Source organism: Austwickia chelonae (assembly GCF_003391095.1).
Classification (GTDB): Bacteria; Actinomycetota; Actinomycetes; order Actinomycetales; family Dermatophilaceae; genus Austwickia; species Austwickia chelonae_A.
Window position 1 is genome coordinate 3,571,295 of record NZ_CP031447.1, and the last position, 56,825, is coordinate 3,628,119.

General features: G+C 62.4%; 49 protein-coding genes (1 of these 49 cut by a window edge). 19 read left to right on the forward strand and 30 right to left on the reverse strand.

The features are described from left to right. Window positions 1–621, reverse strand: the 5' portion of a protein-coding gene (dnaB, locus tag DX923_RS15715; protein WP_116116389.1) for a replicative DNA helicase. Its footprint begins 1,851 nt before the window's first position; the window shows 621 of its 2,472 coding nt (coding positions 1–621); its start codon is at window positions 619–621; the stop codon falls past the left edge of the window. A gap of 857 nt (window positions 622–1,478) precedes the next feature. Between dnaB and DX923_RS15720 the strand changes: the two genes are divergently transcribed. Both DX923_RS15720 and DX923_RS15725 read left to right on the forward strand, forming a co-directional pair. Continuing rightward, entirely contained in the window at window positions 1,479–2,828 is a 1,350-nt protein-coding gene (locus tag DX923_RS15720) for an MATE family efflux transporter (RefSeq protein ID WP_116116016.1), read from the forward strand. 83 nt (window positions 2,829–2,911) lie between these two features. Continuing rightward, the gene (locus tag DX923_RS15725) at window positions 2,912–3,682 is read left to right on the forward strand and encodes a GntR family transcriptional regulator (protein ID WP_116116017.1); all 771 of its coding nucleotides are present in this window, start codon (window positions 2,912–2,914) and stop codon (window positions 3,680–3,682) included. A 28-nt stretch (window positions 3,683–3,710) separates the two neighbouring features. On the opposite strand, the gene galE is transcribed toward DX923_RS15725, so the two are convergent. Continuing rightward, complete coding sequence (galE, locus tag DX923_RS15730; RefSeq protein ID WP_116116018.1) at window positions 3,711–4,727, reverse strand: UDP-glucose 4-epimerase GalE; 1,017 nt, start codon at window positions 4,725–4,727, stop codon at window positions 3,711–3,713. Between the two features lie 213 nt (window positions 4,728–4,940). On the opposite strand from galE, the gene DX923_RS15735 reads away from it, so the two are divergent. Then, window positions 4,941–6,329 (forward strand): CoA transferase, encoded by a 1,389-nt coding sequence (locus DX923_RS15735; protein WP_116116019.1) that lies wholly within the window; start codon window positions 4,941–4,943, stop codon window positions 6,327–6,329. Here DX923_RS15735 and DX923_RS15740 read toward each other — a convergent pair. The 9 genes from DX923_RS15740 to DX923_RS15780 all read right to left on the reverse strand — a co-directional run bounded on the left by DX923_RS15740 (window position 6,308) and on the right by DX923_RS15780 (window position 17,778). After that, window positions 6,308–7,360, reverse strand: coding sequence for a glycosyltransferase family 2 protein (locus DX923_RS15740; RefSeq protein ID WP_116116020.1), 1,053 nt, complete (start codon window positions 7,358–7,360; stop codon window positions 6,308–6,310). The genes DX923_RS15735 and DX923_RS15740 overlap by 22 nt on opposite strands. Then, window positions 7,357–8,247, reverse strand: a complete 891-nt coding sequence (gene rfbA, locus DX923_RS15745; protein WP_116116021.1) for a glucose-1-phosphate thymidylyltransferase RfbA — start codon at window positions 8,245–8,247, stop codon at window positions 7,357–7,359. Before rfbA ends, DX923_RS15740 begins: the two co-directional genes overlap by 4 nt. Before the next feature lie 61 nt (window positions 8,248–8,308). Further along, complete coding sequence (locus DX923_RS15750; RefSeq protein WP_240322671.1) at window positions 8,309–9,733, reverse strand: lipopolysaccharide biosynthesis protein; 1,425 nt, start codon at window positions 9,731–9,733, stop codon at window positions 8,309–8,311. 59 nt (window positions 9,734–9,792) lie between these two features. Continuing rightward, entirely contained in the window at window positions 9,793–11,355 is a 1,563-nt protein-coding gene (locus DX923_RS15755; protein ID WP_116116023.1) for a glycerophosphodiester phosphodiesterase, read from the reverse strand. Further along, a complete protein-coding gene (locus DX923_RS15760; RefSeq protein WP_116116024.1) occupies window positions 11,345–12,580 on the reverse strand; it encodes a Wzz/FepE/Etk N-terminal domain-containing protein in 1,236 nt (411 codons plus the stop codon). Before DX923_RS15760 ends, DX923_RS15755 begins: the two co-directional genes overlap by 11 nt. Before the next feature lie 7 nt (window positions 12,581–12,587). Beyond that, the gene (locus DX923_RS15765) at window positions 12,588–14,624 is read right to left on the reverse strand and encodes a glycosyltransferase (RefSeq protein WP_116116025.1); all 2,037 of its coding nucleotides are present in this window, start codon (window positions 14,622–14,624) and stop codon (window positions 12,588–12,590) included. Then, window positions 14,621–15,835 (reverse strand): glycosyltransferase family 4 protein, encoded by a 1,215-nt coding sequence (locus tag DX923_RS15770; RefSeq protein WP_162873075.1) that lies wholly within the window; start codon window positions 15,833–15,835, stop codon window positions 14,621–14,623. Before DX923_RS15770 ends, DX923_RS15765 begins: the two co-directional genes overlap by 4 nt. Beyond that, the gene (locus tag DX923_RS15775; protein ID WP_116116027.1) at window positions 15,832–16,590 is read right to left on the reverse strand and encodes a CDP-alcohol phosphatidyltransferase family protein; all 759 of its coding nucleotides are present in this window, start codon (window positions 16,588–16,590) and stop codon (window positions 15,832–15,834) included. The genes DX923_RS15770 and DX923_RS15775 overlap by 4 nt, the downstream gene beginning before the upstream one ends. A 3-nt stretch (window positions 16,591–16,593) precedes the next feature. After that, window positions 16,594–17,778: a DUF1972 domain-containing protein gene (locus DX923_RS15780; RefSeq protein ID WP_116116028.1), complete on the reverse strand. Its 1,185-nt coding sequence runs from the start codon at window positions 17,776–17,778 to the stop codon at window positions 16,594–16,596. Window positions 17,779–18,371: 593 nt separating this feature from the next. Between DX923_RS15780 and DX923_RS15785 the strand changes: the two genes are divergently transcribed. The 3 genes from DX923_RS15785 to DX923_RS15795 are packed head-to-tail and all read left to right on the forward strand — an operon-like array spanning window position 18,372 to window position 21,282. Then, window positions 18,372–18,869 carry an adenylyltransferase/cytidyltransferase family protein gene (locus DX923_RS15785; protein WP_275895837.1) on the forward strand — a complete coding sequence of 166 codons (498 nt, stop codon included), beginning with the start codon at window positions 18,372–18,374 and terminating at the stop codon, window positions 18,867–18,869. Continuing rightward, window positions 18,866–19,894: a dTDP-glucose 4,6-dehydratase gene (gene rfbB / locus DX923_RS15790; protein WP_116116030.1), complete on the forward strand. Its 1,029-nt coding sequence runs from the start codon at window positions 18,866–18,868 to the stop codon at window positions 19,892–19,894. Before DX923_RS15785 ends, rfbB begins: the two co-directional genes overlap by 4 nt. Then, window positions 19,891–21,282 (forward strand): sugar nucleotide-binding protein, encoded by a 1,392-nt coding sequence (locus DX923_RS15795; RefSeq protein ID WP_116116031.1) that lies wholly within the window; start codon window positions 19,891–19,893, stop codon window positions 21,280–21,282. Before rfbB ends, DX923_RS15795 begins: the two co-directional genes overlap by 4 nt. Here DX923_RS15795 and DX923_RS15800 read toward each other — a convergent pair whose 3' ends face one another. Genes DX923_RS15800 through DX923_RS16510 form a run of 3 tightly spaced genes read right to left on the reverse strand, consistent with a single transcriptional unit; the run spans window position 21,283 to window position 26,393 of the window. Beyond that, the gene (locus tag DX923_RS15800; protein WP_116116032.1) at window positions 21,283–22,632 is read right to left on the reverse strand and encodes a hypothetical protein; all 1,350 of its coding nucleotides are present in this window, start codon (window positions 22,630–22,632) and stop codon (window positions 21,283–21,285) included. 30 nt (window positions 22,633–22,662) lie between these two features. Beyond that, window positions 22,663–25,974 carry a PKD domain-containing protein gene (locus tag DX923_RS15805; RefSeq protein WP_162873076.1) on the reverse strand — a complete coding sequence of 1,104 codons (3,312 nt, stop codon included), beginning with the start codon at window positions 25,972–25,974 and terminating at the stop codon, window positions 22,663–22,665. Between the two features lie 47 nt (window positions 25,975–26,021). Next, window positions 26,022–26,393: a hypothetical protein gene (locus tag DX923_RS16510; protein ID WP_116116034.1), complete on the reverse strand. Its 372-nt coding sequence runs from the start codon at window positions 26,391–26,393 to the stop codon at window positions 26,022–26,024. 831 nt (window positions 26,394–27,224) lie between these two features. On the opposite strand from DX923_RS16510, the gene DX923_RS15815 reads away from it, so the two are divergent. Continuing rightward, window positions 27,225–28,049 (forward strand): transposase family protein, encoded by an 825-nt coding sequence (locus DX923_RS15815; RefSeq protein ID WP_116115733.1) that lies wholly within the window; start codon window positions 27,225–27,227, stop codon window positions 28,047–28,049. A gap of 106 nt (window positions 28,050–28,155) precedes the next feature. On the opposite strand, the gene rplI is transcribed toward DX923_RS15815, so the two are convergent. The 6 genes from rplI to DX923_RS15845 form a co-directional block, all read right to left on the reverse strand. Beyond that, window positions 28,156–28,599, reverse strand: coding sequence for a 50S ribosomal protein L9 (gene rplI / locus DX923_RS15820; RefSeq protein WP_116116035.1), 444 nt, complete (start codon window positions 28,597–28,599; stop codon window positions 28,156–28,158). Between the two features lie 25 nt (window positions 28,600–28,624). Beyond that, window positions 28,625–28,861, reverse strand: coding sequence for a 30S ribosomal protein S18 (rpsR, locus tag DX923_RS15825; protein ID WP_116116036.1), 237 nt, complete (start codon window positions 28,859–28,861; stop codon window positions 28,625–28,627). A 185-nt stretch (window positions 28,862–29,046) separates the two neighbouring features. After that, window positions 29,047–29,622, reverse strand: coding sequence for a single-stranded DNA-binding protein (locus DX923_RS15830; protein ID WP_116116037.1), 576 nt, complete (start codon window positions 29,620–29,622; stop codon window positions 29,047–29,049). Between the two features lie 88 nt (window positions 29,623–29,710). Further along, entirely contained in the window at window positions 29,711–29,998 is a 288-nt protein-coding gene (rpsF, locus tag DX923_RS15835; RefSeq protein WP_116116390.1) for a 30S ribosomal protein S6, read from the reverse strand. Window positions 29,999–30,191: 193 nt separating this feature from the next. Beyond that, window positions 30,192–31,613, reverse strand: coding sequence for a glycosyltransferase family 87 protein (locus tag DX923_RS15840; RefSeq protein WP_162873078.1), 1,422 nt, complete (start codon window positions 31,611–31,613; stop codon window positions 30,192–30,194). A 76-nt stretch (window positions 31,614–31,689) separates the two neighbouring features. After that, the gene (locus DX923_RS15845) at window positions 31,690–33,834 is read right to left on the reverse strand and encodes a transglycosylase domain-containing protein (protein WP_116116039.1); all 2,145 of its coding nucleotides are present in this window, start codon (window positions 33,832–33,834) and stop codon (window positions 31,690–31,692) included. Between the two features lie 549 nt (window positions 33,835–34,383). Between DX923_RS15845 and DX923_RS15850 the strand changes: the two genes are divergently transcribed. The 4 genes from DX923_RS15850 (at window position 34,384) to DX923_RS15865 (ending at window position 38,276) form a co-directional block, all read left to right on the forward strand. After that, window positions 34,384–35,475 (forward strand): inositol-3-phosphate synthase, encoded by a 1,092-nt coding sequence (locus DX923_RS15850; RefSeq protein WP_116116040.1) that lies wholly within the window; start codon window positions 34,384–34,386, stop codon window positions 35,473–35,475. Window positions 35,476–35,869: 394 nt separating this feature from the next. Beyond that, entirely contained in the window at window positions 35,870–36,535 is a 666-nt protein-coding gene (locus DX923_RS15855) for a TetR/AcrR family transcriptional regulator (RefSeq protein WP_116116041.1), read from the forward strand. Window positions 36,536–36,540: 5 nt separating this feature from the next. Next, window positions 36,541–37,476, forward strand: a complete 936-nt coding sequence (locus tag DX923_RS15860; RefSeq protein WP_116116391.1) for an ABC transporter ATP-binding protein — start codon at window positions 36,541–36,543, stop codon at window positions 37,474–37,476. 2 nt (window positions 37,477–37,478) lie between these two features. After that, entirely contained in the window at window positions 37,479–38,276 is a 798-nt protein-coding gene (locus tag DX923_RS15865) for an ABC transporter permease subunit (protein WP_116116042.1), read from the forward strand. Here the strand turns inward: DX923_RS15865 and DX923_RS15870 are convergent. Next, window positions 38,265–39,788, reverse strand: a complete 1,524-nt coding sequence (locus DX923_RS15870; RefSeq protein ID WP_240322673.1) for a CCA tRNA nucleotidyltransferase — start codon at window positions 39,786–39,788, stop codon at window positions 38,265–38,267. The two genes, DX923_RS15865 and DX923_RS15870, sit on opposite strands and share 12 nt — an antisense overlap. 155 nt (window positions 39,789–39,943) lie before the next feature. On the opposite strand from DX923_RS15870, the gene DX923_RS15875 reads away from it, so the two are divergent. The 8 genes from DX923_RS15875 to trxA all read left to right on the forward strand — a co-directional run bounded on the left by DX923_RS15875 (window position 39,944) and on the right by trxA (window position 49,723). Continuing rightward, window positions 39,944–40,426, forward strand: coding sequence for an NUDIX hydrolase (locus DX923_RS15875; RefSeq protein ID WP_116116043.1), 483 nt, complete (start codon window positions 39,944–39,946; stop codon window positions 40,424–40,426). Further along, on the forward strand, window positions 40,423–42,744 hold the full coding sequence (locus DX923_RS15880) for a DUF6049 family protein (protein WP_162873079.1): 2,322 nt from the start codon (window positions 40,423–40,425) through the stop codon (window positions 42,742–42,744). The genes DX923_RS15875 and DX923_RS15880 overlap by 4 nt, the downstream gene beginning before the upstream one ends. Then, window positions 42,741–44,426: a murein biosynthesis integral membrane protein MurJ gene (murJ, locus tag DX923_RS15885; RefSeq protein WP_116116045.1), complete on the forward strand. Its 1,686-nt coding sequence runs from the start codon at window positions 42,741–42,743 to the stop codon at window positions 44,424–44,426. Before DX923_RS15880 ends, murJ begins: the two co-directional genes overlap by 4 nt. A 77-nt stretch (window positions 44,427–44,503) precedes the next feature. Then, window positions 44,504–46,654 (forward strand): protein kinase family protein, encoded by a 2,151-nt coding sequence (locus DX923_RS15890; RefSeq protein ID WP_116116046.1) that lies wholly within the window; start codon window positions 44,504–44,506, stop codon window positions 46,652–46,654. After that, the gene (gene sigM, locus DX923_RS15895; protein ID WP_116116047.1) at window positions 46,651–47,223 is read left to right on the forward strand and encodes an RNA polymerase sigma factor SigM; all 573 of its coding nucleotides are present in this window, start codon (window positions 46,651–46,653) and stop codon (window positions 47,221–47,223) included. The genes DX923_RS15890 and sigM overlap by 4 nt, the downstream gene beginning before the upstream one ends. Before the next feature lie 246 nt (window positions 47,224–47,469). Further along, the gene (locus DX923_RS16440) at window positions 47,470–48,150 is read left to right on the forward strand and encodes a hypothetical protein (protein WP_162873081.1); all 681 of its coding nucleotides are present in this window, start codon (window positions 47,470–47,472) and stop codon (window positions 48,148–48,150) included. A gap of 195 nt (window positions 48,151–48,345) precedes the next feature. Next, window positions 48,346–49,287 carry a thioredoxin-disulfide reductase gene (trxB, locus tag DX923_RS15905; RefSeq protein ID WP_116116049.1) on the forward strand — a complete coding sequence of 314 codons (942 nt, stop codon included), beginning with the start codon at window positions 48,346–48,348 and terminating at the stop codon, window positions 49,285–49,287. A 112-nt stretch (window positions 49,288–49,399) separates the two neighbouring features. Then, window positions 49,400–49,723: a thioredoxin gene (gene trxA, locus DX923_RS15910; RefSeq protein ID WP_006503815.1), complete on the forward strand. Its 324-nt coding sequence runs from the start codon at window positions 49,400–49,402 to the stop codon at window positions 49,721–49,723. A gap of 174 nt (window positions 49,724–49,897) precedes the next feature. Here trxA and DX923_RS15915 read toward each other — a convergent pair whose 3' ends face one another. From DX923_RS15915 to rpmH, 9 genes are all read right to left on the reverse strand, one after another. Next, window positions 49,898–50,443 carry an NUDIX domain-containing protein gene (locus tag DX923_RS15915; RefSeq protein WP_346218088.1) on the reverse strand — a complete coding sequence of 182 codons (546 nt, stop codon included), beginning with the start codon at window positions 50,441–50,443 and terminating at the stop codon, window positions 49,898–49,900. Between the two features lie 49 nt (window positions 50,444–50,492). After that, window positions 50,493–51,587, reverse strand: a complete 1,095-nt coding sequence (locus DX923_RS15920) for a ParB/RepB/Spo0J family partition protein (RefSeq protein WP_116116050.1) — start codon at window positions 51,585–51,587, stop codon at window positions 50,493–50,495. After that, window positions 51,577–52,359, reverse strand: a complete 783-nt coding sequence (locus DX923_RS15925; protein ID WP_346218089.1) for a ParA family protein — start codon at window positions 52,357–52,359, stop codon at window positions 51,577–51,579. The genes DX923_RS15920 and DX923_RS15925 overlap by 11 nt, the downstream gene beginning before the upstream one ends. 484 nt (window positions 52,360–52,843) lie before the next feature. Next, on the reverse strand, window positions 52,844–53,626 hold the full coding sequence (gene rsmG / locus DX923_RS15930) for a 16S rRNA (guanine(527)-N(7))-methyltransferase RsmG (protein ID WP_116116052.1): 783 nt from the start codon (window positions 53,624–53,626) through the stop codon (window positions 52,844–52,846). A 19-nt stretch (window positions 53,627–53,645) separates the two neighbouring features. Next, window positions 53,646–54,242 (reverse strand): protein jag, encoded by a 597-nt coding sequence (locus DX923_RS15935; RefSeq protein WP_116116053.1) that lies wholly within the window; start codon window positions 54,240–54,242, stop codon window positions 53,646–53,648. A gap of 130 nt (window positions 54,243–54,372) precedes the next feature. Beyond that, a complete protein-coding gene (yidC, locus tag DX923_RS15940; RefSeq protein ID WP_116116054.1) occupies window positions 54,373–55,359 on the reverse strand; it encodes a membrane protein insertase YidC in 987 nt (328 codons plus the stop codon). Continuing rightward, complete coding sequence (gene yidD, locus DX923_RS17040) at window positions 55,359–55,838, reverse strand: membrane protein insertion efficiency factor YidD (RefSeq protein WP_116116055.1); 480 nt, start codon at window positions 55,836–55,838, stop codon at window positions 55,359–55,361. Before yidD ends, yidC begins: the two co-directional genes overlap by 1 nt. Beyond that, window positions 55,835–56,176 (reverse strand): ribonuclease P protein component, encoded by a 342-nt coding sequence (rnpA, locus tag DX923_RS15950; protein WP_116116056.1) that lies wholly within the window; start codon window positions 56,174–56,176, stop codon window positions 55,835–55,837. Before rnpA ends, yidD begins: the two co-directional genes overlap by 4 nt. Window positions 56,177–56,187: 11 nt before the next feature. Next, the gene (gene rpmH / locus DX923_RS15955; RefSeq protein ID WP_006503825.1) at window positions 56,188–56,325 is read right to left on the reverse strand and encodes a 50S ribosomal protein L34; all 138 of its coding nucleotides are present in this window, start codon (window positions 56,323–56,325) and stop codon (window positions 56,188–56,190) included. Window positions 56,326–56,825: the final 500 nt, after the last annotated feature.

Sequence of the window (56,825 nt, forward strand, 5' to 3'; positions counted from 1 at the left end):
GTCGAGTTCAGCGAATCCCGTAGGTACTCCGGCCATGTCACCGGAAGCACCCCCGGCGGCCTCGATCTCGTCGTAGGTGGGCTCCAGGAGGTCGCGCAGCAGGTGGTAGTCCTCCGAGCCACGCTTGTCGGCGACGGCGTAGACCTCGGCCTGAGCAGCATTGACGATCTCTTCGACGTCCCCTCCACCCTGCCCGTAGCCCATCTGCACGATGCGGGTGCCGGCGTCGACCAGGCGACGCAAGGTGGCCCGCTCAGCGACGATCTGGGCGTAATACCCGGCGTTGGCCGCCGTGGGCACCGAGGAGATGAGCTGGTGCAAATAGGACTGCCCACCGATCCGGGTGAGCTCGCCCCGTTTGGTCAGCTCATCGGCGACGGTGATCGCGTCGGCCGGTTCGCCACGACCGTACAGGTCGAGAACCGCGTCATAGATGAGCTCATGGGCCGGACGGTAGAAGTCGGTTCCGCGGAGGGTCTCCACACAGTCCGCGATGGCGTCCTTGGAGAGGAGCATCCCGCCGAGGACGGATTGCTCGGCGTGGACATCCTGGGGTGGCATCCGGTCGTCCGGGCCGCCGCTGGACGAGGCGAACTGTTCCTCGAGTTCAGAAAGCGACATACCGCTGAACCACGCTCCTTTCCCCTTGGTCGTCCACTGATGGGCACACATTCGAGACTTCTTGTGTCTCAGTCTCTTTCGGCCGACCGACAACGCTGTGACCTGCGTTTTCACGCGGGAGCCACGGGCGATGGCACTGATCGACACGAAAGCGTCACGCCTGTTTGAAGGTGCGGACAAGACACGCTAGGGCGATAACACACCTGCACTCAAGAACACCTGTGGGTAACGCTGTGGACAACTTGGGGATAAGTAGGTTCAGATCGGTGGAGAACGCCCGCAAGGTGTGGATGAAGCTGGGGACAAGTGCGGCAATCCGCCACTGCTCGAGCCACTGACCGGCATGTATACGAGAAGTAGGCTGTTGAACAAAAAAGGTCGACCTCAAGCCAGCTATCTGAGATGAATAATCTTGCCATTCGAGAGAGAGCCGCACCGGGACGACTCAGGGACGAAACTGAACGGCCGCCTGTTTAGCTCCATGACAGATATCCCCATCACGCTGTGGATACAGCTGTGGACAACCGGCTTACCCTCCTGCGCGGACCAGCCGAAAGAGTCACCGCAGGCCACTTCCCACACTCACACGCTGGGCCTTTGCCCTCTTGGGTCAAGAACACGTCAAATGTCCAGCTCACAGCCTTCTTGGGGATAACTCGCCGGTAGTAGCACCGACAGAACATGGATCACCACAGCAGGAAGACTGCTCCACGGGAAATCGAGCATCCACTTGTCGACAGCAATGCGTACAACGCTCCCGATATGCGCAAACATCATTCACCAATGAAATTTTCCTGGTGGCAGAACACGCTGGCTCCTCACCCCGCCTTGCCGGATCACCCACATAGACTTCACCGGTGAATGCCGACGCGCCCACCGAGAAGACCCCTCACAGAGCGGTCATCGCCCTCGCGCTGCCGGCCTTCTTCACCCTGATCGCCGAACCACTCTTCCGGCTGGCCGACTCAGCCATCGTCGGACACCTCGGCACCACACCCCTCGCCGGGCTCGGTATCGCAGGAGCCGTGCTCTCTACCGCAGCAGGCGTCTTCGTCTTCCTGGCCTATGGAACCACCGCGCTGGTCTCCCGCATGCTCGGCGCGAAAGACACCCGCGCGGCCCTCGGTGCAGGCCTCGACGGCATCTGGCTCGCCCTCGTCCTGGGGCTCCTCACCAGCGCCACCGTCGCCCTCGCCGCCGAGCCGCTGTGCCAGCTGTTCAACCCCTCACCGGCGGTCCTCCACGAAGCCGCCACCTATTTGCGCATCAGCGCCCTCGGGCTGCCCGGCATGCTCCTCGTCCTCGCTGCGGCAGGCATTCTGCGCGGGCTCCAGGACACCCGCACCCCCTTGATCGCCACCACCCTCGGATTCATCACCAACGCTCTGCTCAACCTGTGGTTCGTCTACGGCCTCGGCCTGGGGATCGCCGGCTCAGCCTGGGGAACGGCCATCGCCGAGAACGGCATGGCCATCGGCATGCTCGCTGTCGTCGCACACCACGCCCGACACCACCACGCACCCCTGAGACCCCACCCCCGAGGAGTCCTGCGCGCCGCCGCCAACGGAATGCCGCTCCTCGTCCGCACCCTCTCCCTACGCGGGGTCCTCCTGCTGACCACCTGGGCCGCCGTCGCACTCGGCGATATCCCCCTGGCCGCCTATCAAGTGACCACCAGCATCTGGGCCTTCCTCATGTTCGCCCTGGACTCCCTCGCCATCGCCGGCCAAGCCCTCACTGGACGCTCCCTCGGCGCAGGCGACCGGACAGCAACCCGAACCACCACCACCCTCATCTCCCGCTGGGGTGTCCTGGTCGGCATCGCCCTCGGCGCAGTCCTCCTCGCCCTTCACCGGCTCTTACCCGCGCTGTTCACCAGCGACCCCGCCGTCCACACCGCCATCAGCACCGCCCTGATCGTCATCGCACTGGGGCAGCCCCTCGCCGGGCTGGCCTTCGTCCTCGACGGCATCCTGATCGGTGCCGGTGACAGCATCTGGTTGGCTCGGACTCAGACGCTTCTCCTGGTCGGTTACGCACCACTCGCCGTCGCCATCCACCACTGGTCCACCACGCTGACCGGTCTCGGCCTGGACATCGCCACTGCCACACTCTGGGTCGCTTTCCTCGTCTTCATGGCCGTGCGCGCACTCGCCCTCCATCACCGAGCCGCCCGCGAGGAATGGATGGTCGTCGGCATCCACTGACCGCCGCGACACGCCGAAGTACCCGACCGAGGACACGCCCGCCCCTGAACGCCCACCCTGTCCACCGGCACTACTGTGGCCGCGTGACCGTGCCGCTCCCCATCCACATCGATCGCACCAGCACGCAGCCCCTCTATCTCCAACTCGCCAGACAGCTGCTCACCGGCATCGACAACGGCGAACTCGCTCCCGGCTCGCTGTTGGAGACCGAAATCGACCTCGCTCGGCGTCTGCATCTCTCCCGCCCCACTGTCCGTCGCGCCATCGCTGTCCTCGTCGACAAGGAACTCCTCGTCCGTCGTCGCGGGGTCGGCACCGTCGTCGCCACCGGGAAAGTACGTCAGCAAGCCGAACTCAACAGCCTCTACGACGACCTCAGCGCAGAACACCGCTCGCCCCGCACGAAGCTGCTCACCCTCGAAGAAGGGGCTGTGCACCATCAAGCAGCAGTCGCTCTGGGTCTGCCCTTGCGTGCCCCACTCATCCACATCACCCGGTTACGTTCTGTCGGAGACATCCCCCTGGCCATCCTGGAGAACTGGCTCCCCCCGGACAGCCCGGTGCTGCCTGCGCTCACCCCTGAACGTCTTGAACAGGACGGCCTCTACTCGATCCTGCGCGCCGAGAAACTGGCTCCCCACACGGCCGAACAGACCTTCGGCGCCCGGAATGCGACCGGCGCAGAACGCAAACTGCTCGACCTCACCAGGGCCGACCCGCTGCTGACGATGTGGCGCAGCGCCTACGACGCCGACCACCAGATCATCGAATGCGGCGACCACCGCTACCGCGGAGACCAATACAGCATCAGCGTCACCGTCGCCCTCGACGACGGCGAGGGGCCCCGTCGATGAGCGAGCGGATCACGACATTCACCAATGCTCACTCCTGATAGCCCTGTGGGTTAGCAGACTGCCAACGCCAGGAGGACTCGCAGATGTCGTCGATGGTGCGGGTCGCCTGCCAGCCCAGATCACGCTGCGCACGGCTGGGGTCGGCGTAGGTCTCCGCGAGGTCACCGACACGTCGATCCACCAGCTCGTAGGGGATCTCACGCCCACAAGCCCGTTCGAAGGCCTGCAGGAGCTCCAACACGCTGGTACCTCGTCCAGTGCCGAGATTCCACGTGTTGACCCGCGCCTCCGTCCGCTCAAGGGCGTCCAAGGCTGCCACATGCCCCACGGCCAGATCATCGACATGGATGTAGTCACGGACACCGGTACCGTCCGGAGTGGGATAGTCCCCGCCGAAGACACGTAACTTCTCCCTGCGTCCGACCGCCACCTGGGAGATGAAGGGGAGCAGGTTGTTCGGCGTACCCGAGGGGTCTTCACCGATCCGCCCCGACGGGTGCGCGCCGACCGGGTTGAAATACCGCAGCAGAGCGATCCGCCACCGTTCGTCAGTGGCCGCGACATCCCGGAGGATCTGCTCGATCATCACCTTCGTCCACCCGTACGGATTGGTCGCCCCGGTGGGCATGTCCTCGGCCATCGGAGGGGCCGCACCCTCTCCGTAGACCGTGGCCGAGGAGGAGAAGACCAGCCGATGTACGTCGTGGGCATCCATCGCCGCCACCAACGACAAGGTGCTACCAATATTGTTCCGATAGTAAGCAATCGGCTGTTCAGACGATTCACCGACCGCTTTGAAGCCGGCGAAGTGGACGACAGCATCCACCTGCTCGTCCGCGAAAAGATCCATCGTGCGCTCCCGGTCCTCCACGCTGAACCGGTGCACGGTGATCGGGCAGTGCGCAAGCTCCTCGAGTCGAGGCACCACCAAGGGCGATGAATTCGAAAAATCGTCGACGACGATGACCCGATGCCCCGCCTCGACAAGGTGCAGCACCGTGTGCGATCCGATGTACCCGCAGCCACCCGTGACCACTACGCGCATCACCCGATTCTAGGCGTTTCTCCTACTTGCTCAAGGTATTTCACCTAAACCACGGATGTACTTCCCGCAGATGGAGCGCATGCTCGACACCCCACCCCGACACCTTGAGACGGGCGGTCGCCCACCGACCGGTCACAGCGCCGTCCACCCGCCGGACGGACGGACGTCCGTGCAGATCTACCCCAGCCCCTCAATACCTGACAACCTGAGCCCATGAAGGCTGCCCTTGCACAGCCCACAACAGCCGCCCCCGCGCTACACCGCCACTTGTCGCCGGTCAGCGGCAATATCGCGCGCGCCCACATCGCGCCCATCCTCGGCCCCCGCGTGTGGTGGGTCGGCCCCCTCGACGTCGAAGGGCTCCTCCTCGGCGCACTCCAAGCAGCACTCACCGCGGCCAACAACCTCCTCGGACACGACCAGTTCGCGGTCGACGCCCACCAACTCGGCACCTGGACCGCCTCCCAAGAACACCTACGCGTCGACGGACGCAGCCTGCGCTCCACCGCACACGCCACCAAATTCTTCCCCTGCCACGACGGATGGTTACGCGCACACGACAGCCGACCTGGACACATCTGCCCGCTGGCAAAATGCCTCCACACCGACAGCCCCGAATCCCTGGCCCGAACGATGACCGCGCAACAAGCCGAACATCTCATCCGGGAATACGGCGGCACAGCAGCCGCTGTACGCACGCCCCAGGAATGGCTGGCCTCAGAACCGGGCCGGGTCGTCAGTGCGCGCCCCTGGATCGACTTCACCGTGCCGAGCCCCTCCCCCACCCACACCCCTGAACCACCCCGGCCTCCCGGGCTCCCCGGAATACGGATCATCGACCTGACCGACCTCACACTGGGACCAGCCGCAGCTCAGCTCCTGGCCTTGCTCGGCGCCGACGTCCTCCGCGTCGTCCCCCCGAACCAGGAAGCACCGACCGGTCGGCAACTCGACACCGGATTCGGCAAACGCACCGCGGAAATCGACCTGAACTCCGACTCCGGACGGTCCAGACTCGACGAGATCTTCTCCGAAGCCGACGCCGTCATCAGCTCCGGATACCGACGCCGAGACGCCAGTTCCGCCCTCGACAGCACCGCTATCGCCCGACGACACCCCCACCTGGCCGTCGTCGACATCACCGCTTGGGGAGACAGCGGTCCGTGGCAACACGAAGGCGGCTCCGACACGATCGTCCAAGCGGCGACCGGAATAGCCCAGCTGTACTCCCGCCCCGTACACAGCACCGAAGAACCGTCCGATGTGGACGGCACCGGCTCCACCCTCGTCTGGCGACCCGCGCCCCGCGAACCAGGGACCCTGCCGGTACAAGCCCTCAACCAGGCCACCGGATACGGAGCAGCAGCCGCAACCCTCGCCCTCATCGCGCGACGACACACCGAAGGCACCGCCGGCACCGCCCGGCTCTCACTGGCACGGACAGCACACGAGCTGCTCACTCTCCCCAGCCTGGACGGGCCGGCTCAGGACATCCCCGGCGTACTCGACGAGGTCGACTCCGAATACGGGGTCCTCACCTACGCCCGCCCGGCCGTCCTGACCGGAGGAATGCCCATGGACTACGCGGCTCCCCCAGCATGATCCGTGCTCTCAGGCACGGACTTCTCCAGAACAGACACCGGCACCATCCTGCGCACCGTGCCATCCGGCAGCGGACGCGCATACTCCAGGAAGACTCGACCTGAAGCCCCGACGGCGATCCCCAACCCCCTCGCGGCCAAACGCAGACCCTTGGCCTGATGCTCCGGGCGACGGCAGACGAAACCTGCGCAAGCCCGAGCCGTCCCGACAACGCCACGAACCAGGCCCCCTGCACCCACCTGCACCCGACGGACCGGCGAAACCGAACCACCCGGGAAACCCGTGTCCAAGAGCCCGGTCGAGTTCCCGTGGCTGAACGCGCGAGTCAACACCCACCGACGGTTCGCCCGCGACCCCGGCACCTGGTCGACGACCGCAGCTTCCTCGCAATACACGATCTGTTCGCCTGCAGCGGTCAACGTCCGGGTGAACAAGGTGTCCTCGCCACCGGTCATCCCCGTACGGACGTCGAAGACCAGCCCCATCCGACGAACCACTCCCAGATCCACCAGCAGATTCGACGTCGGCGCAGCCTGCACCAGCGTCCCGGTGGGCCACGTGCGACGCTCGAAGAAACCACCGGTCAGAACCCAGGGATCCAGGTCGTCCGGATAATCGGCCAACACCCGGCCCGCCACCGCAGCCGCCCCGGTGGACAGCCAAGTCCGCACCATCAACGCCAGCCAGAACGGATGCGGACGTTCGTCGTCGTCGATGAATGCCAACACGTCATCGTCCGCGCTCGCTGCCAACGCTCGGTTGCGTGCCGAGGCGATCCCTGGAGTCGGTTCGGAGACATAGGTGACTCCGGGGAGAGCTGCCGCTTCCACCACGGGCGCAGCACCCCGGTCCGGGTCGTTGTCGATGATCAGAACCCGCCCGGTCGTTCCCTCGTCGAGATCCCGGATCTGTTCGACCAGCAGCGGCAGCAGCTCGGTCAGGTGATCATTGCGCCGGTAGGTCGGCACGGCCACGACCACGCGGATCTCTTGACCGGTGGCGCACCGAACCGGTGCAGACGTCTCATTCATTCCCCAGGAACACCGACCTTGTCTCCGCGGGCCAACAGTTGCATCAGATATTCGCCGTATCCGGACTTACGCAGCAGTTCGGCGCGTTCCTCCAAGCCGGTGTCATCGAGGAAGCCGCGCCGCCAGGCGGCTTCCTCTGGGCAGCCGACCTGAAGACCCTGTCTGGCTTGAATGGTCCGGACGAAGTCACCGGCGTCGTTGAGATCGGCGAAGGTCCCGGTGTCCAGCCAGGCCGTCCCCCGAGGCAGGGTCACCACTTTGAGTCGTCCCTGCTCCAGATAGGTCCGGTTGATGTCGGTGATCTCCAACTCGCCTCTCGCCGAAGGACGTAGGTGGCGGGCGATCTCCACGACATCGTTGTCGTAGAAGTACAGGCCAGGAATCGCATAGTGACTACGAGGCTGGACAGGTTTCTCCTCCAAGGAGATCGCGCGACCGTCACTGTCGAACTCCACGACACCGTACGAACTGGGGTGGGCCACCCAGTAGGCGAAGATCAACGCTCCGTCGATCTGCTCGGCCAGGCTGAGATGAGTTCCCAAGCCCTGCCCGTAGAAGATGTTGTCGCCCAAGACAAGAGCCGCCGGGTGTCCGTCGAGGAAATCCGCCCCGATGGTGAAGGCCTGCGCCAGACCTTTGGGTTCGGGCTGCTGTGCGTAGGTGATCGAGATCCCGAACCGGGAACCGTCGCCGAGGAGCCGAGCGAAGCTCTCCGAGTCGTGCGGAGTCGTGATGACGAGAATGTCCCGGATACCCGCCAGGATCAATGTCGACAACGGGTAATAGATCATCGGCTTGTCGTACACGGGAACGAGCTGTTTACTCACCCCCTGGGTGATGGGGTGCAGACGCGACCCTGTCCCCCCGGCCAGAATGATCCCGCGCATCACATCGTCCTTCCTGCTCGGACCGCCAGCCCCGCCGACCGGCCCATCGTCTTCCTCGACCTCATCGGCGGATCAGAGCCACAGCGGAACGAACTTCGCCGATATCCATACGGACCCGACGAACCGCGAGCGCCGCCACCATGACCGCAGCGGCACCGGCCAGTCCGCCGGCCAGGATCTGGGCCACGGACCACCATCCGGAAGTCAGGGTTACCGCCACCCATGCCGCACCACCTGACAGAGCGGCGATCACGATGATCCGCAGTGCGCCCAGGTAGAGGTCGTCCACGACGACACCGGCGCATCGCCCCATCCACCACAAGGACACCGGCCAGGTCACTGCGGGTGCCAGCGCATACCCGGCGGCTACTCCCACGAGGCCGAACCACGAGCCTGTGACGACGCAGGTGATCTTGATCGCGGAGGCGACGAAGGTGAATCGCATCAGGTCACGGGTCAATCCCTGGGACACGTAGACCCAGTAGCCGACGAAGGCCAGGGTGTCGAAGGCGGCGGCGATCGCCAGCCAGGCCAGCAGGGGTGCGACCTGTGACCAGTCGGGGCCGAGGAGGAGGGCCACGACTGGCTCTGCGGCTCCGGCCACCCATGCGAGCGCCACGACCAGCGTGTATCCGAGGCAGAGTTGGCCGCGGGCCAGGAATCGACGGTAGGCGATCTCGTCGTCCTGCAGGCGGGCGAAGACCGGTACGGCGACCCTGGTGATCGGGACGCGTACCAGGTTGTACGACTGCATGAGGAGTTGGAAGGCCCGGTTGTAGAGGCCTAGGGGGTCTTTTCCCAGGCGCAGACCGATGACGAAAGTGTCGGCGTTGTTCGCCGCGTATCCCACGAGTTGGCTGGCTACCAGGTACCAGCCGAAGGTCATGAAGGAGCGTACGTCGGTGCCCCGGCGGGGGCGTCCTGGCAGCCAGCGTGCGGTGGCCAGGAGTGCAGCCATCATCACCGCACCGGTGGCGACCTGTTGAATCGCCAAGGCCCACACGCCACATCCTGCGGCGGCCAGTGAGATTGCCGTGGCAACCCCGCCGATTTGGGCCGCGACGTCGACGACGACCAGGGCCCCGAAGCGCAGTTCTCGCGTCAGCCCGGCCCGGTACTGGGTAGCTGCTCCGTTGAACACGAAGGTGAGTGCCAGGACCTGGCAGATCCCGGTCAGTGCTGGCTCGTCGAAGAGCAAGGCGACCAATGGTGCTGCGACGGCGAGGAGCACTGCCAGGAGGACGCCCAGCCCGGTGTTGATCCAGAACAGGGCGTCCCGTTCGTCGTCGGACAGGGTCGGTGCTTGGACGGCGGCTGAGCTGAGTCCGAAGTCGCGGAAGATCTCGCCGACGCCGATGATCACCATGACCATGGCGATCAGGCCGTATTCGGAGGGTTGTAGCAGGCGGGCGAGGATCACGATGCTGCCGGTCTGGATCAGGACCCGCAGGATCTGTCCGCCCAGGCTGGTGGCGGCCCCTCTCATGGCGGCTCTGCCGAGGGCTGTTGTCTTCGACGGCGTAGGGGCCGTTTCTCCCTGCTCGGTCACGAGACCGCCACGGAACGGATGCTGACTGCGGGAGCGCCTGCGGTGCGCCCGACATGCAGGTATCCACCCCGCCAGCGCGTGTCTGTGGTCTGTACACCTGCGCCGTCAGCGAATCCCCAGCGGATGCTGCCGGGACTGACTTCCAGTCGCATCCGGGCCCAACGGCCCCACCGTTGGTCTGATCCGGCGACATCGGCTGTCAACTGGTCGGACTCCTTCTTGCCGTGGTGGTGCGCGCCGATGGCGAGCTGCCCTGAGGGGGAGAGTGTGGCGTGGTAGCCATCGCCGACGCCGCCCTCGTGGTCGTAGTAGCGGTCATCGAGGTGGCAGAAGGCCAGGACGAAACCGGGGCTCGTGGAGGTGTTCGAGGCTGCTTTGTCGAACCTGACGTCGAACTCGACCCGGTAGCTGCCTTCTGTCGAAGCGATCGGGCACAGGCTGCCCAGGAGAAGGGAGGCGGCTTTCTGGCGGGAACGCAGCCGTACTGTTCCAGGGTCGGGCCATTCGAGACGGTCGGCTTCCGCGTAAGGGTCGAGCACGAGGTCGCCCGGCCCGAGCATGCCCTCACCCCAGGCCACTGTTTTCCTCACGGGAACTGTCCCGGAGGTGTAGCCGACGTGGGAGGAGATGAAGCCTTGAACCATGCGGGCACGGAAGTAGTCGATGTCGCTGCGCCGGTGGACCGGGTGTACCCAGACCGGGATACCAGTGCGTACTGCGGCGGCCAGGGGCGCTTCGGGGGTCCGGGCTCCTTCGATGGTGCGGGCTGGCAGGACGAGGACATCTCGGTGCCTGGAGAGTTTCGCTGCAGCCTGTTGCACGCTCTCGGGGGTGAGTCCTTCGACGGTGCCGTAGTAGGCGAAAACGGGGAGTCCTGCTTTGCTGGCCTCTTCGATCCGGTGCGAGGTCACTGGGACCTTGATGAAGATTCGGTCCTGTAGTTGACGTCGTCGGATGGTCTCCAGCAGGAGCGGGAAGCCTGCGTCGTCCTTGGCTTCCAGGCAGAGGATGGCCTTGTCGGAAACGACGTCGAGCACTTTTTCAAGTGTGGCGATGCCGACGGCGCCATTGCCCTGCCAACGTGGCCCCAGCCCTGGTTGCACTGCTTTCACTTGGGCCAGTTGAGCGTTGGTTCTAGCCGATACTTTCCCGGTCGCATTGGTGGTGCGTTCCAGGGTGAGGTCGTGTTGACAGACGAGGATGCGGTCGGAGGTGAGGACGGTAGAGATTTCCATACAGGTTCCGCCGTCCTCGACAGCCCTGGTGTAGCCCTCGAGGCTGTGCTCAGGGATGACTGCGGCGACACCTCGGTGCGCGATATGCACCGCTCCATGTGCAGAACGTCGCCACTGGTCGACGTTGGCCACCGGGGATGTGGCGACGGCTGCGGGCGCGGGAGGGGACTGCAAGGTGCGGGCTGCGGCCCATACCCCGGCTCCGGCCAGACCGGTCAGGCTCGCCCCGCCGAGGAGAACGGCCCGCCGGGAGATCCGGCCGGTTGAGTTCTGGGTGTTCTGTTCTGCGGGGTCTTTCTCTTGATCCTCGGATTCAGCCGTCACGGCTTTCTCCTTCGGTGGAGGACCGTTCTTCGGAGTCTTTCAGCGCCGAAGGTTCGACTGCGCGGGGTACCGGCGGGATGTAGACGGTCGGTTCGTCGGTGGAGGGCATTTTGCTGCTCGGTCGACGAGCAGCCGGGATGCGGAAGAGGTCGGCTCGCGGCTTCTGAGCTGGGTCGTCGTCTTCAGCGGGCGTGGCGGCTGCTCGAGTGACGGTTGGCTTGGTGGATGCCATCGGCTGGGTCGGCAGTGACACGTGTGCTGCGCGTTTCGCTGCCGAGGAGGACTGCTCGGCGACCTTTGGCTGTTCGGTCTGCGGTGGTGTTCTCTTCCCGCTCTGTTCGGAGCGGGTGTCCGGCTCGTCGGGCTGTTCCTCTGTGCTCGGCGGGCTCGCAGGCCGAGGTGTCTGAACCGGAGTACGAGCTGCGGGTGTTTTGCCGGCCTTCGGCGAAAGATCTTCTTTGCCCTGCAGGACCTTGTCGACGTCCGGGGGCGTCTGCTTGTTCTTCTTCCGTTGACGCCACGCTGATTTCTTCTCGTGCTTCGGCGCAGGCACGGGTGGCTCGGAGGTGATCGCCGAGATCTTTCCCTTGGCAGGGACGTCACCTGCTGGTTCTTTGTCCCCGTGCGAACGGTAGAAGCCCCACAAACAGGCGGCAAGGACTCCGATGAGTAGACCGCTGGCCCCACCGGTCAGCGTGTTACGGCTGGTTTTCGGGCTCTGCGGAGCGCTCGGCGGGCCGGATCGGGAGACGGTGACCACTTGCACCATGGGGCGGCCGTCGGCATCGCGAGGGGCGAGTTGTCTGACCGCGGTTCCTAGCTCGTCGGCGATCGCGTCGGCGATCGTCGAGCTGCGCTGGGCTTCGGGGTCTGTGGCCTTGATGTCGATCAGCACGGTTTCTTTGGAGGAAGACCCGGTGACCCGTCCGGTCAGATCTTTCGCTCCTCCGGCGATCCCGAGACGTTTGGCAACCGGGTCCAGCACGTACGGCGAGGTCGCCAGGTCGGCGTATGACGCTACCTGCGACTGAACGAAAGTCGCTCCCTGGGATAGGTCGGAGGCGCCGCGGCTGGCGGCGACCGAGACGAAGACTCTGGCCGACGCCGTGTAGGTGGGGGTACTGATCTTGGAGATCCCGAACATCCCGAGAGCGCCGATCAGGGTACACAGCAGCACGAACAGCCAGGAACGACGTACCGCGTGGAAGATGTCGCCGACGGTCATCGGGCGCTCACCGTCCTTCCGTCTGTTTCACCTCGTAGGCATCAAGCTCCTTATCGACACCTACGGGTACGGATGTGACCATCCGGTTGTCGTATTCGGAGAGCGCGCCTCGAACCGCAGCTCGGTAGGCGGCGGTATGCAGAGCTGCCGCTTCGGGCCACTCACGAGCGTCGAGGCAGGGCTCGGGAGTACGTCGAGCGCAGGATTCGAGTGCTTCGTCGAGGTGGCGTCCGGTGAGGGTCCCGGTGAAGGTGTTCACCCATCCTTGGCCGACTTCTTCGGCGAGTCGACGGTTGACTTCGTTGTCTGGCACGAGAACAGGCCGCCCCAAGGACAGCACCATCAGAACGGTCCCGGAGTTGTGCATCTCCGGCGCGGGGAGAACGACCAGTTCGCTTGCCGTCACGGTGGAGACGAGCTCTTCGTCGGTGAGGAACCTGAGGTTCAAGGTGATGCGGTGATCGCCATCGGCGAGTGCGCTCATCTCGGAGGCGAGTTCGTCGGTGGAAGGTCGACCGGCGACGACAAGCCTGGTCGTGCTGGGGTTGTCTCGGGGTTCCCGGAAGGCCCGAATGAGCTGATCGACAGCTTTGTAGCGCCGGATCAGGCCCACGAAAGCCACCTGACCGGTCGTGGGCTGCTGCTGTTCGTCACGAGCGAACCAGCTTCGATAGTGGCCATGCGGGACGGTGGCCTGGGCGCCATTACTGATCGGGGTGCTGTCGTTGACCCTGATGCGCAGTTCGGTACGGGACTCGAAGAGGTTGAGCAGTTTTTCTTGCCGTGAGGAGATTCCCTGCGGCAGCTCGAGGTTGTGGACAGTGCGGACGATCACGGTGCCACGGGCCCGGAAGGCGGCCAGCATCATCACGAAGAACAGCTGACGGACAGCGGTCTTCAACGGTGAGTGTCCGCTGACCAGGATCTCCGGCCAGTGTGCATGGAAGACGTCGTAATGACCGGTCAGTGCCCGTCGCCAGCTGAAGGTGTGCAACTCGACATCGTCTCGAGCTTGAAGGGCGTCCTTGAGCATGACGATGTACGGGTTGGTCGTCGGGCGCGGCTCGGGAAAGGAGGTCAGCACCCGAACGGGCCGAAGGCTCGATGCGTGGGTTCTCCGCACCTGGTGGTAACGCATCAGCCATAGCCCGGACAGCGTTCCCCGAACGGCAGCCCAGAGGAGTCGGGGTTGACGTAACACGGCTCGACGTCCGCTCCACAACAGCATCCGTCGGGCGGCGGGTAGTGCGGTGCGCACCCACCGTTCCCGGCCGGTCCGGTCGAGATTACGGGCTGCGAAAAGCAGGCGGTTACGTACGTTGTAGTAGATAAAGGTGGGCGAGTGCCCGGTACGCCCGTGGTCGCGGTGGGTCGCCCCTTCGTCATGAACGGCGTGCGCGCTACGGACGACCTCGACTTTGCCGCCCAGCTGCCTCACCCGCCATGAGAGTTCGACGTCTTCCCAGTAGAGGAAGTAGTCGGGAGCGAACCCGTCGACCGAGTGCCACAGAGCGTCGCTGATCAGGAGGCAGGCTCCGGTCAGCCAGGGTGCAGCGGCAGTTTCTCCAGCTGGTCGTTTGCGTGTGGCCAAGGTGTTCCCGTTGCGCAGGTACAGGTCGTGTCCGTCGGACCACAGGGAACCGTCAGGCTTGGTGATCACCGGTCCGACCAAGGTCATCGGGTCGTTGTCGACAGCAGTGGCGAGTTCGACGATCGAGGCTGCGTCGATCTGAGCGTCCGGATTCAGCAGGAGGTAGAGGTCAGCTCCAAGGGCACGGGCTGTGGCGACGCCGGCGTTCATGCCGTGCCCGAAGCCGCCGTTGCTCTCTTGGGGGAGGCAGTGCCATCCCTGTTCTCGGCAGAGTTCCTGCACGTCAGCACGGGCTTGTTCGCTATGCCAGTTGTCGACGACCACGATCGAGGCATCCTGCAGGACAGGTTCGGTCGAGGACAGCATCTCTTGATGAACAGCAACCAGGTTGGCTCGTAGCAGTTCAGCGGAGTTGAAGTTGACGACGACGATCGCGATCCGACCCGCGTTCATCTGGTCTCCTCCGTCTGGGGCGCCTCGTCGAGCGAGTCGGCGACACCCCGCGCGGATTTGCTGTGGGTGTCGCAGACGAGCTGGGTGACCGAGGCCCGGTAGCTCTCGGGCGCAAAGCGGATGAGGGCGCGGTCGTGGGCGGCTGTTGTGCGGTCGATCATCTGCGGCCAGGCATCGATGACACGACGGATCGCCTCAGCAAGTGCCAGGGCGTCGCCGGCCTGAGCGAGATCGGCACTGTCGATGCCGCAGACAGCTTCAGGGAGTCCCCCGATATTGCTGACCACGACAGGTCTCTGTGCCAGTACTGCTTCGACTGCTGTGTTGCCGAAGGGCTCGGCCATGACGGAAGGCACGAGTGCGATGTCACAGGCTGCGAGTTCCGACCAGACGTCGTCGGTGAACCCCTGCATGGTGACGATCCCGGCCTCGATCAGGTCAGCAGCGTCCGAGCGGAGCTGTTCCTCGAACCATTCGTAACCGTCGAAGACGGATCCGACGATGCGCAGATGGGCATCGATCCCGGTATCGCGCAGACGACGTAGCGCATCGATGGCGACATCCGGCCCTTTTCGAGGGGACACTCGTCCGACGAAGAGCAGCTTCACCGGTCCTTCGAGCTTCTCGCGGGGAGCGCTGGTGGCTCCGGTGGGCGCGCCGACCCCGTTGGGGACGACTGTGCCACGCTTCCCCAGGGCGGGGACTGCCTCGTTGAGCACTGTCGCCGAGAAGTCACTGTTCAAGATCAGTTTGTCGGTGAGCAGAAGCGGAGCTGCCAGTCCTGTGCGGACGACCCTGGACGCGGCTTGTTCGGCTTCGTGGACGTGGCAGATGACCCGGGCACCACTGAGCCGAGCTGCCAGCAGCCAGGTCGGAATGGTCAGGGTGCTGACGTAGACGACGTCGGGCCGATGGCTTCGCAGCAAGGTGATCGCTTGAACGAGACCTGATGTCATCTGCCAGGGCAGGCTGACCAGCCCTTTGGGGGAGAGCGCGGACTTACGCAGCACCGGCATGGTCGCGATATCGACCTCGGCACCGGTTGCCTGAAGCTGGGTTCTCAGGGGTCCGTCTCCGGGAAGGATGACCCGAACGTCGTGACCGGCGAGCAGGAATCCGGTGACGGCTTCGGCGAACATGCGATCAGACCCATAGCGTTCGGCACCAGGGTGCACCGCCATGATCCGACGGGGTGAGGAGGCCGTGTTCATGCGGGGACCTCCGCGAGCGCGACCATGTCCCGGAACCATTTGGGCAGGCCCAGGGCGACGTATCCGGCAGTGCCTGCCAGGAGGATCGCATAGGCCGTCAGGAAGATGGTCGGTGCGCCCCAGGCGAGGAAGACGAGGCACATCACGCCGTAATCGGTGGGAGCCACCGCGATGGAGCGCAGCACGGAAGCTTTCTGCGTGCTGCGGGCAGGCTTGACGCCCTTGGTGCGTTTGAGGAGGTCACCGAGGATGAAGGCGAAGAAGTACAGGTTGGCGACCAGGACGTAGGCCGCGGGGATGAGCAGGAGTGCCCGGTCGAGCTCGGTGAACCGGTACAGCGAGATCAGCACGGTGAGGTGGAGCAGGCTGATCTTGATGCAGTCGACGACGTGGTCGAGCCACTCCCCGGCGGGGGAGCCTCCTCCGGTGAGGCGCGCAAGCTGTCCGTCGGCGGAGTCGAGTGCGTATCCCAGCACGAGCAGGAAAGTGACAAGTACGCCGGTGGTCCAGGCCGCGGGCAAGGTAGCCAGGCAGATGATGCCCAGCAGTGATGTGGTGCCGCTGACGAGGGTGACCTGGTTCGGGTTCATTCCCAGTCGGTAGGCCACGGCTGCGAGGACTCGCCCGAAGGGTCGGTTGACGAATCTGGAGTAGGCCGGCGCTCCTTTGTTGCTCTTCTGGTAGGAGGCCAGGAGTCGGACGGTGTCGCCGATCTTCCTCGACGACCGCGGCGTCTGCTGGGTGGTGTCGGTCATGGTTCAGGCCTCGATCGTCGTAGCGGTCCGTGCGGTGTCGGTGGCGCTTTGGGAGTGCCGACGGGAACGTCGGTGGCCTCGGGAGCCGCGCTTACGCAGCCGGCCGTCGAGGAGTCGGTCGCACAGCTCGCCGTAACGGGAGGCGACGTCGTCCCAGTCGTAGTCAGCGGCGCGAAGTCGTGATCCTTGTCCGCGTAGGCGGGTGGCTGGAAGGTCTGATTCGGCTTCGACGACGAGGCGTGCCACGTCCTGGGGGTCAGCGAAGTAGCGTCCCGCGCTGAGGACGACTTCCCGGTTGAAGGAGACGTCGACGGCGTTGACCGGTGCACCTGCGCCGATAGCGCGTAGCAGGGAGGGGTTGGTGCCGCCGACGGAGTGTCCGTGCCAGTAGACCAGGGCGTTGGCGTAGAGCTGGTCGAGGAGTTCCTGGTCCCAGACTCCGCCGAGGAAGCGCACTCGTGAGTCGGCCAGGGAGCGCACGTGGGCGATGTACTCGTCGGCGTAGGGTGCGCTGCCGACCACGACGAGGGGCAGCTCAGCTGCGCTGCGGGTGTAGCCGTCGACGATCATGCTGACGTTGTTCTCCGGTTCCATCCGGGCGACGACCAGGTGGTATCCGTCGACGGCGAGGCCCAGTTCGGCCAGCCCGGAGTGCGCGGTTCGCTCGACGTGCGGGGCGCCGTAGGAGATGAGCTCGGTGGGTACTGAGAATTCGTCCTCGTAGTAGTCCTGGATGCCGACGGCGTCGGCGATGAGGGCATCAGACCAGCGAACGGCGAGTGCTTCGGCCATACGGTAGTAGCGCTGACCGGCGGGGCCCCATTTGGCGCGTTTCCATTCGAGGCCGTCGACGTGGGTCGCTACAGGGATGCCACGAGCGCGGAGGAAGGGCAGCAATGGAGCGTTGGCCGCGTTGAACACGAGTGCGACGTCGGGTTCGTCGAGCGCGACGAGGCGAGCCACGGAGAGCGCGGTGTGGCTGAGGGTCTCGAGTGATCGCTTGGGTAGCGCAGGCAGCCAGACCAGACGCATCCCGAGGTACTCATCGGGTCCTCGTTCTTCACCACGGCAATAGACGATGACCTCGTGACCTGCGGAGACGAGTCGACGTCCAACTTCTTCGACGCAGGTTTCGAAGCCACCGTAGCGTGCAGGGACCCCCCGTGTTCCGACCATGGCGATGCGCATTTTTCCCCCTGTTGTCCTGTCTAGCCCGGCAGCCCGGACTTCCCCCCTGTGTGCGGCGTCCGGGTCCCTCACGAGAGCAACTCACAATGGCGAAATTGACTGTGCGCGAAGCGCATTCTCGTAATATCCCGTCCTGGCGATGGCCATTGACCGCTTGTATCCCATCCGCATTTTTCGTCAATTCTCTTCAGGCGCAGAGATTCCCGTCTCTCCGGCCCTTTTGACCTGCGGCAGGGCGGCCATTCCCATGTCTGGCCGTTGCTACGATAACCGATGTTGGACGGCCGTTCCGAACGGTTATGTGGCTATGGCAATGACATAACTAGCGGCGCTATGGGAAGCCCACGGAACACCGCTCAGCAGGGGTCCGACCTGCAACTCTCATGAACACCGTTCATATGCAGGCGAAGGGGCACGCCCGCAGTTCAAAGAACCGTGCACAGCAGCACGGCCCTTTTTTCGGCCTGCCCTGAACACACCCCTGGGGAAAAGTCACCACTGGGGAAAAAGGGGGAGCGGCATTGAACCGCACAACATCCGAGCAGATTTACGATGCCCAGAAAAATGGCACGCCTCAGACCGTAACTGGTTACGTGTCAGGGGTATTCGACATGTTTCACATCGGTCATCTCAATATCATCCTGCAAGCCCGCCAACACTGTGACCGCCTCATCGTCGGAGTCGTCTCCGACGAAGTCGTTCGTCATGTGAAAGGCAAATCGCCAGTCATCCCCCTCGACGAGCGCATGGCCATCGTGCAGCACCTCGCTGCCGTCGACGACGTCGTCATCGACGAGCACGCCGACAAGTTCGACAGCTGGAAAGAGCTCCGCTTCGACGTCATCTTCAAGGGCGACGACTGGCAGAACGCGCCCAAAGGACGCAAACTCGAAGAGGACCTACGCGGAGTAGGAGCGCGCGTGGCCTACTTCCCGTACACCCGACACACCTCCAGCACCCTCCTGCGCGAGGTGCTCTCCAAATTGGCGGCCACCCCTATCCAGCCGCTGCCGGACGAGAACCGCACATCGGCCGAGGCCTGCGCACACTGCGGGCACGACATCACCAGCCCGCACGAGGTCAGCGCATGAAACCCACTTACCTGGTCACCGGCGGCGCCGGATTCATCGGTGCCAACTTCGTCCGTCAGGTCGTCGCACAGACCGATGCCAATGTCATCGTTCTCGACAAACTCACCTACGCGGGCGATCCACGCTCCCTGGCTGACCTTCCCGACGACCGTTATGAACTCGTCCAAGGAGATGTCGCCGACGCCGACCTCGTCGACCGGCTGGTGAAGGCAAGCACCGCCGTCGTCCATTTCGCCGCCGAATCACACAACGACAACTCGTTGAATGACCCCAGCCCGTTCATCCGGACCAACCTCGTCGGTACCTTCGAGCTCCTTGAAGCTGTCCGCAGGCACCAGGTCCGGTACCACCATGTCTCCACCGACGAGGTCTACGGAGACCTCGCCCTGGACGATCCACACCGATTCACCGAAGACACCCCTTACCGGCCGTCCAGCCCCTACTCAGCCAGCAAGGCTGGTTCAGACCATCTGGTCCGAGCCTGGACACGTTCCTTCGGGATCGCTGCGACCATCAGCAACTGCTCGAACAACTACGGGCCCTACCAGCACGTCGAAAAATTCATCCCGCGGCAGATCACCAACGTCCTCGACGGGAAGCGCCCCCGCCTCTACGGCACAGGCGCCAACGTACGGGACTGGATCCACGTTGACGACCACAATGCTGCCGTCCTGCGCATCCTGGCTGAAGGCCGGATCGGCCAGACCTACCTCATCGGTGCCGATGGCGAAGCCAACAACAAGGCCGTCGTCGAGCTCATCCTCGAGCTGATGGGCCAACCCCGCGACGCCTATGATCAGGTCACCGACCGCCCAGGCCATGACCTGCGCTATGCCATTGATGCAGGCACCCTACGGAGCGAGCTCAACTGGTCACCGCAGTATGACAACTTCCGCGACGGCTTAGCGGCCACCATCGACTGGTATCGCGCCCATGAAGAGTGGTGGCGACCGCAGAAGGCTGCGACCGAAGCCAAATACGCCTCCGCAGGCGAACGCACCCTCGTCGCGGAGGAAAACGCATGACCGGCCTTGAGATCCTCCACACCGAGATCCCAGGACTGCTCGTCGCGACCCTTCCCGTGCACGGTGACGAACGTGGATGGTTCAAGGAGAACTGGCAGCGAGCGAAGATGATCGCAGCCGGCCTGCCCGATTTCGGTCCGGTACAACACAATGTGTCCTTCAACGCCGGCCATGTCACGCGGGGATTCCACGCCGAACCCTGGGACAAGCTCGTATCTGTGGTCACCGGCCGTGTCTTCGGAGCCTGGGTCGATCTCCGCTCAGGACCGACCTTCGGACAGGTCTTCACCACGACAATCGACCCGTCGACCGCGGTCTTCGTTCCTCGTGGAGTCGCCAACGCCTATCAAAGCCTGGAGGAAGGCACCTCCTACAGCTACCTGGTCAACGATCACTGGAGCCCCCAGGCGAAGGACGGCTACACCTTCGTGAACCTGGCTGATCCGACGTTGGCCATCGAGTGGCCGCTCCCGCTGACCGAGACCACCCGTTCCCAGGCCGACCTGAACCATCCTCAGCTGGCCGAGGTGACTCCGCTGGCAGGTGGGCGCTGCCTCGTCCTGGGTGCTGGCGGCCAACTCGGACGAGCGTTACGAGCTGCGCTTCCCGACGCCGAGTTCCTGACCCGCACCGACTGCGATCTGTCCGACCCGTCCTCGCTGGAGCAGGTCGACTGGAGCGGGGTCGACAGCGTGATCAATGCGGCTGCCTACACGGCCGTCGATCGTGCTGAGCAGAATGAGGGACGTAGAGAAGCGTGGACCGTCAACGTGGACGGCGTCGCGCGCTTGGTCGACCTCGCCCGTCAGCACCGGTTCATCCTGGTGCATGTCTCCTCCGACTACGTCTTCGACGGCGCTGTCAAGGAACATCATGAGGATGAGCCGTTCAGTCCTTTGGGCGTGTACGGCGTCACCAAAGCAGCTGGCGATCGGATCGTCGCCAGCTTGCCGCACCACTACCTGATCCGCACCAGTTGGGTTGTCGGCGAAGGCTCTAACTTCGTGTCCACGATGGCTGATCTAGCTGGACGTGGAATCTGCCCACAGGTTGTTGACGATCAGTACGGCCGGTTGACCTTCGCGCAGGATCTCGCAGCTGGCATCATCCACCTGCTGCAGAGCGACGCCCCTTTCGGTACCTACAACCTCAGCAACAGCGGCCCAGTACGTTCATGGGCTCAGATCGCCGCTGAGATCTTCACGCTGTGCGGCCGCGACCCAGCAGAGGTCACCGCAGTGAGTACCTCGACCTATACCAAAGATCGCGACATGGCACCACGTCCACGCCACAGTGCATTGTGTCTGGACAAGATCATCTCAGCCGGTTTCACGCCGCCATCGGCTGAGGAGCGATTGGTCGAGATGGTAGGCGCCAAGAAAGCCTGATCAACTGCTCTGAGAACGTGAAGTCCCGATATCCCTGTCAGACAAAATGTCTACAGGGGCATCGGGACTCGCGTTTCCGGAGGTTGTTGTCGGAGTATCGACCTGCGGTCCAGCCAGCTCTCGGGCCTCGTGCGCTTCCGCGGCTGCCGCACAGGCCATGCCCACCAAAGCCCAGTAGAAGACCTCGTACTGGGTAATGAATGCCACGCTGAACAACCCCGGTGTCTGAGCAAGCACCCCCGCGAGTGGCGCAGAGTAGTACCCACGAAGAAGCCCAATTGCGCCGACCAGCAAGATGCCCGAGCCCAAGGCGATCGGCAGCCACCCATAGGTCATCGCGCCGAGGAGAACAGCATTGTCGATAGAACGGAACTGCCCGAAGTAGAGCGTTCCGCTCGGGGAGATGTGCGCCGAAGAAGCCAAGCCAAAAAGCTCAACCGTGTCGGCCAGGTCCCAGAGGCGCCCCCGATAGAGAGCGCTCTCCTCGGCCTCTGAACCGGCTTCGTCCACGGTCGCCAGGATGAAGGGCATTGCCACCACTGCGAACAGTGCCATCCCGGAGAGCACCCATCCCCGAATACGGCGGGACAGCCCTGATGCCGGAGACAGCACAGTCAACGCCAGCCCCACGCCGGCCACGATCAAAGACAGACGGCTGAACGACAGCACCAATGCCCCGGCCATCACCGCACCTGCCAGGACCTTCACCCACGGACGGAAGCTGGAGACGACGATGAGTGGCAAGGCCATGGCGATGGAACAACCGAAGGCGATCGAATGCCCGAAAGCAGCCTCGGCACGCCAGTAACCAGCTCGTTCCTGCAGTACCGCCCACGCACGGTACGCGGAGTTCCCCTTCCCCATAGGAAACTCAAAGAAAATATTCGTACCGCTCAGGGACTCGACGATGCCCATGGCCGCAGCAACTCCGAAAGCCACGGTCAGACAACGGCCCAGGAAGTCTCCCCCGACACGGGCATAGAGCACCCGACCCACGGCATACCCGACACCCCATTTGGTGACCGGAACCGTCATCGCCTCCAAGGTCGACGTCCCCGCTTGAGAAGCCACCACGCATAGAGCGAAGAAGACCATCACAGCGAGGTCGTACCACCGCAGCGGAAGCCGCCGTCCCTCACCATCGGTCAGCAGCAACGCCAGCACGAACAGGCCGACATAAGCAGCCGGTTGAAAACCGATTCCGATAGTGACGCCGGCCCAGACCGGTATGAAGGTCACGGCCAGGATCCAGGTCACCGCCAGCAGCTTCGAACGTCGCCACATGAGCCCGGAGAAGACAGCAAGAAGGGAGCCCGCCAAAGCCAGCATCGCGAGGCGATCCGGGCTCATAACGGGCTCCCTCCAGGGTGACGAACAGCTTTACTTAGCTGCTGTCACCTTGATGTCGTCGACGAGCACCTTCAGGTCAGGTGTCGTGGCGGACCCAGACAGGTAGCTCTGCAGTGCCACTCCCCCGGTCGTCTGCAGCGCAGCAGTCGTATCGGTGGCGGACACCATCCAATCGGCAGGTTCTTCCGTACCTACAGCCCAGATCTTGGCTTTGACGGTAGAGGTGCCCTTTCCGGTGATCTGCAGACGCACCTCGTAGGTGTTGCCGGCCGCGTGTCGGATCTTGGGTACGATCAGCGCCGTGCCCAGATCGGTGTCCGCTCCGCCGACACGACGGATCGGGGCCATGCGCAGAACACCGGACTCATGCACCCACAGTCGGGCTCCGTAGCCGTCGCGCAGCGTACCCCGGCCGATGATCTGGGAGAAGATGCCACCACCAGTAGCGGCCTGGTCGTAGCCGATCTTCATCCGCAGATCGATGTCGCCACCTGTACCAGGCAGCTGGGTACCCCTCGAAGCCCGCGGTTCCAGGGCGATAGATCCCTTACCGCCGTCCACGGTGTACTTCGACGCCGTGCTGTCGTTCTTCCAGGTACCGCCGTTATCGGCGTTACCCCACCCGCTGGTTGACTGACGGGTAAAGGTATCGGTCAGAAGTACGCCGTCTCCGGCTGCTGGAGGCGCCGGGGCTGGTTCAACGGCGGCCTCCTTCACCGTCACCTCGGACTTGGTCGAGTTCGTCACGCCCTTGTCGTCGGTCACGGTCAGTTCCACCGTGTAGGTGCCTGCCTTGGCGTACCTGTGGGTCGTCTTGGCACCTTCGACCGGGGTGCTGCTGTCACCGAAGTTCCACGAGTACTTCGCGATCCGGCCGTCGCTGTCAGTGGAGGTAGAACCGTCCACCGCAACTTCGAGGTTGGTGGTCTTGGACGTGAAAGCAGCCTTCGGCGCCTGGTTCGCGGCTGGAGCCGGTGCCCCGTCGGTTCCCAGGCGGCGATGCGCTGCGATCTGTTCGGGCGTCAGCGCCGCCCCGTACACGGCAACTTCGTCGAGCTGACCGGCGAGCGACCAGGTGCTCGGCCTTGACTTCGATCCAGACCGGTCGCCACCGATGTACCACCGTCCGGTGACCGAGCCACTCGGGCGGTAGCTCGGGTCGTGGGCCACCCGCTCCCCGTCCACGTAAAGTGCCAGGCCGTCCGAACCCAGGGAGGCCGCGACGTGCGTCCACTGGCCGTTGTTGTAGCTGCGGGACGACTCGATCTGACGTCCCTTGTTGTCAGCAGAGAGCCCGATCCGACCGTCGTTCATCATGTAGAGATGACGCTCGACGTTGATGGTGGTCCGTCCCCAGAAGTCACGCTGTTCGGTGGCGAAGCTGAGGAAACGTCCGCCTGACTTGGAGTCGGTTCGCAGCCAGGTCTCGATCGTCGTGGCACCATTGAGCGCTTCCTGACCGGAAGTGCTGACATTGCCGTTCACTGTCCCGTCGAACTTCATACCGGTGCTCTTGTTGTCCTTCAGCGCACCGGTGATGCCACGTTCGACGCCGCTGCCGACCTGGCCGTTCATGCCCCCGATCAGGTCGACGGCGTCCCCGGAGGGCTCGTCGAGTCGCCAGTAGTGCTGTGCCCCGTCGAGGGCGATGGCCTTTCCATAGGCACCTAGCTCGGTCCCGCCCTGGGTCGTGACCTCGTTGCTCTTCTCGCTCCAGACCACCTGGCCAGTACCGTCACTGACCTTCACGGAGTACGTGTGCTTCCCCGCCGGCGCACCCGCGTCCAGGAGCCGCCCGTCCGGGAGCGTCCAGAAGTTGGTGTTCATCTTGGTGCTGGAGACCACCTCTTCAGTGGCAGTCCCGCGGTCGCGAACTAGTTCGTACTGGAGGTTGGCGTTGTCCGGGTCCCAGGCCGATTGGAAGCTCACACTGACGACGGGTCCCGCGGCGGAAGCCACCGGAGCTCGCAAGCTGCGCGCGGGTCGGGTCTGGAAACTCGGAGGCAAGGTCTGCGCGGACGGATTACGGGGGAAGCGCGCCAAACCTTGCTGCTTGGTCCCATTCACTGTCGGGAACTCACCAGCGATCACCACATAGTCGTCGTTGCCGTCGACGTGCCAGGAGGCCTGGTACTGCCCGGTTGCGGTGCCGATGCCCAGCTGTGGGTGGAATTGGAGCATGGCAGGAGCCATTTGGTCACGGAAGTCGAATCCGTACGCATTGGGCTTGAGTACCTTCTGGGACGGCTCGGTGGTGAGCGCCATCAGGTGTTCCCACCGCGTCCGTGGTTGGGTGTCCCCGAAAGCCCCGATCGTCGAACAGTCATGGGCGTGGCTGGACACATAAAGCGCGCCACCCAGCGGTTTTGTGCTGTAGGTGTCGCCGAGGCAGTCGCTCACCCAGCGGAGCGACCCGTCGTTGAGATTCGCGGAGAAGGTGCCTTCCAGGTTCGCTTTCGTCCCATAGGCATAACCACCACCGTAGATGGCGCGGCCATCGGTAGACAGATTGGTGATCGCGGCCTGGGGGCCGACGTAGATGCGATTGTTCATCGCCCACGGGAGAAGCTCGCCTGTGGTGGGGTGCACGGCTGCGGTGCCAGAGGCTTTCTGTCCGCTGAGCGTGGTAAAAGCGCCGGCAATGACGACCTTCGATCCATCCGGGACAGCCAGTAGGGCCCACACATAACCGTCATCGGCCTTGGGCGCCCAACTGGTCATGGAGCCGTCGGATGTCCGGAAGGAGGCCAGACGCCGACGCGCCGAGCCCTGTGCGCTTTCGAAGGATCCACCGGCGTACAAGGTGTCCTTGGTCACGGTGAGTGCTTTGACCTGGCCGTTGACATTCGGATTGAAGCCGGGAACGAGCGCTCCAGTGGCGATGTCGAAGGCTGCGACATGGCCGCGGGGCTGTCCGTCGACGGTCGTGAAGTCGCCGCCGACGTACAGGCGAGTTCCGTCCGGGGAAGCCGCCAATGCCAGCCCTTGGGCGTTGAGCTTGTGGTCGAAGGAGGCAATGCGCTCACCAGTACGAATGTCATAGGCGATGAGATGACCGACCTCGATCTCGCCAGGTCCTCCTGCCCACATCCCCGCAGGTCGGGCCTTCGTGAAGTTACCGGTGACGTAGACCGTGTTTCCGACTACCAGTTGCGCCCATGCGACCCCGGTAATCTGCCAGGTGGGCAAAGCCTGTCCTGCTGCAGTAGCCGGGGTTCCTTCGGTCGGGCGGGTGTCCGCATGCGCACTGGACGCCGGGGCGAAGGGCACGAGACTCACAGCGAGTGCCAGGGCACTTGCGCTGCAGACCAGCCGGGTGGGACGGCGGCGTGATGCGGACATGTCGCTTCCTCGGGTGTGTCGGTGGTGATCGGTACTGATGTGATCTGTCATGTAACGCTCCGGAAGACAGCAGGCGCGTGGGCTGCGTCGATGTCGACGACGACGCGGGTCTTCTGATCGTGTGGGACGGTGAACCCGTAGGTTGCCCGGGCAATGCTGCCGGGGGCGAGTTCACCGGCGAAATCCTTCGTTCCCTCGGTGTAAGCACCCGAGGCGAGCTGCTCAGGGCTCCCGTAACGCGCACTGACCACGACAGCAGAGAGATCCAGCGGCTTACCCGTGCCGTTGTGGATCTCGATGTCATGGATGTGCTGGGGAGCACCGACGAGCACTCCGGGGCCTGCGCCGGTGGCGGTATTCTGCCGAACCGCTGTGATCCGAACGGTGACCTTGTCGGTGTAGTCGACGGTCTCATTCATCTTCTTCTCGGCGGCAGGCAGCCGACTGCCAGATTTCCCAGGGCGCGCCACCGGGGTGATCTCGGCCGGTGCCTTCGGGTCCGGTGGCCGAGTGACCGGTCCGCCGGTGGGCTGCGCAGAAGCTGCTTGCTTCTCTGCGCTCCGGCTGGCTTCAGCTTTCGCGTTGTCGGAGTCAGACCCGAGAGCGCAGCCTGCAGTAGCCGAAATGATTACTGCCGCAATCGCATACGCAGAAAATCGCGTGTACTTACTTCTTGAATACTGCATACGTATTTCCCCCTGCTCGGTGGAACGCCAGTCGCGCACCCCCGGAAGTCAGCGCCCCCCGCGCATGACAGCGACCGCTATGGCTGAACGGCTGTCCAACAGAATACATGGCCGACCGGTGGTTAGGAACGCTATTTCTCCTGGCTGAGAACCTTTCGCAGCACCAGCTGAGGACACCCAGTCGACCCACACTGCAGCAAACTCATGTCGCTAATTTGAAATTCTTTGCAGCAGAGTAAATTACAGCGAGAGCCCAGATTTTGAACCAGGAAGGGCCCGCCGCACGATCTATTCGAAAAGATCAATCCACAGGATTTACCCAGCAAAACCCTCGCCGGGCCATTCGACCCCCGGCCTTTTCCCGACTCCTGTGACGGGTGCCAGACTCCTCTTGAAGCTCCAATCTTCGACAGAACGGCCCGAGGTGCTCAATTCACGCTGCCGGGAGCCTTTTCCATCCTGTGTGACGGTTGGGTCTCGTGTGGCGTGTGATCCGGGGAGATAACGAAGCTCCTGGTAGGAGCGGTGATTGTCAGTTCAGTCACCCCTGCCAGGAGCCCCGTCATGCTTGTCTACCCCGTCGGTCTGGCCATGTCCACCACCACCCTGGATCTGCTCACCAACGCGCTGCACCGGCATCGGGCCGCGGCCAAAGTGATCTGGCGTCGGCTCTCAGCCCGCGATCAAGCCCTGCTGGTGCTGGCCTATCTGCATGACAATCCGACCTACACCGCCCTGGCAGCCGGGTTCAGAATCGGCGTTGCGACCGTCTTCTGGTACATCCGCGAGGCCTGCCAGGTATTGGCCGCGATAGCTCCCACCCTCGATCAGGCCCTGGTCGTGGCGCAAGCGAAGGCCTACCTCGTCCTGGACGACACCGTCATCCCCACCGACCGGGTCAGGATGACCAAGCACGGCACCGACCGCGAGTACTTCTCCGGTAAGGTCCACCACCACGGCATGAACGTCCAGGTCATCGCCGGCCCCCTCGGAGAACTGCTGTGGACCTCAGCAGCCCTACCCGGCGCCCGGCACGACATCACGGCCGCCCGGCAGCATCAACTCCCCGAGAAACTAGCGACCTTGACCACCGCCAGGAAAGCGGTCCTGACCGACCGTGGCTACCTCGGTATCGGCTCCGGGATCCCCGTCCCGATCCGCGCCGTCCGCCGCAACCAGGCCACCGGCCACTTCGAACGACGCGACCTCTCGCGCAACGAGAAGGCCTACAACGCCGCCCACGGACGGCTGCGCGCCTGCAGCGAACGCAGCAACACCCAACTCAAGTCTTGGCACGTGCTCCGACGCCTACGCTCCTCACCCGAGCAGGCCACGCCCATCGTCACCGCCGTCACCACCCTCATCACCGCAGGTCAACCCGCCAGATGAAAAAGGCTCCTGCTTCGAACGCGAAGTTTTAGATGCGCACCAGGAATGCCGATGGGCGGGTCATCTTGTAAAAGATGACCCGCCCATCGGCATAAAATGCGAGCAATCAGGCCGAAACGACCTGCAGCTTCAACGTGGCCTGCACCTCAGGGTGCAGACGCACCGTGGCCTTGGCATCGCCAAGGCTACGCACCGGTGCGAGGAATTCAATGGTGCGACGGTCGATCTTCAGACCCTCAGCAGCAGCGGCGTCGGCCACATCAGCCTGGGACACCGCACCGAAGAGTCGGCCGTTGGCCCCCGCGCGAGCCGCGATCTTCAGCGCACGCGACTCCAGCTGACCCTTCAGGCTCTTAGCGTCGTCGAGGCTCTTGATGGCGCGTGTCTCACGCGCCTTACGGATGGAGTCGACCTGCTTCTGTCCACCCTTGGTCCACGGCGTAGCAAGACCGCGGGGCAGCAGGAAGTTACGTCCGTAACCGTCCTTCACCTCGACAATGTCACCAGCGGTCCCCAGACCGGAAACTTCATGCGTCAGAATGAGCTTCATCTGCGTTCTCCTCTCCGGAACAGGCTCAGCGAGCCGAGCTCGAGTAGGGCAGGAGCGCCATCTCGCGGGCGTTCTTCACGGCCTTCGCGATCAGACGCTGCTCCTGCACGGAGACGCCGGTAACCCGACGTGCACGGATCTTTCCGCGGTCAGAGATGAACTTCCGCAGCAAAGCGGTGTCCTTGTAATCGATGTTCTCGATCTTGGCGGCCTTGAGCGGGTTCGCCTTCTTCTTGGGCTTACGCACAACGGGCTTGGCCATCGTGGTGCTCTCCTTCCGAGAGCCCGGGGAGTGCCCCGGGATGGATTTTTACGTCAGATTTCGCGGCGTGACCCGCGACATGGTCTCGATAGAAGTCGGTGAGAAACCGTCTTTGTCAGACCTTGAAGTTGCTCGACTCGTCGACGACAGACCCCGTTGAAGACACGGAGCTCTCCGCACAACTGTCAGAACGGAGGTTCGTCGTAGCTAGGGCCGTTGCCCCAGCCGCCGCTGGCATTCTTCGCGCCACCGCCGGACGGACCGGTCGCCCACGGGTCGTTCTGCGGTTGCCCGCCCCCGTAGCCGCCGCCCTGCTGGCCACCACCGTTGCCGTTGCCGAAACCACTGTTGGGTGCCCCTCCGGGGCCACCGAATCCTTGGTTACCTCCACCACGCTGGGTGCGTGTCACCTTCGCAGATGCGTACCGGAGAGAGGGGCCGACCTCGTCGACTTCCATCTCCATCACGGTGCGCTTCTGGCCGGTCTCCTTGTCGTCCCAGCTGCGGGACTTCAGACGTCCGGTCACGACGACACGAGTACCACGGGATAGCGACTCAGCGACATTCTCGGCTGCATCCCGCCAGATCGAACAACGCATGAACAGCGTTTCGCCGTCTTTCCATTCGTTGCTCTGCCTGTCGAAGCTCCGAGGGGTCGATGCCACGGTGAAGTTGGCGACGGCCGCCCCGGACGGTGTGAACCGCAGTTCGGGGTCAGACGTGAGATTGCCGATGATCGTCAGAGTCGTCTCGCCGGCCATTCATGTCCCCTCATCGTTGTCGAGTCTCGTGCTGGTGCGTGTGCGACATGGCCTCGTACGAGCTCTCCACCACACACACGCGCGGACGTCAGACGCCCGGGCGCAGCAGCTTCGTGCGCAGGATCATCTCGGACAGGCCGAGCTGACGGTCCATTTCCTGGGCAGTCGCCGGTTCGGACGTGAAGTTCACGACCACGTAGACGCCCTCGGACTTCTTCTTGATGTCGAAAGCCATGCGGCGACGGCCCCAGACATCGACGTTCTCGATCGTGCCCTTGTCGTTCTTCACCACGGTGAGGAACTTCTCGAGCATCGCGGGAACCTGGCGGTCGTCGATCTCAGGGTCGACGATGATCATCATTTCGTACTGACGCATGCGGAACACCCACCTCCTCTGGTCTAGGCGGTCACGGTCTCTCCGTGACAGGAGGGTTGCAGCGTCGCACTCGCGCCTCGTCCGGCGGATCGGCCGCTGAGAGGCATCTGCGAGTCAACCGTTCAAGGGTACCTGCACTGAGCGCGCCTGCCGAATCCCAGACCTCGGCGTGTGCTTTTCCGCTCCACCCAGCTCAACGCAGGACAAGGGTCAGCCGATCCCCTCGCCCTGACATCGGGCCGGCCAACTCGTCATGCTCCTCGACCCTGCCCGAACCCAGAGCCTCGTCCTGTGGGTAGGCCGGTCTACGGACGGCCTGGGTCCAGGCTGCCGCTACCAACCAACCGATGCCTGCCAGACGTAGCAGGGAGAAAAACAGGAACCAAGACATCGGGAAGGCACGAGCAGCGTCGGACAAGCCACCGAGATAAAGCCAGATCGCCACGAAGTAGCACAGCTCAGTAGACACCCAGATCAGGTGATCCCGCCAGCGCAACCCGGCCAAGGCGACCAGAGGAAGCAACCACAGCGACGACTGCACCGGGATCGTACGTCCCGTGATCAACACCACGCCAACAACGATGATCGCCAACTCGGCGATCGTAGGCCGCCGTGCTGCGGACAACGCCACCCCGGCACCGGCCAGAAGCGCAACCACCCACCCGAGCGCAGAAAAAGTCACTGCCCACCCCGGGGTCACTTCCACGCCCCACAATCGCGGCAGGAACCACAACGAGCCATAATCTGGGCCGCCGTTGAACCACAAGCGATACGGCGCGAGTAGGCCACCCAGGTCAGCAAGCCCCTGCGCCGATCCGGCCCATACCGAGAGACCGAAGATCGCGACCATCACGCCGCAGAACGACAGCAAGGTTGCCCCGGCCATCACCGACCAGGAACGCAGTCGTCCTGAGCGCAGTGCCAGCAGACACACCACGAGCACGAGGAGACCGGTGTAGGTATGCGCCGCTATCGCAGCGCCGAAGACCACGCCAGCCCACTCTGGTTGTTCCCGGCCCCACAGCAATAACGCTAAAGAAGCCAGCGTCACGGCGAAGAGATCGGGAGAGACCAGAACCGCCGTCACCAAGAGAGGGCTCGCCGCTACATGGACCACTCGCCATGGGGCACGGGAGCAGGAACGGGCGATGACCACGATCAGAACGGTCAGGATGGCCACTGTCAGCACCGCCCACAACACGAAGTTCCATCGCTGCTGGTCAAAAGGCTCACCGCCCGGCGTGATCAAGGCGACCAGCCACATCAACATCCCGGTCAGCGGCGGCTGGGAAAAGACCGCAGCATTCGGAACATAGGGAAAACCGCCTTCGGCGAGCGGTGTCCCGGCATACAGGAAGGGAAGATCCGAGTAACAGGCTCGCCAGAAGGATTCCGGCGCTCCCCAACCGTTGGCGAGGCAGTGGCCCTTCTGGAAGAGCCCCAAGGCCACCATCACCGCGCCGACAAAAGTAATCCCGGCCAACGACCCTCGCCAGCCGCGGACGTCATCGAGCCGAATGCGCCGGCCGAGTGGTCCACCGAAAAAAGCCGCCGCAGCCCGAGGAACTGGGTCCTGATGAGGATTCGGGATGTTTCGCGTTGTCCGCGTCTGCACAGCACCCTCCTTCATCGGAAACAGTTACCTGGAACCGCGACGGCATCTGCTCGGGCTTTTACCTGTCTCTGCTCAACTATCTCTGCGGAGCTTCCCAGGGCTGCCGTGGTGGAGCGATGGGGAGCCTGGGGTCAGAGGGAGGCAATCCCGGCGGGTTGTTGGGGTCTCCAGGCCGCGACGGCGGACGATAGGGGAAGCCACCACCGCCTCCCGGAGGCCGGCTGCCGTCGTACGGCGGACGAGGATACCCCGGACGAGACGGGTCATCGGGGTAGGACGGCGGCAACGAAGGCGTTCGCGTCGAAGGCGTCGCGCTGGGGGACTGTGTGGTTTTCGTCGGGCGAGGGCTGGACGTCGTGGGGGGCGGCGGCACGTAGACCTTGTCGTCACCGATCCCGGCCCGGTTGGGGAGATCTGTGGTCGGCTTGCCCTGAAGGATGCCCTTGGTGAACTGGGTCCACACGTCGACCGGCATCTTGCCTGATTCCAAGCTGGGCAGACCGTTCATCGAGATCGGTGTCTTTCCGTCCGGTCCCGGAAGCTCGATTCCTACCGCGGTGGAGACCTCGGGGGTGAACCCTGCGAACCATGCGGACATGCTCTCCGAGGAGGTTCCGGTCTTGCCCGCTGCCGGACGTCCCAGCGAGGCGGCGTTGGCTGCAGTTCCACCAGCCTGTACCACTGATTTCATCGAGTTGACGGTGTCGGCAGCAACCTCTTTACTGAAAGCGGAGTTCAGCTCCGGCTTGGTCTCGAAGACCTTCCGACCGTCAGCTTCGGCGACCGACTTGACCATGTACGGCTTCGCCCGCTGCCCTTCGCCTGCGATCGTGGCGTAGGCGTTGGCCAGGTCCAGCGGCCGCACTGACGCGCTGCCCAACACATTTCCGACGTTGGAGGCCAGTCCGGGAGTGTTCGCCGGGGCTTCGCCGTCCTTCGGGGGGATCCCTGCGGCCAAGGCAGCCTTGAGGGTGTTGTCCGGCCCCACTTTCTCATTGAGGCGCACAAAAGCGGTGTTGATCGACCCAGCCATCATTTGAGACATGTCGACCTGGCCATGGTCTGCGTGGTCCCAGTTGGCTACAGGTTTAGGTTCGCCTGGCACCCGATAGGGAGTACCGCTCTCGAACCTGATGCGAGTACTGATGCCCTGTTGAAGAGCTGCGATGGTCGTGAAGGCCTTGAAGGTCGATCCGGCCTGCATGTGCCCCTGGGTCGCGTTGTTGAAGGGGTGCTTCACCGAGTCCTGCCCGCCGTAGAGCGCGAGAACTGCTCCGTCCTTAGGCTTGATGGCGACCATGCCTACCCGGACCCCGGTTCCACGGCCTGACTTCGGCCGGTTGTCCTCGACGGCCTTGACTGCAAGTTCCTGTGTTTTCACGTCGAAGGTGGAGACGATCCGCAATCCCCGACGGTCAATATCTTCCTGTTTGATCCCTTTGTCGAGAAGATCAGCTTTAACAGCGTTCACCAGGTAGCCGTTGGTTCCACCGAGCTGCTTCTTCGATTTGTATTCGACGACCTTCGGGAAGGCCATCGATTTACGTTCACCTTCGTCGAGCCACTTCTTAGCGACCATACCGTCGAGAACGTAGTTCCATCGCTCTTCAGCGACCTTCGCGGAAGCTGGGCTCAACGCAGGGTCCAGACGGGAAGGCTGGTTGATGATCGTGGCGAGCAACGCCGCCTCAGCCGTGCTGATCTCGTTAACAGGCTTGTTGAAATAAGCTTTCGCAGCCGTCTGGATGCCATAGGCATTACGACCGTAGTAGATCGTGTTGAGGTAGTTCTCGAGGATCTGGTCCTTGCTCATCTCCCGGTCGATCTTCACCGAGATGATGATTTCCTTTCCCTTACGGGAAAGCGTCTGGTCCTGGGTGAGGAAGTAGTTCTTGACGTACTGCTGGGTGATGGTCGACCCACCACCGGCGTCGGCTTGACCACGTATCGTCCGCACAACAGCACGACCGATACCCGAGATCGAGACGCCACCGTTCTCGTAGAAGTCACGGTCCTCTGCCGCGATCACGGCACGGCGAGCGGTGAGAGGAATCTGTGACAGCGGGACGGACTCCCGGTTCACGTCGGAGAGCCGGTCGAGTTCTGTCTTCCCGTCGGCGTAGTAGACGATCGAGGCTTCAGCCTTGGCCAAGTCGTTGGGCGAAGGGATGTCGACCATCGAATAGGCCACTCCGGCCAGCCCGATGCCGAGCAGCGTCATCGCCAGGAATGTCAGGCCAGCCCCCTTCCAGGTGATGAAGCGGCGACGGCGACCGCCTGGCTTTCGAGGTCTCTTCCGGCGGAAACGACTCAGGACCCCCCCCTGGGCTCGACCGACGTACACCCCGGCGGGTGTCCGAATCACCCCGCCGCGTGGACCACTGGACTGCGTCACGCGATTCACTCCCGTTCGGTGCTCCGTGCCCGGCTTCTCATCGCTTCAAATCCGCCACGAGGCACATGGACGTTCATCTCAGTATGACGATCGGAGATTCCGGAAAACTCCCCGACACCCTCTCGAATGCCTGGCAGCTTGCCACCTGGACCTGTGCTCCACCTAGGCAGAGTCCTGTTCGCCTATGGGGACGTGTCGGATCCCACATAGATACACACCTCCGAAAATGAGTGACAAACATAGCCTTTGTCACCTAGTCTCAATCCGCGCGGCATCGATGCCGACACGAAGGACATTTCCTGCAGCAGACCGCCAGTCCTTCCTCAGGCTGTTAAGAGGGCTGCGACGCAGGCATATTCACTGGAAGGGACATCCATGACAGCCATCCGCGTCGCCATTGCGGGCGTCGGGAACTGCGCCAGCTCTCTGGTCCAAGGCGTGCACTACTACCGTGACGCCGACCCCACCAGCACCGTCCCTGGGCTGATGCATGTCGACTTTGGGGGCTATCACGTCCGCGACGTCGAGTTCGTCGCAGCTTTCGATGTCGACAGCAAAAAAGTCGGCCTCGACCTCTCCCAGGCCATCAACGCCAGCGAGAACAACACCATCCGCATCTGCGAGGTCCCGGAGACCGGTGTCACCGTGCAGCGCGGCCACACCTTCGATGGCTTAGGCAAGTACTACCGGCAGACCATCGAGGAGTCGACCGAGGCCCCCGTCGACGTGGTTCAGATCCTCAAAGAACGACAGGTAGACGTCCTGGTCAGCTATCTTCCGGTCGGTTCCGAAGAGGCTGACACCTTCTACGCGCAGTGCGCCATCGACGCCAGATGTGCCTTCGTCAACGCGCTCCCTGTCTTCATCGCCTCCGACCCGACCTGGGCCAAAAAGTTCGAGGATGCCGGCGTGCCGATCATCGGTGACGACATCAAGTCACAGGTGGGAGCCACTATCACCCACCGTGTAATGGCGAAACTCTTCGAAGACCGCGGCGTCGTACTCGACCGCACTTACCAGCTCAACGTCGGCGGCAACATGGACTTCAAGAACATGCTCGAGCGAGAGCGGCTGGAGTCCAAGAAAATCTCCAAGACCCAGGCGGTCACATCCAACTTGGAAGGCCCGCTGGCGGGCAAGAAAGAGGACCGCAATGTGCACATCGGCCCCTCGGACTACGTCGCCTGGCTCGACGACCGCAAGTGGGCCTATGTCCGACTCGAAGGACGCGCATTCGGCGATGTCCCGCTGAACTTGGAATACAAGCTGGAAGTCTGGGACTCCCCGAACTCGGCAGGCATCATCATCGACGCCATTCGTGCCGCCAAGCTGGGCCTCGATCGCGGAATCGGTGGGCCGTTGCTCTCCCCAGCGGCCTATCTGATGAAGTCACCGCCGGAGCAACGCCCGGATGACATCGGCCGGGCCCACGTCGAAGCTTTCATCCGCGGCGAGGTCGATCGCTGATCATTTCGCTGTCCCCGCCGAACCGGACAGGGTGTCACGCCTGCCCGGAGGGTGCTTCTGAACTGCTTTCATCATGGTTTCCTGCAGCTTTGGAAGCTTCCCTCCAGGCAGCGTGACGCGCCTTGGTCTGACGCCGCACCCTGCGAACCTCCCAGATCGCGAAGAGGATCCCGTCCACGTTCCTCCACACGTGAAGGTCTCGGACTCTGCCGGCCTCCAGGGGACATCTCCACCAGCGGGTGAGCCATCCATGCTTTCCTCGATGAAATTGGCGTCGGCGGTAATTCACCTGCGGACAACAGCCTTAGGAGAAAGACAACCCCTTTCTGCCATGCAGCTTTCCTATCAGGAATAACTCTTGAGCTTGACTAAACAGACGTTTAATATTTTGAACATGGGTTCAAGCAACCAGGACCTCACACCCAGGGCGCGTATCCGCAACGCAGCCCTCAGCGAATTCGCTGCCACCGGACTGACTAAAACCACCATCCGGTCCATCGCAACCAGAGCAGGCGTCTCCCCTGCCCTGGTCATCCACCACTTCGGTAGCAAGGACGGACTCAGGGCAGCCTGCGACGAACATCTCCTGCATTGGCTTCGCGCAGAGAAAACAGCAGCATTCAGCGGCGTCCAACTCCCCACCCGTGCCGAATACATGCGCACACACCCCGATTTCGTTGTGCTCTACAACTACCTGCGGCGTGTCATGACCGAAGGTGGCCCAGCGGCGGACAAGCTCTTCGATCAATTCGTCGCCGATGCCGAGAGCTACCTCGCTCTCGGCGAGAAAGCTGGAACCATCCGTCCATCCCAGGACCCCCGAGCCAGGGCCGTCGTCTCCACCGCCATCGGGTTAGGGCTCCTGGCCTTCGACCAACAGATCGCCCGACATCTCGGCGGCGAATCCCTGCTCGAGCCGAGCATCCTCGACCGATATGTCGCCTACGCCGTCGACTTCTACACCCACGGCATGCTCACCACACCCATCAGCTTCGCAGACAGCCCAGAGCCCGACCAGGACAAGAACCAGGAAAGAAGCCCACATCCGCGAACGGAGTGAACCAGATGGCCACAGTCATCGACATCACTGACCTGCACAAGAGCTACGGGACTCATATCGCGCTGCAGGGCATCGAACTTCACGTCGCCTGCGGCGAGGTCTACGGCTTCATCGGCCCCAATGGGGCAGGGAAGACCACCACCATGCGCATCCTGCTCGACATCCTCCGTCCTGACCGAGGCACCGTTCGGCTGCTCGGGCAGGGTCCTCGCGGCGATGGCGTCGGCCTCCGCGCCCGCATCGGATACCTCCCCGGCGAACTACGCCTCAACGGCCGCTACGACGTCGCCACGCTGCTGAACCACTACGTCGCCCTGTCCAGCCACGGCAAGAAAAGCTCCTACATCGACTGGAAGCCCTTAGCCGAGCGCCTCGGCCTGGACCCCACCAGACAGGTCAGGGGACTCTCCAAGGGAAATAAACAGAAAGTTGGCCTCGTACAGTCCTTCATGCACCAGCCTGAACTGTTGATCTTGGACGAGCCGACATCCGGACTTGACCCCCTCGTCCAAGCAGAGTTCATCGCCATGGTCCGTGAAGTACGGCAGGAAGGCCGAACGGTCTTCCTGTCCAGCCATGTTCTCTCCGAGGTCGAACATGCCGCCGATCGCGTTGCGGTGCTTCGCGAAGGACGCATCGTCCAAGAATCGACCGTCGACGAACTCCGCCGGTCACTCGGATTACGCATGCGGATGACCTTGGCAGAGCGGGTCGGAACCGACCGCTTCGCAGATCTGCCCGGAGTCCGCGAAGTCACGATCGGCGCTCTCCACGACTCGACGCCAGACGACGCTACTGAACTGGTCATCGACCTTGACGGCACACCGGACGCGGTGATCAAAGCAGCAGCCCACCACACTGTGCTCTCCCTGGAAGCTGAACGCCCCGATCTCGAAGAAGCCGTCATGCGCCTGTACTCCGACAGCGGACAGGGAGGATAACGATGAACATTGCACCCCTGTACCAGCGCTGGCTAGCTGATCACCGACGCAGAATCATCGGTTGGATACTCGGCCTCACCGGCGTCTGCCTTCTGTATCTACCACTCTTCCCGTCCATGCGGGACAGCGGACTCATCGGGGACAAACTGAACGTCATGCCGAAAGAAATGATCGATACCTTCGGTATGGACGTCATGACCATGTCCACCGGGTGGGGTTACACCCATCAGACGGTCTTCGGCATGCTTGGTCTGCTGCTTCTCCTGGTCCTGGCGATAAGCCAAGGAGCGGAGGCCATCGCCGGCGACGAAGAGTCAGGCGCGCTGGAACTGACTCTGGCGCATGCCACCGACCGTCGATCCGTACTGACCGCCAGGCTGCTTGCTGTGACCAGCACCGTCATCGGCGTAACGGCTGCACTCACCCTTGTGGTGGCTGCGCTCTCCGCCCCCTCCCAGCTGGATCTGCTCGCCTCTGGTCTGTTCGCCGAAGGAGCAGCTCTCGCGCTCCTCGCCCTCGTGCACGGGCTGCTCGCGTTGTCCGTCGGCGCGGCAACCGGACGACGGTCGACCGCACTGAACACAGCCACAGTCATCGGTGTATTGGGCTGGTTCGCCCACAACATGGGTACCAAAGTCGCTTCTTGGGTCCCCGACCTGTCGCCTTTCCACTGGGCGTTCCGCGCACAACCGCTACAAGGTCAGGCGGACCTTCTCGGTCTGACAGCGCTCATCCTGGCTTGCCTCGTCTTGGTCGCCACCGCCTATATCGGCTTCCTCCATCGAGACCTACGAGCCTGACCCAGATCCGTCCTCCACGCGACCCTCCTCGTTCCACCACCTGAGCAGCTCTGCCTCAACGGCTTCCTTACCGATCGGCCCTTGATCGAGGCGGACAGCCAAGAGATGTTTGTAAGCCCGCCCCAACAACGGACCCGGCGAAATGCCCAGAACTGCTGCGATCTCGTTCCCATCGAGTTCAGGACGAACTTTTTTCAGCTCTTCCTGGGCAGTCAGCCGCTCGATTCTGGCCTCGAGGCCGTCATAGGTACGGGAGAGCCTCGTCGCCTTACGCACATTGCGCGTGGTGCAATCGGCTCGGGTCAACCGATGGAGGTGGGGGAGAAGCTCACCCGCATCAGTGACATATCTGCGTACTGCGGAATCGGTCCATTCCCCTGTCCCGTAGCCATGGAACCGTAGATGCAATTCCACCAAGCGAGCGACGGCCTTCGTCGTCTCCTTGTCATAGCGCAGCGCCCGCATGCGACGAGTCGTCATCTTGGCACCGACCACTTCATGATGATGGAAGCTGACACCGCCGCCGGGTTCGAACCTTCGAGTAGCAGGTTTACCGATGTCATGAAGCAGAGCAGCCAAGCGGAGCACCAGGTCGGGTCGAGGCACCTCGCCACTGATCCGATTACCCGCTGACTTTCTCTCCGGACCCTTCTCCTCGGGAAGCGTCTCCAAGGCCACTGCCTGGCTGAGCACGGTCAAGGAGTGTTCGTAGACGTCCTTGTGCCGATGATGCTCATCTATTTCGAGTTGGAGCGCAGGCAACTCCGGCATGACCTGAGTCGCCAGACCCGTGTCGACGAATGCTCGGACTCCGGCCACCGGGTCCTCGGAGACCATCAGCTTGTTGAACTCGTCACGGATCCGTTCTGCTGAAACGATCTCCAATGAGGCAGCCATCTCGCACATCGCGGTTCGAACTGTCGGATCCAGCTCGAAACCGAGCTGAGCGACGAAACGTGCCGCACGCATCATCCGGAGCGGATCGTCACCGAAACTGACCTCGGCCGGCCCGGGCGTCCGAAGACGACGGGCGGCAAGATCCTCCAAGCCGCCATGAGGGTCGACGAACTCCAACGCGGGAAGCCTCAGCGCCATCGCATTGACCGTGAAGTCCCTACGGACCAGGTCGTCGACCAAGTTGTCACCGAAGGCCACGACCGGCTTCCGGCTAGCGCCGTCATAGGCGTCGGCCCGATATGTCGTGATCTCTACCGTCTGGTCTGCTTTGCGCAATCCGATGGTGCCGAACGCCCGACCCATGTCCCACTGTGCATCGGCCCACCGGGCCGTGATCGACTCGATCTCCCCCGGGCGGGCCGAGGTGGTCAGGTCCAGGTCAAGTGAGCCTCGCCCCAGGAAGGCGTCCCTGACCGGACCACCCACCAAAGCCAGTTCATGTCCGGCCTCCGAGAAGAGGACACCCAGCTCTTGAAGCAGGGGGAGCACCGGAGCAAGACGGCGAACCGCTTCTTTCAGAAGAACATCGACAGAGGGGTTATGGGAGTCCGACACAATCCCCAAGAGTAGAGGAGCAGACCGGTAGGAGACGCCTTCATCCCCACCGTCACGACCGCGATGGGCAGCGTCTGAACACCGGCTCCCTGGCCGCTTCGACCTGGACGGTACAGCGGCATAGCGAGCACTGGCGGGCCGGTTACAGTGGCAGAATGACCCTGTCTCCGCAACCTGATCGGCTTCCTCGCCGGCTGCCGGCGGTGCTCGAGACCTCGGCAGGGGGGATTGTCGTCGATGTGGTCGAGGGGCAGGCTCGTATCGCCGTGATCGCTCGTCGGAACAGGGCCGGGCGCATCGAATGGTGCCTGCCCAAAGGCCATCAAGAAGGCGATGAAACACTAGAGCAGACTGCAGCCCGAGAAGTCGCCGAGGAAACTGGCATCGAGGGCCGTGTCCTGACGGTGTTGGGCACGATCGACTACTGGTTTTCGACTCAGGAGAAGCGCATCCACAAGGTCGTACACCACTATCTATTGGAGGCCATCGGCGGCGAGCTGACCGTCGAGAACGACCCCGACCATGAGGCGATCGACGTAAAGTGGTTTCCACTCACCACAGTTCACGAGAAACTGACCTTCCCCAACGAACGACGCATCGCACGCCTGGCTTGGGAGAGGCTGGCCGGACAACAATGACCCCCCCGCAGCTGCCCCGAGAATCGGTGTCCCCTTGGCAGCAAAGCCGGTGGGTGCCGTCCGCACTCACCGTTGTCATCGTGTGTGGCTCGATACTCCCTGCTTCTGCGTTCGGCAGCGAGCTCACGGCTTCTCCCGTCAGCACCGTCGCCGAAATCGGCTCGGACGACCTCGTACCTTCAGGAGCTCCCGGAACTCCCCAAGAGGCAGCCTCCAAGAGCGACCGTCCGGGGAACCCTCCTCACCCTGATCTGCTTCCCCGTACGAGCACCGCTGCAGAGATGCATATCCGGCTGGACTCGGTCAGTCCTTCGGTGGCAGCTCCTGGATCTCCGGTGGAAGTCCGGGTCACCATCAGCAACGAGTCGAAGACTGAAGCCACCGACACCAAGCTGAAAGTCAGGATCGGCCACCCAGCAGGATCGCGTGCTGAACTCGACAACGAGCAGCGCCCCGCCTCTCTGCCTCAGGTGATGCCCGACCTCCCTGTCATGACTCTTCCGGCAGGAGCTTCGACTTCAATCCCGGTGACTATCCCCGCGGCGAAGATCCCCTTGTCGAAGCCGTTCGGTGTCCTACCACTGATGGTGGAGGTCGCCAGGGGGCGACAAAGTTCCACTTTGACGACATTCCTTCCATTCATGCAGGTCAAAGAGTTCGAACCACTCTCCTTGGCCGTGGCTGTCCCGGTGACCCCAGATGCCAACCCCCAACTGAACAGCGCTGACTCAGCCGTTCAAGAGAATGCCTGGGCTCAGTCGACCGGCAGTGGCAGCCGTGTGGACCGCATCTTGTCCGGCACGGCAAACAGCCAGGTGACCTACGCCGTCGACCCGTCACTACTGGGCTCGAACACGCCAGCGACGTCGACAGCTTCCCCTTCTCCATCCTCTTCCGCGCCTTCGGTGAACGCACAGAACGACGGCAAAGACGCTCAGGGAGGAGCTGCTGCCGAGTTGCCTCTGCCGCACAGCCCTTCACGTTCAGCATTGACCGCGCGGCTGGCCACAGCAGCCAAGAACCACCCGGTCTGGGAGCTTCCACAGGACGACCCCGATTTCGCGCAGATAATGCGTAGTGAATCGCCTCTTCCACTCCTGGAACGTTTGGCACGTTCGGACAATCAGCTCGCACGCCGTCTGTCGCCTGCCTCATTGAAAAAAGTCGTTTGGCCCCAGACTTCGCTGACCTCGTCGGAGAGGCGTCAGCTTGCCAGCGCCTACGGAAAATCCAAGCCAGATGCGCTGATCCTGCCGCTGTCAGAGACTCAAGATCCGGGCACCACCAGCGATGCCTCCCGCAGGTTCGGGGACGGCACGAAAGTCGTCGGCTACGACGAGAAACTAAGCCGAATTCTGGCAAATAGCAGCACGTCGTCCAGTGCAGGGCTGATACAGCGATTCCTCGCGGAGACGATGGCGATCCTGCAGGAATCTCCTGGTCGTGCTCGCCGCGTATTGGCCGTGGCTCCACGTAACTTCGATCCGGATTCGGGCACTTTGGCGAATCTGATGAAGACGGTGTCGGGGACACCGTGGGTACGGCCGGTGGACAGCACATCCTTGATCACAGCTGCTGGCGAGCCAGATGCGGCGACAGCGAATTCGTCTGCTGACGCAAAGTCTGCAGCAGGAGTTCCGTCCGATCCGTTGAAAGTCGGGTCCTCGCCGCTGAACAGACAACAGCTCTCCGAGGTGCAGGACGATCTGCGCCGTCTCGAAGGGCTGGCTGCGGTACTCCCGCCTGGAGCGGCTGGTCCTGCGGTGGCGCACAAGGTCAATCTGAGCTTGCTCTCGACCCGCTGGCGCGGCGCGGTGGACGCCTGGCGGGAAGCCAAACGCGTCACTGGTGACCGTGTCAACCAGCTGATCGGCGGCGTCTCGGTTGCGCCGACGCAGGTCAATTTTTTCGCCGAATCCGGTACTCTTCAGGTCACAGTCGTCAATACCTTGGATTCTGAGGTCCGTGAAGTACGCCTACGCCTTGTTCCACAAGGACGTAGTCCCCGATTGCGCGTTCCCCGTGAGCCCTACCTCCTCACGATTGCTGCGCGCAGCCGAGCAGTCGTCAAAGTCCCAGCTGAGGCGGTCGCGGCAGGCCCCGCAGTCGTGTCTGCGGAGGTGAGCAGTCCGTCCGGCACTAGGCTCGGGGCTCAGGACACCACACTGACGATTCAAGTGCAGCCGACAAATGGGTGGCTCATCCTCGCTCTAGGTGGAGCGGCGGGAGCAGTCTTTCTCGTCGGTCTTCTACGCACAATTCGCCGGAACCGTCCCCGTCTGAGCGCGGAGGACCTCAAGGAGATCGACATCGAATGAGCACCGGGACCAGCGCCGAGGGACCCGCCAGAACGCGGGACGACGGGGCCCCTTCGACAAGGGGTGACGGTGTTGCCCGAGGCAGTGTTCTCATGGCCTCGGGCAGTCTCGTATCTCGAGGTCTGGGCGTAGTCCGTACTTCTTTGATCGCAGGACTTTTCGGAACCCATACAGCATCTGGCGATGCCTGGCAGGTGGCGAACACACTCCCTACCACCGTCTACATGTTGTTGGCGGCAGGCGTCATCAATGCGGTTTTCGTACCACAGTTGGCGAAAGCAGCCGAGCAGCCCGACGGCGGGAAGGACTTTGTCGATCGACTGATCACTCTTTCCTTGCTCTGCTTGGGTGGAGTCACTCTTCTAGCCATTCCTTTGGCGCCATGGCTAGTGACAGCTTTTGCCAGCCACTGGCCAGAGAGCACATTCAATCTTTCAGTGCAATTTGCCTATGTGGTACTACCAGCCATTTTCTTCTACGGACTTTATGCTGTCCTCGGTCAGATCCTTAGCGCGAAGAATCATTTCGGCGCTTATGGATGGGCGCCAGCAGCATGCAATATTGTCTGGCTAGCAGGCCTGGCTGCATTCATGCTGATGTATCCAGGAAAAGGCGCAAAGGTCGAAGAGTGGACCGGCCCGATGATTCTCATCGTCGGAGGTTCCTTAACCGCAGGTGTCGCACTTCAAGCACTGGTCCTGCTGATTCCCTTGTGGCGCATAGGGTGGCGTTACCGACCCCGTTTCGGCTTCCGAGGAGTCGGACTTCGTAGTGCCAGTCATGTGGCCGGATGGACCTTCGCCGGCATCGCCATTACCCAGGCCGCGATGGCTGTGACATCCAATGTCCTTACCTCGTCAAACGGAAAAGGCGTCAGTAGGCTCGGTTACGACAGCGTCTTCTTCCTTTTCATGACACCCCATGGACTCATCTCTGTATCGCTGGCGACAGCTCTTTTCACCGCGATGTCAACAGCAGCAGCCCATGGAAACTTGATCGGAGTCCGAGCTCAACTTCGTCGAGGCTTGAGGTTGATCGGCGTTGCCACCATTCCTACCACTATCGCTGGTCTGTGCGTAGCTACAGCGGGAACAGCTATCGTTTTCCCGGCGAACGACCTGGCGGACACCCGCGCCATGGCAGACGTTTTCCTTCTGCTGATCTTAGCCCTGCTCCCCTACGGAGTGATGTTCTTAGTACAGCGGGTTTTCTACGCTTTTGAGGACGCAAAAACTCCTTTCTATCTCTCCGCATTGGCTGCAGCCATCTTTGCTGGTGTTTCCTGGGGTGCTTCCTGGGTCCTCCAGCCGCAACACCTTGCACTGGGAGTTGCGGCAGCAGCCACTCTTTCCGATATCGTCGCAGCGATCGTCGGTATGCGGTGGGCCGCTGACCGCCTTGGTGGCATGCAGTTGCTCGACGTCTGGGAGACTTGGACTCGTTCCCTTTTTGCCTCGCTCGGCGCGGGGCTGCTGACGTTGTTCGTGATCGGTGTCTGCCAGGTTTTTGTTCCTGGAAGACTCGGCGCCTTGGTCATTCTGATCTGTGGCGGGGCTTTCTACGGAGTGACATATCTCGGCGCAGGGCGTTGGCTCCGTATCCGCGAACTCGATGACCTTTTAGGGCCGGTACTGAAACGACTGCCCGGAGGTATGGGCAGAAGCGGACGGCATCGGCCATGACACACGACCGCATCTAAAATGGCGAAACGACGGGACGGGCTCGCCGAACGGCGCGCCGACATCACCAAGGAGGCGCCGTGCAGGACATAGCTCCCGGTCGCACCATCGGCGGCCGGTACACCCTCAACGAGCGTCGGCTAGCCTCCGCCGACGGAGTCGAGGCATGGAGCGCCACCGACACCACTCTCCAAGCAGAGATCACGGTGACCCTGTTTTCCTCGGCGTCGAAGACCTCGGCAGCGGTCTTGGACGCTGCTCGCCGAGCCGCTCATGTCCAGGACCATCGGCTGGTCCGCATCCTCGACGTCGGTAGCGCTGAGAATCTCTCCTGGATCGTCGAGGAGCACCATGAGAGTGCCCGAACCCTCATCGAAATCGTTGAGGAACGTCCACTGAACGGTGAGGAAGCCCGCACCGTCCTAGGAGAGGCCGCTTCCTGCCTGGCCACTGCAGCCCGCCGTGGCATGCACCACTTGCGACTCACTCCCTACTCTGTGCTGATCACCCAGGACGGTGATGTGAAGCTCACCGGGTTGGGCACCGTCCTGGCTCTTGAAGGAGAAGAGGAGCCTCCGCGGCATCGAGCTGAGCTGCTCGACACCCTGGGCTTGCTCGGGATCGCCTACTACTCGCTGACGACGCGCTGGCCTTTCCCCAAGGAGGTCCCCGGCATCTTGCCCGCGCCCCGGGTGGTCGGCGGAGTACCGGCTCCATCAGAGATCGCAGCCGGCGTCCCGGCCGACCTCGACATGCTGTGTCGCAAGGCCCTGAACGGTCATGCTGGGCCGAAGAGCCCCGGTCAGTTGGCGCAGGAAGTCCTTCCGTGGCAGCCCTCGTTAAGAGGAGATCGCTCCGCACCCTCTCCTGCGCCCTTGATGGAGCCCGGGAAAAAACCCGTGACATCGAAGGAGCGCCCATCGGATCCTGCTGAGCAGACCCCTGAGGACACCGGTGCGATGACACAGCCTCTGCGGAAGTCGGCTGTCGCGAAAGCAGCGACCATGGCTAAAGCTGTCGGCGCCGGTGCGGCTATGGCTTCCGTCTCTGCCGACAGCGCTGCGGGTAGCGGAACCGGCCATGACCAGCGCACCCGACCTCTGGTGAAGCGCAAAACTGCACAGGTCAAAGAGCTTCTCACCCAGCCACTGGCGAAGCGCAAAGCTCCGCTCCCCCAAGAAGGGACTCAGCCCCTGGCCTCATCCGAGGCCAAGCAGCCATCGACTGCTGCTGAATCGCAGACGTCAGCGGGGAACAAGACTGCTCCTGATGCCAAATCACCCGAATTGCAAGGCGGACAGGGGTCGGCATCAGTTGCAGGCTCCAGTTCTGCATCCTCAGCGAAAGATTCCCGTAGCGACGAGAAGAAAGCCACTGCGGCGAACAGCACCGACGACAAGAAGGCGAAGCTCGGCACCTTTGCGCGTGCAGCAGCTGACAAGGCCCAGCTGAAGCGGGAGAGCATGTCGGCGCGGCTAGCCGCGGAACGTGCCGCGCAGAACCGTCCTCACAAGGCCGTACACCTGTCCGACATCCCTGATTCAGACGTCGGTTTCGAGTCCCCTGCGCCGTTGATCCAGGTTGATCCAGACGAGAAGCCCGGCACACACTCCAGACTGGTGCTGGGAGTCATCTCGGCAGTCTGCGTCATCGCCTTCCTTCTTGCCATGGTCGTCGTGATCAGTGGGATCGACAGCTTGACCAGTAAAGATGCCAAAGCGGGCCCTGGTGGTTCTCCTTCGACGTCCACGAGCTCGTCTGCTTCACCGTCTCCGAGCACGTCATCCGAAACACCTCGCACACCGATTCGGATCAGGGACGGCGTGGCTGTCGACCCTGATGGTGACGGCCATGAGAATGACAGCCAGATCCCTCGAGCCTTTGACGGGGATGCACAGACAAAGTGGCAATCGGAAAGATACAACTCTGATCCCAACTGGGGCGGCAGCAAAGGTGTTGGAGTTGCTTTCCGCCTCACCTCACCCAAAGCCCTCAAAAAGGTCAACCTGACCTTCGGGCAGGTAGGGCAGACCGGAAGCGTCTATGTGGGCTCTCGACCACAGATCTCATCAGCCACCAAGGTGGGAGAGTTCAAAGAAGCCACTGGCCTGACCGAAGTAGAACTGAGCAATGCCACTGAATCCCAGTACGTCATCGTCTGGTTCACCAAGGCCACCAGGGACAGCGGAGGTTTCAGAGTCTCACTTCACGAGATCGTCCCCATGGGATGAGCTCTTCGCTCCTGGACGTGGTGAACGCCTCAGACCATGATCTGCTCAGCGCACATGGTGCGGGGCACCCTGAAGCTTTCGCCGAGCTGTTCCGTCGACACCAGGACCGGATGTGGGCGGTGGCCCTGCGGACCACTGGCGATCGGGAGATGGCAGCGGATGCAGTCCAGGAAGCCTTCCTGTCGGCTTTCCGCAAAGCTGGCTCCTTCCGTGGCGACTCACAAGTCACGACCTGGCTGCACCGAATCGTGATCAATACCTGTCTGGACCGCCTACGCAGAATCCGCCCGACAACAGATCTGGATGATGTTCCGGTGACCCTGTTAGCGGAGTCGGGCCGATACACCGAATCTGTCGATACCGCGTTGATGGTGCAGGCTGCATTGCGCACGCTGCCGGACGGGCAGCGAGCAGCTCTGGTGCTTGTCGACATGCATGGGCTGTCTGTGGCCGAGGCCGCTCACATTCTGGATGTGGCGGAGGGAACCGTGAAATCTCGGTGCGCTCGAGGTCGAACGGCGCTGTCAGCCGTACTGAGTGCTTCTTCCCCGGATAGGAATTCCTCGTAGAGCAATGCTGAAGAGGCTCACGTGGGATACGGGGCGCCTGTGGAACGGAACCAACCTTCCTCATGAAACGTCGAAAAGACTGAACACCTACCGCCGTGAGCAACTCCTACGGCGCTTCCCTTCAGCGCATGTCAACGATCAGAGGTGACTGTGACCGGCTCAGATGCGCCCGACAGGCGCCGCAACCGTGAAGAGGACCCTACCGGCGTCCACGACTTATTGTCGTCGCTTCCTGAGCCTGGGCCGATGCCCCCGGACTTAGTGGAACGAATCAATGCCTCTTTACGACAAGAGGCCGAGTTGCGGAAGAAATCCGAAGGCGATGTAACTTACGCACTTTTCGCAGGACGAACGAACCGCCCCCACCGTGGCCGCTCCTTGCAGGTGGCTGCAGCAGCAGCGGTCTTCCTGACCGCTAGTGCCGCAGCTGTGGCAGGGTTGGGCGGCTCGGGCGAAGGCCTGGTCGGAATGTTGAGCTCCCCCCTACAGAAGCCCTCGACGTCGGCGGAGTCCTCTCCCACGAGCGACGCGAAGTCTTTCGCCGGAAACCATGACACCGTTGGTCGGGACAACAGGTCAACTGTTCGAGGTACTCCCTCTTTTCATATGAACACCGAAGGTTATTCGGCACGTGATCTTCTCGACCAGGCCAGAAATCTCTCGAAGGAACGCACCGGGGAGATGTCCGGCGGCGCCCCTGAGTCCCCACATATCGGTCCGATCGGCACCCCGCTGGGTCTCTCCTCCTGTTTGAAAGCGTTGGGCTTGCCGGGGGACAGTCAAGCGATCGTGGACATCTCCACCTACGAGGGAAAGCCGTCAGCTGTCATCGTCACCCGGATCGGTGATCACCATCAGGTCCACGTAGTGAAACGTAGCTGTTCCGAGGGGTCTCCCGAGCTAATGGTTGGCCCTTACGCCTTCTGAGGAGAAGATCAGATAAATTGTCTTCTTGGACAATCAAATTCACAAACCCTCGGGGTACTCACGAACCCTACTTCCCCGCCAGGGTGTGACCATTCGGAGTCTTACGCCTGGAATGATGGGGGTCCGGACTGCGTTGCACACGGCCAGTGACGGTTCAGCACTCGACCCGAGGGAACCTTGACAGCAAGGAGCAGCATGAGCACCACGGACGTGCGCAATGTCATCATCATCGGTTCCGGACCCGCGGGATACACCGCTGCGGTCTACGCAGCCAGGGCCAACCTCAACCCTCTCGTCTTCACCGGTTCGGTCACCGCTGGCGGCGCCCTGATGAACACCACCGAGGTGGAGAACTTCCCTGGGTTCCCCGAAGGCATCATGGGACCTGACCTGATGGACAACATGCGTGCGCAGGCGGAACGTTTCGGCGCCGAGCTCGTAGCCGACGATGTCATGTCGGTAGACCTCACCGGAGCGATCAAGACGGTGACCGATGGTTCTGGAACAACCCATCAGGCCCACGCCGTGATCCTCGCGATGGGGTCGGCATATCGTGAGCTCGGACTTCCCGACGAAAAACGACTTTCCGGGCGTGGAGTCAGCTGGTGCGCGACCTGTGACGGGTTCTTCTTCCGTAACCAGGACATCGTGGTCGTCGGGGGTGGCGACTCCGCTGTCGAAGAGGCCACCTTCCTGACGAAGTTCGCACGTTCGGTGACACTCGTTCACCGCCGCGACGAATTGCGAGCCAGCAAAATCATGGCCGAACGCGCGCACAGCAACGAGAAGGTTAAATTCGCATGGAACTCCCAGGTCGTGGGAATCCAAGGCGAGGACAAGGTCACTGGAATTATCCTGCAAGACACGCAAACCGAAGAGCAGCGGTCCATTGAGGCCACCGGTGTCTTCATCGCCATCGGCCACGACCCTCGGAACGAGTTGGTACGGGGCCAGGTTGAACTCGACGACGAAGGCTACGTCCGGTGCATCGAACGCAGCAGCCGCACCAATCTGACCGGTGTCTTCGCTTGCGGAGATCTCGTCGACCACACTTACCGTCAGGCCATCACTGCTGCAGGATCCGGATGCGCTGCAGCTCTGGATGCAGAACGCTACCTGGCTTCGTTGGAGGGCTGACGGATTTACTCACCGAAAGGTGACCACCTCTTCGAGGTTCGGAATCAACCGTCTCTCGACTCCCGACCGACATTCTCAGATCTGAGATGAACTGACGAAAGGACTCCGACTCATGGGAGCTGTGCGCGCTACCTCTGACGCCACCTTCTTCGAGGACGTACTGAGCAGCGATAAGCCGGTACTCGTTGACTTCTGGGCCGAGTGGTGCGGCCCGTGCCGCAAGGTCGCTCCGATCCTCGACGAGATCGCTGCGGAACATGGCGACAAGCTCACGATTGTGAAGCTGGACATCGAGGCCAACCAGGAAACCGCTGCACAGTACGGCATCGTCAGCATTCCGACGATGAACGTCTACTCCGGTGGCCAGGTCGTCAAGTCCATCACCGGAGCCAGGCCGAAGCCTATGCTGCTGAAAGAACTCGCAGAGTTCATCTGATTCGAAGCGCTGTGGTTCTGTGTCGAGCCTTCGACTCCAGGACCATCGCCTCGAGTCCCCAGAATGCGGACTTTGTCACCTCGTGAGGGGGCGTTGTTTCACGTGAAACAACGCCCCCTCACGAGTGTTCGGTGATTGTTCCCCAGAGGGTAGCGCCTGCATCAGCGTCTTTTCTCAATTTTCAGTGGAAGCAGGTTGTCGAAATCCCCAGCTCAGAATCTGAGGGAGCTCGCCCTCAGCCAATGCTTGAAATACCCGCCGTTCGTGCGGGACCACAGGGGCCGGAAGATCAGTCAGATTGGACCATCTAAATTCTGCTGTCTTCAGGGGTTCTCGCAGAGACAGCTCCCCTTCCCACCAGTCGCAGGCAAAGTAGACATCGACCCGCTGATTGATAGGTTGCGCATCCTCGTGTCGACGGTGCACCACCGTGAGTGGCACCAAATCTTCTTCGCGAATCGTGACGCCAAGCTCTTCTTCTGCTTCTCGGACTGCGGCCTCAAAGAAGGTCTCGCCGGCTTCAACATGCCCGGCAGCTCCACATGCCCAGTGACCATCCATGAATCCCGTTCCTTGCCGTAGCTGAAGAAGCACCTGTCGCTCCCCCTCAACTCGGCGTCGGAAAATCACGTACACAGCAGGGACCAGGGAGAAACGCACAGACTCCATGCACCCCACGCTATAGCCCGCCAGTCTCAGCAGCCCCTCCAAAGGCAACATGTCCCTATTTAGAGTCCGCCCGAGACTCTTCCTGTGCGCGGGTACAGTCCTAGTGGTTGAGAACCTCCATAATGCGATCGAGATCTTCCACGGAAGCAAACTCCACGGTGAGGCGCCCTTTACGCTTGCCCATGACCACGCTGACCCGAGTGTCCAGCCGACCGGATAAGACCGCTGCCACCTCTTCGCACCGACCGTCGGAGACAGGCCCGCTGCGTGTCCGTTTCTTCGGCGTAGGTTCATGTGCCAATGAACCGAGCGCAATAATCTCCTCGACGTTACGCACCGAAAGTCCTTCAGCAACGATGCGCTGAGCTAAACGCTCCATGGCTGCCGGTTCATTCAAGCCAAGAAGAGCTCTGGCATGGCCGGCGTTGAGGACTCCGGCCGCTACTCGACGGGCGACCAGGGGTGGCAACTTCAGCAAGCGCAAAGTATTCGTAATCTGTGGCCGAGATCGACCGATGCGTTGGGCCAGCTCCTCGTGCGTACACCCAAAATCATCCAAGAGCTGCTGATAGGCAGCAGCTTCCTCCAACGGATTGAGCTGGCTCCGGTGTAGGTTTTCGAGCAAAGCATCGCGGAGAAGGTCATCGTCTGTCGTTTCTCGGATGATCGCAGGGATACTGCGCTCACCAGCTTCCTGCGATGCTCGCCATCGGCGTTCTCCCATCACCAGCTCGAAATGTGCCTGGTCGCCCAGAAACTCATCGGTTCCTTGGGTAGGGGTTACCGGTCGAACAACCACAGGTTGGAGCACGCCAATTTCGCGAATACTGGCGACAAGCTCGTCCAACTCATCAGGGTCGAAAACGGTCCGCGGCTGACGCGGGTTGGGACGGATATCAGTCAAGAGAATCTCAGCGAAGTGAGCTCCCGGCACCTCGGCAAGGTCGTTGCCTGACCCTGCGGTACAGGCTCGTTGGCCCTCAGCGGAAGCTTTTCCTCCGGATGAACCCCGTGAAGCAGTGACAGGATGATGCTGCGATCTGCTCTCCGGAGCAGCTGTTGCGGCTGTTTCACGTGAAACATTCGGATGCCTGGCGTCATCCACATCAGGACCCGGCCTTTCCGTTGCTTCAGGTCCAGTAGGAATGAGTGCACCCAGGCCTCGCCCCAGACCGCGCCGCCGCTCACCAGACATCTTCGACCTCCATCATCGCGATCTCCGCCGCTGCGTCAGCATAAGACAGTGCTGCGGTGCTAGCAGGGTCATAGGACATCACCGTCAGACCATGGCTTGGGGCCTCAGAGACTCGAACCGAACGCGGAACCCTGGTTTTGAGGACCTGATCGGGGAAATGATGACGCACTTCTTCAGCAACTTGGGCAGACAGCTTCGTTCGGGCGTCGTACATCGTCAGCAGGATGGCAGACAAGTGCAGTTCAGGGTTGAGGTGTTTCTGGATCATCTCGATGTTCTTCAGGAGCATCGAGAGCCCCTCCAGCGCGTAGTACTCACATTGAATCGGGATGAGAACCTCGTCACCGGCCACAAAAGCGTTGAGAGTAAGTAGACCCAGGCTCGGCGGGCAGTCGATCAACACAAAATCAGGGGCAAGAGTGCCACATTGGTCAAGGTAGTTGGCCAAGGCTTTCTTCAGCCTGGTCTCCCGAGCTACAAAGGAGATCAACTCGACCTCCGCACCAGCCAGGTCAATCGTCGCCGGCACGCAGGAAAGTCGCTCAATATCAGCGCACGGCTGGACGACCTCAGCGATGGGGATGTCGTCGATCAACACCTCGTAGATTCCCGGCGTACCTGGCCTGTGTGCGATCCCTAGCGCAGTACTCGCATTTCCTTGTGGGTCGCTGTCGATGACAAGTACGCGTAGACCTGCTAACGCCAATGCAGCAGCCATATTGACTGCAGTCGTGGTCTTTCCCACGCCGCCTTTCTGATTGGCGATAGTCATGACACGAGGCTTGGTCGGACGCCTGAGCTGAACCTGCTGTTCTTCGCTACGTGTATTGCTGTCAGCGGAGACGGATGCACCCGGTGCGTCCGTGATGTTCCCCTTGTTGTCAGTATGCATATTTCGTCTCATTACCTGTCTGCGGCGCTCTTCTCACGAGCGTTGAGCTGGGCTTAGCCCGGTCGACTCCTGACCGAGCGTAACCCTCACCGTGTCCTTGTGGAACCAAGGAGTCCGGGCGCGCCCAATCATCAGCCCTGGGAAAAGGTTCTGTTTCACGTGAAACAACCGCAGTGATGAAGAGAGGAATCTGACAGACAACTCAGTCTGCTTCACGGATCAGTCGACCCAAACCGGGTGCGAAAACCTGCTCGCTCACGAACCCATCAACGATTCGGGCAGCGCCATATTGCATACTCGGCGGCCATGGATCATAGAGCGGACATGACATCATCAGTACAAGCAAGCATTCTACTGAAACCGATCAGGAGGAGTGCCGCCTACGCTCTCGGCCGGTCTTGCCCGAGGTGCTCCCCATTCCCCGCTTTGCGCGCGAAGACATCCGTTTGGCCTTCGCTCCCCGCGCGCCCTTCGGGCCCAGGGTCAAGGAGGCCACTGTAGTCGGCGGGTCAACCACTCCAACACCTGCTGTGACGATATCAGCGCCGATGAACCCTAATTTTTGCAAAGCAGGCATGTCTTGATGAAGCTCTTCGGCCACCGAGGCACCCTTCAGAGCCATAAGCTTCCCACCCGGCTCCAGAAGGGGCGCGCACCACGTACCAAGATTGACCAGACGCGAAACAGCGCGAGCTGTGACGAACGAGGCAAGAAGATCACCGTGGAAGACCTCCGCTTTGCCCCTGCGGATCTCCACAGTCTCCAGCCCTAACGCGGCAACGGTCTCCTCCAACCACACCGTACGGCGCAGAAGAGGTTCGACCAACACGATCCGGATATCCGGTCTGGCTATGGCTAGAGGGATCCCCGGAAGCCCTGCCCCTGAACCGACATCGATCACTGTCGCACCGTCTGGGATGAGCTCACCCACAACGCCGCAGTTGAGAACATGCCGTTCCCAGAGCCGAGGCACCTCACGAGGTCCGATCAATCCGTGCCGGACTCCGCTGTCTGCCAACCTTTCGACATAGGTGCGAGCTAGCGAAAGCCTGTCTTGGAAGCAGTCAGCGGCACCCGGAGGTGCTTCAGGTATCTCACTCAGCAGTTCATCCGCAGAAGCGAGATCCACCTTCGGCGAGTCGGACACGACGGTTCCCTGCCGAGTTTCAGTTGGGGTACACCACGACAAAACGGCGCGGTTCAACGCCGTCTGACTCGCTCACCAGGCCGGAGGCAAGAACCTCATCATGGACGACCTTGCGCTCAAAAGCTGTCATCGGGTGCAGCGCAACCTTGTCCGCACCATTACGCACCTTCGCGATGGCTTCACGAGCTTCGCCCAGCACCAGGCGACGGCGCCCAGCACGATGGCCCGCCACATCCAACATCAGCCGGGACCGGTCACCGGTCGATGCCTGCACCGCCAGCCTGGTCAGCTCCTGGAGTGCTTCCAAGACCTGGCCCTCGGTACCGACCAGGCGACGCGGAACCCGTCCGTCCTCCGAGTCCACGATAGCCACAGCGGCCCGGTCGCCATCGACGTCCACATCGATATCGCCGTCGAGATCAGCGATGTCCAGAAGCCTTTCAAGGAAATCGGCGGCGACCTCGCCTTCTCGCTCTAGCTGCATCGCGCGTTCCTTTGTCAGAGGTTTGGCCGCGCGTCCAGAGGCTCCATTCGTCACGGTGGGTTCTTCGTCACGCTCATTGCGTGTGGCAACGACTGTGTCGTTCTCGCGGCTGGCGACCTGCTGCTCCGTCATGTGAATTCTCCTGAGGCTACGCGAATTTGGTATGTCCGCGGGGGTTCTGAGTAGCTCATGACATTGACCCGGGCTCCGGCTCTGCCGAGCAGTGAGATCGACGAAAGCGATGCCCCATGCCGTCGGCTGGTTAGCGCTTCTTCTTGCGTCGTACCGGCTGCTGACGCTGGCCGGAGAGTTTCTTCAGGTTGTCCTGTACAGCCGACTCGCTCTGCTCCTCCGAGGAATCTCCGTTGTGGAGGCCCGGCAGCGAGAAAGACTTGTGCTCTTTGCCTGCACGACGGCGGCGCTCGGCCAGATCCTTCTCGGCCTGGCTGCCAGGAGCAGGCATCCGCTTGATGACGTAGTACTGCTGACCTGCGGTCCACAGGTTAGTGACCAGCCAGTAGATAAGAACGCCGATCGGGAAGTTGATACCGGAGACCGCAAAGATGATCGGCATCAGGTAGAGCAAGATCTTCTGCTGTTGCGCGAAGGGGTTGTCCAGCGCAGAGGCCGGCATGTTCTTCCGCATCAGCTGGTGCTGCGTCCAGAAAGTCGTCGCCGACATCAAGATGATCATGATGACGGTGAGGATTTTCGCCTCGGTCGACCCAGAGTAAAGGAAGGTGCTGCTCAGCGGAGCGCCGAAAATCGTCGAGCTGTCTGCTTGCTTGGCAAGGGCAGCCGTGAGCGGACCTGCGGCATGGACCCCACTCTGTGGGTCGGCCACCCTACCGAGGTTGTTGAGCACGCTGAACAGTGCGAAAAAGATCGGCATCTGCAGCAAGATCGGCATACACGAGCTGAAGGGGTTCGTCCCGGTGCGCTTGTACAACGCCATCGTCTCTTCGTTGCGCGCACGCACGGAGTCCGGGTCGGTCTTGCCCTTGTACTTGTTGTTGATCTTCTGCACTTCAGGCTGGATGAGCTGCATCCGCCGGGAGGACTCGATCTGCTTCACGAACAACGGGATCAGCAGCACACGAACAAGAACCACGAGACCTGCAATCGAAGCAGACCAGGTCCATCCACTTGCAGCGGGCGCTCCGACAGCAGTGAACAAGGTGTGGAACCCGACGAGGATCCACTCGACAGCCCACCGAAGTGGCCAGAGCATCTGGTCATACCAAGACATCAGTGCATTCCTCGTCTCATGTGGGCACTTCGCCCAGTTCCTTCATCATCCGGCACTGATTTTCGTCCCGGATGACTTTCGCTGCTCACGCACGTGCAGGGAAAAACAGCCTGTTGCTCGCCGATGCCCTGCTGAACATCATCGCCCAACTGTGCCCATTCAGCTTCACGTCGTTCGGCCTGGGTCCGATGAGCTTCCCAATCCGGACGTCCATCGGACCTCCGGGGAGGAACATGATCCACCCCGCCTGCACACCACGGGTGACATCGCCCAAGCCTGCGCGCTCCCAGCCACGTGCCACGTAACACTCCGAAACGACGAAGTGACTCCAACGCATATGCCGAACAGCTTGGGTAGTACCGGCAAGACCTGGGCAGCAAAGGGGAGAGCAGCAATTGGTACGCGCGGACCAGCACTTCGAGCGGCCACGAGAACAACCGTGCGAGAAATCCTGGGCGCTCCACCGCTACCTGCTTCATCGAGTCAGTACCGAGGATATTTGACGATCGAGATCTCGTGCTAGCTGCTCGTAGGAAGCGTTGGCCGCGGTCGGCCTGGCTCTGATGACCAGATCGATTCCTGCGGGCAGCTCAGCGATGTGTGTCTTCATCAACGCTCTGACCCGACGCTTGGTTCGGTTACGGACCACGGCGTTTCCAACGGCTTTGGACACGACGAGACCGACGCGCGGCGGTGCCCCCGCTCGAGCGTCGGTCTTGGTCGCGTGCACCACAAGCCGCGGGCCGCCACTTCGACGGCTACGGACCGCTGCTGCAAAGTCCGCCTTGTCGCGAAGGCGGTGACGTGCAGGCAGCACGCCGCCTACGCTCAGGCCGAGAGTTCCGAGCGGCCCTTGCGACGACGCGCGGCAAGGATGGCACGCCCTGCGCGGGTCGCCATACGCTTACGGAAACCGTGCGTCTTGGCGCGACGACGGTTGTTGGGCTGGAAAGTGCGCTTGGTCACGATGGTCTCCGGTCACGAGCGGGTTTGACGGCCGGCCTCCTGGCCGCGATCGGACACCCACGCAACACCGATGACGAGACCAGAGCTCTTCATCTGGAGAGCCAGACCCTCACCACTGCGCATGGGCATGCGAAGACGGCCATGATTGGCCTATAGGGGAACGGTACTTGCCCAGCCGAACATGGGTCAAACCACAAAGTCCCCTAGACGTGATATGCAGGACATTCCTGTGTCCGAAACCTGTTGTCGTCTCTGTCCGGACCGCTGAGAGAAGTCCAGGAAGGTGACCGAAAAACTCACCATCGCTCTTCTTTAGAAGCACGCTTAACCTTCGGCATCTCGGTCTTCCCACGCGGGAAAGAACAGGTCAGAAGCCATACACATATGTTGATAAACCTGTGGACAACTCTGCGTCGTGCTGGTCTGCACAACTCTGTCGCGCGTACGATGACGGTCTGCCCCTATCCGGGTGCCATAGCGTCTACCAGCAGGGATACTCC

Coding starts and splice junctions, on each gene's coding strand:
- galE (WP_116116018.1), bottom strand. CDS start 4,727: ATGCGCGTAGTGGTCACGGGTGGCTGCGGGTACATCGGATCGCACACG.
- DX923_RS15735 (WP_116116019.1), top strand. CDS start 4,941: ATGAAGGCTGCCCTTGCACAGCCCACAACAGCCGCCCCCGCGCTACAC.
- DX923_RS15740 (WP_116116020.1), bottom strand. CDS start 7,360: ATGAATGAGACGTCTGCACCGGTTCGGTGCGCCACCGGTCAAGAGATC.
- rfbA (WP_116116021.1), bottom strand. CDS start 8,247: ATGCGCGGGATCATTCTGGCCGGGGGGACAGGGTCGCGTCTGCACCCC.
- DX923_RS15750 (WP_240322671.1), bottom strand. CDS start 9,733: ATGAGAGGGGCCGCCACCAGCCTGGGCGGACAGATCCTGCGGGTCCTG.
- DX923_RS15760 (WP_116116024.1), bottom strand. CDS start 12,580: ATGACCGTCGGCGACATCTTCCACGCGGTACGTCGTTCCTGGCTGTTC.
- DX923_RS15765 (WP_116116025.1), bottom strand. CDS start 14,624: ATGAACGCGGGTCGGATCGCGATCGTCGTCGTCAACTTCAACTCCGCT.
- DX923_RS15770 (WP_162873075.1), bottom strand. CDS start 15,835: ATGAACACGGCCTCCTCACCCCGTCGGATCATGGCGGTGCACCCTGGT.
- DX923_RS15775 (WP_116116027.1), bottom strand. CDS start 16,590: ATGACCGACACCACCCAGCAGACGCCGCGGTCGTCGAGGAAGATCGGC.
- DX923_RS15780 (WP_116116028.1), bottom strand. CDS start 17,778: ATGCGCATCGCCATGGTCGGAACACGGGGGGTCCCTGCACGCTACGGT.
- rfbB (WP_116116030.1), top strand. CDS start 18,866: ATGAAACCCACTTACCTGGTCACCGGCGGCGCCGGATTCATCGGTGCC.
- DX923_RS15795 (WP_116116031.1), top strand. CDS start 19,891: ATGACCGGCCTTGAGATCCTCCACACCGAGATCCCAGGACTGCTCGTC.
- DX923_RS15800 (WP_116116032.1), bottom strand. CDS start 22,632: ATGAGCCCGGATCGCCTCGCGATGCTGGCTTTGGCGGGCTCCCTTCTT.
- DX923_RS15805 (WP_162873076.1), bottom strand. CDS start 25,974: ATGTCCGCATCACGCCGCCGTCCCACCCGGCTGGTCTGCAGCGCAAGT.
- DX923_RS16510 (WP_116116034.1), bottom strand. CDS start 26,393: ATGAATGAGACCGTCGACTACACCGACAAGGTCACCGTTCGGATCACA.
- DX923_RS15815 (WP_116115733.1), top strand. CDS start 27,225: ATGCTTGTCTACCCCGTCGGTCTGGCCATGTCCACCACCACCCTGGAT.
- rplI (WP_116116035.1), bottom strand. CDS start 28,599: ATGAAGCTCATTCTGACGCATGAAGTTTCCGGTCTGGGGACCGCTGGT.
- rpsR (WP_116116036.1), bottom strand. CDS start 28,861: ATGGCCAAGCCCGTTGTGCGTAAGCCCAAGAAGAAGGCGAACCCGCTC.
- DX923_RS15830 (WP_116116037.1), bottom strand. CDS start 29,622: ATGGCCGGCGAGACGACTCTGACGATCATCGGCAATCTCACGTCTGAC.
- rpsF (WP_116116390.1), bottom strand. CDS start 29,998: ATGCGTCAGTACGAAATGATGATCATCGTCGACCCTGAGATCGACGAC.
- DX923_RS15845 (WP_116116039.1), bottom strand. CDS start 33,834: ATGACGCTGCTCGGCATCGGGCTGGCCGGAGTGGCCTATTCGATGGTC.
- DX923_RS15850 (WP_116116040.1), top strand. CDS start 34,384: ATGACAGCCATCCGCGTCGCCATTGCGGGCGTCGGGAACTGCGCCAGC.
- DX923_RS15855 (WP_116116041.1), top strand. CDS start 35,870: ATGGGTTCAAGCAACCAGGACCTCACACCCAGGGCGCGTATCCGCAAC.
- DX923_RS15860 (WP_116116391.1), top strand. CDS start 36,541: ATGGCCACAGTCATCGACATCACTGACCTGCACAAGAGCTACGGGACT.
- DX923_RS15865 (WP_116116042.1), top strand. CDS start 37,479: ATGAACATTGCACCCCTGTACCAGCGCTGGCTAGCTGATCACCGACGC.
- DX923_RS15875 (WP_116116043.1), top strand. CDS start 39,944: ATGACCCTGTCTCCGCAACCTGATCGGCTTCCTCGCCGGCTGCCGGCG.
- DX923_RS15880 (WP_162873079.1), top strand. CDS start 40,423: ATGACCCCCCCGCAGCTGCCCCGAGAATCGGTGTCCCCTTGGCAGCAA.
- murJ (WP_116116045.1), top strand. CDS start 42,741: ATGAGCACCGGGACCAGCGCCGAGGGACCCGCCAGAACGCGGGACGAC.
- sigM (WP_116116047.1), top strand. CDS start 46,651: ATGAGCTCTTCGCTCCTGGACGTGGTGAACGCCTCAGACCATGATCTG.
- DX923_RS16440 (WP_162873081.1), top strand. CDS start 47,470: ATGCCCCCGGACTTAGTGGAACGAATCAATGCCTCTTTACGACAAGAG.
- trxB (WP_116116049.1), top strand. CDS start 48,346: ATGAGCACCACGGACGTGCGCAATGTCATCATCATCGGTTCCGGACCC.
- trxA (WP_006503815.1), top strand. CDS start 49,400: ATGGGAGCTGTGCGCGCTACCTCTGACGCCACCTTCTTCGAGGACGTA.
- DX923_RS15915 (WP_346218088.1), bottom strand. CDS start 50,443: ATGTTGCCTTTGGAGGGGCTGCTGAGACTGGCGGGCTATAGCGTGGGG.
- DX923_RS15920 (WP_116116050.1), bottom strand. CDS start 51,587: ATGTCTGGTGAGCGGCGGCGCGGTCTGGGGCGAGGCCTGGGTGCACTC.
- DX923_RS15925 (WP_346218089.1), bottom strand. CDS start 52,359: ATGACTATCGCCAATCAGAAAGGCGGCGTGGGAAAGACCACGACTGCA.
- DX923_RS15935 (WP_116116053.1), bottom strand. CDS start 54,242: ATGACGGAGCAGCAGGTCGCCAGCCGCGAGAACGACACAGTCGTTGCC.
- yidC (WP_116116054.1), bottom strand. CDS start 55,359: ATGTCTTGGTATGACCAGATGCTCTGGCCACTTCGGTGGGCTGTCGAG.
- yidD (WP_116116055.1), bottom strand. CDS start 55,838: ATGAAGCAGGTAGCGGTGGAGCGCCCAGGATTTCTCGCACGGTTGTTC.